58 protein-coding genes and 1 pseudogene (1 of these 59 running past the window's edge) are annotated in these 57671 nt (G+C 36.7%); 6 read left to right on the plus strand and 53 right to left on the minus strand.

Annotation, left to right across the window (positions count from 1 at the left end):
- The 8 genes and pseudogenes from FF105_RS08390 to pglZ all read right to left on the minus strand — a co-directional run.
- A pseudogene (locus FF105_RS08390) lies at positions 1-175 on the minus strand (MarR family transcriptional regulator); the annotation flags it as partial.
- A gap of 693 nt (positions 176-868) precedes the next feature.
- Positions 869-1189 (minus strand): MazG-like family protein, encoded by a 321-nt coding sequence (locus FF105_RS08395; RefSeq protein WP_290046633.1) that lies wholly within the window; start codon positions 1187-1189, stop codon positions 869-871.
- 16 nt (positions 1190-1205) lie between these two features.
- Complete coding sequence (locus FF105_RS08400) at positions 1206-1460, minus strand: hypothetical protein (RefSeq protein WP_290046634.1); 255 nt, start codon at positions 1458-1460, stop codon at positions 1206-1208.
- Positions 1457-1825, minus strand: coding sequence for a hypothetical protein (locus FF105_RS08405; RefSeq protein WP_148423945.1), 369 nt, complete (start codon positions 1823-1825; stop codon positions 1457-1459). The genes FF105_RS08400 and FF105_RS08405 overlap by 4 nt, the downstream gene beginning before the upstream one ends.
- The gene (locus FF105_RS08410; RefSeq protein WP_290046635.1) at positions 1818-3140 is read right to left on the minus strand and encodes a Y-family DNA polymerase; all 1323 of its coding nucleotides are present in this window, start codon (positions 3138-3140) and stop codon (positions 1818-1820) included. Before FF105_RS08410 ends, FF105_RS08405 begins: the two co-directional genes overlap by 8 nt.
- A 221-nt stretch (positions 3141-3361) precedes the next feature.
- Entirely contained in the window at positions 3362-3466 is a 105-nt protein-coding gene (locus FF105_RS08415) for a putative holin-like toxin (protein ID WP_013102191.1), read from the minus strand.
- A gap of 297 nt (positions 3467-3763) precedes the next feature.
- Positions 3764-5836 carry a protease Lon-related BREX system protein BrxL gene (gene brxL / locus FF105_RS08420; RefSeq protein ID WP_176608530.1) on the minus strand — a complete coding sequence of 691 codons (2073 nt, stop codon included), beginning with the start codon at positions 5834-5836 and terminating at the stop codon, positions 3764-3766.
- 52 nt (positions 5837-5888) lie between these two features.
- Positions 5889-8417 carry a BREX-1 system phosphatase PglZ type A gene (gene pglZ, locus FF105_RS08425; RefSeq protein WP_290046639.1) on the minus strand — a complete coding sequence of 843 codons (2529 nt, stop codon included), beginning with the start codon at positions 8415-8417 and terminating at the stop codon, positions 5889-5891.
- Positions 8418-8517: 100 nt separating this feature from the next.
- Here pglZ and pglX (FF105_RS08430) point away from each other — a divergent pair, with 100 nt between their 5' ends.
- Together pglX (FF105_RS08430) and FF105_RS08435 are read left to right on the plus strand one after the other, a co-directional pair.
- On the plus strand, positions 8518-10683 hold the full coding sequence (gene pglX, locus FF105_RS08430; protein WP_290046640.1) for a BREX-1 system adenine-specific DNA-methyltransferase PglX: 2166 nt from the start codon (positions 8518-8520) through the stop codon (positions 10681-10683).
- Positions 10676-11758, plus strand: a complete 1083-nt coding sequence (locus FF105_RS08435) for a tyrosine-type recombinase/integrase (RefSeq protein ID WP_290046641.1) — start codon at positions 10676-10678, stop codon at positions 11756-11758. The genes pglX (FF105_RS08430) and FF105_RS08435 overlap by 8 nt, the downstream gene beginning before the upstream one ends.
- 56 nt (positions 11759-11814) lie before the next feature.
- Here FF105_RS08435 and pglX (FF105_RS08440) read toward each other — a convergent pair whose 3' ends face one another.
- From pglX (FF105_RS08440) to FF105_RS08470, 7 genes are all read right to left on the minus strand, one after another.
- The gene (gene pglX, locus FF105_RS08440; RefSeq protein WP_290046642.1) at positions 11815-15354 is read right to left on the minus strand and encodes a BREX-1 system adenine-specific DNA-methyltransferase PglX; all 3540 of its coding nucleotides are present in this window, start codon (positions 15352-15354) and stop codon (positions 11815-11817) included.
- A 61-nt stretch (positions 15355-15415) separates the two neighbouring features.
- Positions 15416-19000, minus strand: a complete 3585-nt coding sequence (brxC, locus tag FF105_RS08445; RefSeq protein ID WP_290046644.1) for a BREX system P-loop protein BrxC — start codon at positions 18998-19000, stop codon at positions 15416-15418.
- Positions 19001-19016: 16 nt separating this feature from the next.
- Positions 19017-19595, minus strand: coding sequence for a DUF1788 domain-containing protein (locus tag FF105_RS08450; RefSeq protein ID WP_100665542.1), 579 nt, complete (start codon positions 19593-19595; stop codon positions 19017-19019).
- A gap of 2 nt (positions 19596-19597) precedes the next feature.
- Positions 19598-20197, minus strand: coding sequence for a DUF1819 family protein (locus FF105_RS08455; RefSeq protein ID WP_260355672.1), 600 nt, complete (start codon positions 20195-20197; stop codon positions 19598-19600).
- 472 nt (positions 20198-20669) lie between these two features.
- Positions 20670-21491: an IS3 family transposase gene (locus FF105_RS08460; protein ID WP_336621645.1), complete on the minus strand. Its 822-nt coding sequence runs from the start codon at positions 21489-21491 to the stop codon at positions 20670-20672.
- A 20-nt stretch (positions 21492-21511) separates the two neighbouring features.
- Positions 21512-21772 carry a transposase gene (locus FF105_RS08465; protein WP_290046646.1) on the minus strand — a complete coding sequence of 87 codons (261 nt, stop codon included), beginning with the start codon at positions 21770-21772 and terminating at the stop codon, positions 21512-21514.
- 242 nt (positions 21773-22014) lie between these two features.
- Positions 22015-22356, minus strand: a complete 342-nt coding sequence (locus FF105_RS08470) for a hypothetical protein (RefSeq protein WP_290046647.1) — start codon at positions 22354-22356, stop codon at positions 22015-22017.
- A gap of 370 nt (positions 22357-22726) precedes the next feature.
- Between FF105_RS08470 and FF105_RS08475 the strand changes: the two genes are divergently transcribed.
- From FF105_RS08475 to FF105_RS08485, 3 genes are all read left to right on the plus strand, one after another.
- A complete protein-coding gene (locus FF105_RS08475; RefSeq protein ID WP_290046648.1) occupies positions 22727-23353 on the plus strand; it encodes a plasmid pRiA4b ORF-3 family protein in 627 nt (208 codons plus the stop codon).
- A gap of 231 nt (positions 23354-23584) precedes the next feature.
- Positions 23585-24223 carry a DUF4230 domain-containing protein gene (locus FF105_RS08480; RefSeq protein WP_290046649.1) on the plus strand — a complete coding sequence of 213 codons (639 nt, stop codon included), beginning with the start codon at positions 23585-23587 and terminating at the stop codon, positions 24221-24223.
- Between the two features lie 154 nt (positions 24224-24377).
- Positions 24378-25295 carry an IS30 family transposase gene (locus tag FF105_RS08485; protein WP_224144566.1) on the plus strand — a complete coding sequence of 306 codons (918 nt, stop codon included), beginning with the start codon at positions 24378-24380 and terminating at the stop codon, positions 25293-25295.
- Between the two features lie 313 nt (positions 25296-25608).
- On the opposite strand, the gene FF105_RS08490 is transcribed toward FF105_RS08485, so the two are convergent.
- From FF105_RS08490 to FF105_RS08535, 10 genes are all read right to left on the minus strand, one after another.
- Positions 25609-26076, minus strand: a complete 468-nt coding sequence (locus FF105_RS08490; protein WP_290046650.1) for a hypothetical protein — start codon at positions 26074-26076, stop codon at positions 25609-25611.
- Between the two features lie 206 nt (positions 26077-26282).
- Entirely contained in the window at positions 26283-27188 is a 906-nt protein-coding gene (locus tag FF105_RS08495) for an AbaSI family restriction endonuclease (protein ID WP_224144568.1), read from the minus strand.
- A 224-nt stretch (positions 27189-27412) separates the two neighbouring features.
- Positions 27413-28171 carry an IS3 family transposase gene (locus FF105_RS08500; RefSeq protein WP_224144569.1) on the minus strand — a complete coding sequence of 253 codons (759 nt, stop codon included), beginning with the start codon at positions 28169-28171 and terminating at the stop codon, positions 27413-27415.
- A 45-nt stretch (positions 28172-28216) separates the two neighbouring features.
- Positions 28217-28459: a transposase gene (locus tag FF105_RS08505; RefSeq protein WP_224144570.1), complete on the minus strand. Its 243-nt coding sequence runs from the start codon at positions 28457-28459 to the stop codon at positions 28217-28219.
- A gap of 632 nt (positions 28460-29091) precedes the next feature.
- Positions 29092-30282: a galactokinase gene (locus FF105_RS08510; protein ID WP_290046651.1), complete on the minus strand. Its 1191-nt coding sequence runs from the start codon at positions 30280-30282 to the stop codon at positions 29092-29094.
- A 25-nt stretch (positions 30283-30307) separates the two neighbouring features.
- Positions 30308-31309 (minus strand): UDP-glucose 4-epimerase GalE, encoded by a 1002-nt coding sequence (galE, locus tag FF105_RS08515; protein WP_290046652.1) that lies wholly within the window; start codon positions 31307-31309, stop codon positions 30308-30310.
- 6 nt (positions 31310-31315) lie between these two features.
- The gene (gene galT / locus FF105_RS08520) at positions 31316-32824 is read right to left on the minus strand and encodes a UDP-glucose--hexose-1-phosphate uridylyltransferase (protein WP_224144574.1); all 1509 of its coding nucleotides are present in this window, start codon (positions 32822-32824) and stop codon (positions 31316-31318) included.
- A gap of 125 nt (positions 32825-32949) precedes the next feature.
- A complete protein-coding gene (locus tag FF105_RS08525) occupies positions 32950-34155 on the minus strand; it encodes an arabinogalactan endo-1,4-beta-galactosidase (protein ID WP_290046653.1) in 1206 nt (401 codons plus the stop codon).
- 55 nt (positions 34156-34210) lie between these two features.
- The gene (locus FF105_RS08530; protein WP_224144576.1) at positions 34211-36130 is read right to left on the minus strand and encodes a glycoside-pentoside-hexuronide (GPH):cation symporter; all 1920 of its coding nucleotides are present in this window, start codon (positions 36128-36130) and stop codon (positions 34211-34213) included.
- 15 nt (positions 36131-36145) lie between these two features.
- Positions 36146-38197, minus strand: coding sequence for a beta-galactosidase (locus FF105_RS08535; RefSeq protein ID WP_224144577.1), 2052 nt, complete (start codon positions 38195-38197; stop codon positions 36146-36148).
- Between the two features lie 212 nt (positions 38198-38409).
- Here FF105_RS08535 and FF105_RS08540 point away from each other — a divergent pair, with 212 nt between their 5' ends.
- The gene (locus FF105_RS08540; protein ID WP_224144578.1) at positions 38410-39423 is read left to right on the plus strand and encodes a LacI family DNA-binding transcriptional regulator; all 1014 of its coding nucleotides are present in this window, start codon (positions 38410-38412) and stop codon (positions 39421-39423) included.
- 167 nt (positions 39424-39590) lie between these two features.
- Here FF105_RS08540 and mobP2 read toward each other — a convergent pair whose 3' ends face one another.
- From mobP2 to FF105_RS08680, 28 genes are all read right to left on the minus strand, one after another.
- Positions 39591-41075, minus strand: a complete 1485-nt coding sequence (gene mobP2, locus FF105_RS08545; RefSeq protein ID WP_224144579.1) for a MobP2 family relaxase — start codon at positions 41073-41075, stop codon at positions 39591-39593.
- Entirely contained in the window at positions 41059-41373 is a 315-nt protein-coding gene (locus tag FF105_RS08550) for a hypothetical protein (RefSeq protein ID WP_224144580.1), read from the minus strand. The genes mobP2 and FF105_RS08550 overlap by 17 nt, the downstream gene beginning before the upstream one ends.
- Positions 41363-42076: a hypothetical protein gene (locus FF105_RS08555; protein ID WP_224144581.1), complete on the minus strand. Its 714-nt coding sequence runs from the start codon at positions 42074-42076 to the stop codon at positions 41363-41365. Before FF105_RS08555 ends, FF105_RS08550 begins: the two co-directional genes overlap by 11 nt.
- A complete protein-coding gene (locus FF105_RS08560) occupies positions 42077-42862 on the minus strand; it encodes a DNA/RNA non-specific endonuclease (RefSeq protein WP_224144582.1) in 786 nt (261 codons plus the stop codon).
- Positions 42863-42877: 15 nt separating this feature from the next.
- Positions 42878-43255, minus strand: coding sequence for a CopG family transcriptional regulator (locus FF105_RS08565; RefSeq protein ID WP_224144583.1), 378 nt, complete (start codon positions 43253-43255; stop codon positions 42878-42880).
- Between the two features lie 205 nt (positions 43256-43460).
- A complete protein-coding gene (locus FF105_RS08570; protein ID WP_224144584.1) occupies positions 43461-44429 on the minus strand; it encodes a hypothetical protein in 969 nt (322 codons plus the stop codon).
- Positions 44430-44433: 4 nt separating this feature from the next.
- A complete protein-coding gene (locus FF105_RS08575) occupies positions 44434-44868 on the minus strand; it encodes a single-stranded DNA-binding protein (RefSeq protein ID WP_290046656.1) in 435 nt (144 codons plus the stop codon).
- Positions 44858-45214 carry a hypothetical protein gene (locus FF105_RS08580; RefSeq protein ID WP_224144586.1) on the minus strand — a complete coding sequence of 119 codons (357 nt, stop codon included), beginning with the start codon at positions 45212-45214 and terminating at the stop codon, positions 44858-44860. Before FF105_RS08580 ends, FF105_RS08575 begins: the two co-directional genes overlap by 11 nt.
- Entirely contained in the window at positions 45183-45458 is a 276-nt protein-coding gene (locus tag FF105_RS08585) for a hypothetical protein (RefSeq protein ID WP_224144587.1), read from the minus strand. The genes FF105_RS08580 and FF105_RS08585 overlap by 32 nt, the downstream gene beginning before the upstream one ends.
- A gap of 26 nt (positions 45459-45484) precedes the next feature.
- Positions 45485-46456, minus strand: coding sequence for a replication initiator protein A (locus FF105_RS08590; protein ID WP_290046657.1), 972 nt, complete (start codon positions 46454-46456; stop codon positions 45485-45487).
- The gene (locus tag FF105_RS08595) at positions 46446-46679 is read right to left on the minus strand and encodes a helix-turn-helix transcriptional regulator (RefSeq protein ID WP_290046658.1); all 234 of its coding nucleotides are present in this window, start codon (positions 46677-46679) and stop codon (positions 46446-46448) included. Before FF105_RS08595 ends, FF105_RS08590 begins: the two co-directional genes overlap by 11 nt.
- 600 nt (positions 46680-47279) lie before the next feature.
- A complete protein-coding gene (locus FF105_RS08600; RefSeq protein ID WP_290046659.1) occupies positions 47280-48464 on the minus strand; it encodes an IS30 family transposase in 1185 nt (394 codons plus the stop codon).
- 125 nt (positions 48465-48589) lie between these two features.
- On the minus strand, positions 48590-48961 hold the full coding sequence (locus tag FF105_RS08605; protein ID WP_290046680.1) for a hypothetical protein: 372 nt from the start codon (positions 48959-48961) through the stop codon (positions 48590-48592).
- Positions 48961-49371, minus strand: coding sequence for a hypothetical protein (locus FF105_RS08610; protein WP_290046660.1), 411 nt, complete (start codon positions 49369-49371; stop codon positions 48961-48963). The genes FF105_RS08605 and FF105_RS08610 overlap by 1 nt, the downstream gene beginning before the upstream one ends.
- A 71-nt stretch (positions 49372-49442) precedes the next feature.
- Positions 49443-49703, minus strand: a complete 261-nt coding sequence (locus tag FF105_RS08615; RefSeq protein ID WP_072613700.1) for a hypothetical protein — start codon at positions 49701-49703, stop codon at positions 49443-49445.
- Between the two features lie 88 nt (positions 49704-49791).
- A complete protein-coding gene (locus tag FF105_RS08620; RefSeq protein ID WP_050884575.1) occupies positions 49792-49986 on the minus strand; it encodes a hypothetical protein in 195 nt (64 codons plus the stop codon).
- Positions 49979-50356, minus strand: coding sequence for a hypothetical protein (locus tag FF105_RS08625; RefSeq protein ID WP_290046662.1), 378 nt, complete (start codon positions 50354-50356; stop codon positions 49979-49981). Before FF105_RS08625 ends, FF105_RS08620 begins: the two co-directional genes overlap by 8 nt.
- Positions 50310-51962 (minus strand): replication initiation factor domain-containing protein, encoded by a 1653-nt coding sequence (locus FF105_RS08630; protein WP_290046663.1) that lies wholly within the window; start codon positions 51960-51962, stop codon positions 50310-50312. The genes FF105_RS08625 and FF105_RS08630 overlap by 47 nt, the downstream gene beginning before the upstream one ends.
- Before the next feature lie 397 nt (positions 51963-52359).
- The gene (locus tag FF105_RS08635) at positions 52360-52656 is read right to left on the minus strand and encodes a hypothetical protein (RefSeq protein ID WP_060461395.1); all 297 of its coding nucleotides are present in this window, start codon (positions 52654-52656) and stop codon (positions 52360-52362) included.
- A 287-nt stretch (positions 52657-52943) separates the two neighbouring features.
- Entirely contained in the window at positions 52944-53255 is a 312-nt protein-coding gene (locus FF105_RS08640; protein ID WP_290046666.1) for a hypothetical protein, read from the minus strand.
- Between the two features lie 4 nt (positions 53256-53259).
- A complete protein-coding gene (locus tag FF105_RS08645) occupies positions 53260-54057 on the minus strand; it encodes an FtsK/SpoIIIE domain-containing protein (RefSeq protein WP_290046668.1) in 798 nt (265 codons plus the stop codon).
- Complete coding sequence (locus tag FF105_RS08650) at positions 54057-55433, minus strand: cell division protein FtsK (RefSeq protein ID WP_290046670.1); 1377 nt, start codon at positions 55431-55433, stop codon at positions 54057-54059. The genes FF105_RS08645 and FF105_RS08650 overlap by 1 nt, the downstream gene beginning before the upstream one ends.
- Positions 55434-55445: 12 nt before the next feature.
- On the minus strand, positions 55446-55757 hold the full coding sequence (locus FF105_RS08655) for a hypothetical protein (RefSeq protein ID WP_290046671.1): 312 nt from the start codon (positions 55755-55757) through the stop codon (positions 55446-55448).
- The gene (locus tag FF105_RS08660) at positions 55757-56014 is read right to left on the minus strand and encodes a hypothetical protein (protein WP_336621644.1); all 258 of its coding nucleotides are present in this window, start codon (positions 56012-56014) and stop codon (positions 55757-55759) included. The genes FF105_RS08655 and FF105_RS08660 overlap by 1 nt, the downstream gene beginning before the upstream one ends.
- 4 nt (positions 56015-56018) lie before the next feature.
- Positions 56019-56351: a hypothetical protein gene (locus tag FF105_RS08665; RefSeq protein WP_290046673.1), complete on the minus strand. Its 333-nt coding sequence runs from the start codon at positions 56349-56351 to the stop codon at positions 56019-56021.
- A gap of 14 nt (positions 56352-56365) precedes the next feature.
- Positions 56366-56683 carry a hypothetical protein gene (locus tag FF105_RS08670; protein ID WP_260345811.1) on the minus strand — a complete coding sequence of 106 codons (318 nt, stop codon included), beginning with the start codon at positions 56681-56683 and terminating at the stop codon, positions 56366-56368.
- Entirely contained in the window at positions 56676-57005 is a 330-nt protein-coding gene (locus tag FF105_RS08675; protein ID WP_290046674.1) for a hypothetical protein, read from the minus strand. The genes FF105_RS08670 and FF105_RS08675 overlap by 8 nt, the downstream gene beginning before the upstream one ends.
- Positions 57006-57018: 13 nt before the next feature.
- Positions 57019-57671, minus strand: partial view of an ATP-binding protein gene (locus FF105_RS08680; RefSeq protein ID WP_290046675.1) — the 3' portion only. 1846 nt of this gene lie beyond the right edge of the window; the window shows 653 of its 2499 coding nt (coding positions 1847-2499); the start codon falls outside the window, past its right edge; its stop codon occupies positions 57019-57021.

The following is a 57671-nucleotide window of genomic DNA, read 5'->3' on the forward strand; positions in this document are numbered from 1 at the left end:
CGCCAATATCCATCAACTTCGCTTTTTCTTTCTTATAGATAATGAGCAATGACATATATTGTAAATAAGATAACTCATAACCCCCTAACAGTTCTGCATACAAGCGATGAAAATAACGATTTGTATTGTATATCGATAAACACAGTTCGTCATATAATTGTCCTTTTTTAATCATGACTAACTCCTCTGGAAATAATTATATCGTACACGACATAATTATTCAATATAAATTTTATTTACAGAAATTTTTTTACAAGAAGGAAAACAATTATGAATCGAATTAATAAAGCTATTACGGATCTTGCCACAGATGTTTTCAGATTATTGTTTTATTAATGGTTATCCAACCACATTTGGTTGTCATGTCTGCACTTTCCACAAGCAATCGCATTTTGGTACTAAGAATCTATTGAATTATCCCTCAGTGATGAAGAATCCTTTTTCACTTTTTCTCACACAACTGTCTGATTAGGAGGATACAATCATGTAAATCTTTTGTGCATGTTTATTGGCGATGTTCTTGTTCTGGTTGCTTGGAAACATCCTTGACACCTTCCTGTATTTAGGAATCTTATTTGTTGATCACTTGATTTCATATTGGTACTTTTATTTACCACTAATTATTTTGATAAGTCTAGCTATTGCTTTTGGCATCAAAAGTGTCTTAGCGATGCTGGTGCTAATTATTCTCATTCTTTCACTTGTATTAGCACTAATGATATATTGGCCGCGTCATAACAATTCATAACAAAATAAAAAGCCCTGAATAATCAGAGCTTTTACCGAACTATAATAGTCGGTATCCAATGGTTAAGCGCGTTGTAAATGCCACTGGTATCATTTACGTTTATCATTATAGCATGAATCTTTAGCCTTCATGAAAGCGCTTTTTTAGCTTTGTTTCACTTTGGACAATTAAGTCGTCCACATCTAGCTGATATTTATCACTCAAAATTAAAACTTGATCCAAAACATCAGCTAATTCTTCTTTAAGATGCTCATTAAGTTGCGTCGGTGTTTGTGATGTTTCACCAGGATGATCACGTCCTAATTCAATGGCCCGTACTGTTTGTGCCAGCTCACCAACCTCTTCCATCAAAAAGTTGAGGCGGATAAACGGTGAATACTGATACCACTCACGTTGTTTGTAAAAATTTATTAGCCATTGTCTATGTTCATCAATTATCATTTTGAACTTCCTTTGTTTAAATGTTGGTATTAACTGTTAAACCCGTTTCCTTGCGAATTTTAGTAATGATTTCAGGTATCTGTTCTCTGTATTCACTGTCTAAACGAGCTATTTGTTGTGAGTGGGTCGCTTTGCCAATTTTATAATATTCAAAGAAAATATTAACCTTCTTTGAGTATATCTGATCTACCACCCTCACCTCATAAATTGTGTTGGGTTGCTTAGTAAACATCATTTTAATATCTTCAATGATAGCATCAATTTGATTCATTCTTCTTTCACCACCGCTCTAATATTTTCAAAGGCAATATAGGTCTCTTGCACATACACACCCAGGTCAGAAAAACCATCTACTAAGCCTGTTAGGTTTGGCACTAGGTTACCATCTGCATCTGAGATATTTTGTTGTACAGTCACAAATTCATAATTCGCTGAGGCATGACGCAAGATATTTTGACAAGCCGTTAAGGACATCATTGGTAATTTAACAGGCACTGCATTTTTGGTCTGTGCTTCACGTTTTAAAGCTGAGGTATGGTCTGACAGAAAATAGCCATTCCACTTCACCTTACCACGTTCGCGATAGTCGTTTTGAAAGTAATTGTTAATCATCTTACTGAATTCTGCATCACTCATAGCTGTTACCTCCGTTATGACCACCAACAAGGCTGGCACGGTTAATCGCCGTACCGCCGTTTTCTTTGGACATCGCCCGCATCAGAGCTGTGGTGCCAAAGCGTTTTCGAATTTCATCAACAATTTGATCAATCTTGTTGGATTTAATTGATTTTTCTGGTTGCTCAAAGAGGTCAAGTTGCACGCCAGTGTCCTCAATTAAGCCGCCATAATCAATGCCAATATGACGAATCACTTCACCATGCCAATGCTTTTCAAACAAAGCCACCATAATTGCCATTAGTTTGCGGGTATCATTAGTGGGATCAATTCTTTGTTGTTTTCTAAAACCATGAGACCCTTGGCGTTCGCTTTCTGCAAAGGAATAACCAATAAAAAGACTGACTAAACAAGTTTGTTTCTTATGTGCTCTAATCCTGGTCGCCACTTGATCAGCCATTTCACGAACAACAATCTCAATCTCTTCTTTTAGTTTATAATCACGCGGTAATACCTGAGAATTACTGTATGATTTGCTTTTAGGCACGACCACCTCAGTCATATCAGTACGATCAATGCCCCAAGATAAGGCAAACAGTTGCTCACCAACCAATCCCATTTTGGCTCTAAATTGATAAGGGTCTTGATGCGCCAAATCGTACATTGAATGGATACCCATCACTTCAAGTTTGTGTGCTGTGCGGGAACCAATACTCCAGACATCATCCAGTTTCGTAATTGGCCACAATTTTGTCGGCACATCCTCATAATGCCAGATACCCGTCAGGTTTTTAGTGTGTTTCGCTTCAATGTCTAAGGCTATTTTTGCGAGTACAGGCGTGTCACCAATGCCAACTGTCAAATAGACACCCGTTTCCGCTCTAACTTGCTTTTGAATTTTAAAAGCGACTTCTTCAGGGGTTTTGCCAAACAACCGCCAGGAATGGGTTACGTCTAAAATAGACTCATCAATCGAATACGGCAGCAAATTAATATCATCGGTATATTGACGATAAATATTATTGATTTTTAGGTTTTCAGCAATATAATTATTCATCCTAGGATGTGCGATAAACAAGCCATGCACATCAGGTAAATCACGCTGGCGCATCACATTACTAATGCCTAAGTCCTTCTTAGCTGTTGGTGAGGCCGCTAGGACTAAACCACCATTCGTGTTTGCTTGTTCAGACATCACAACTAGATCGCCCTTTAGTGGATTAAAGCCTCGCTCAACATTTTCAACACTGGCATAGAAACTTTTTGAATCAATTAAAAAAAACACGCCACGCTTTTCTTTGCTATAATCATATTCAGTTGTGATTGCGTTTTCCATCAGCAACCTCCAAAAACAATTGTGTATAATTTATTATACGAACAAGCGTTCGTTTAAGCAAGCGAACAAAACATTAAATTTGTGACAAAAGAAAAATCTATGCTATAATAAAGACATAGAAAAGAGCCGTAGCGCTAACTACGACTCCTAGCAAACCCGTATAGACGGTGGCTAAGTTAATAATTCATCTAATGATCATCAGCCCAGCTAAAGCAAGATGATCATTTTTTGTTGCTGTTTTTTATCAGCTCAACAACTAATCCAACCAGTATCAAGACAAATGTCCCAAAACCAATCATTAACTGTAAAGTATCCGAAACGGACACTAGGCATCTCCTTTCCTAGAATCTGGGTTTACAGTTTTGACACCAGCGCCACCTGCCGGTCGGCAGGTGATATGCGTTCTAAACCTTTTAGTCCTTTTTCGGAATAGGGAATATTTTGAATTACAAGTTTATCTGATTTCACCGTCATTTTCATCGTCTGCCCTATTAATAGATACCTTTATTATATATCATAAAACCATTCAAATTTTAGTTTTTTAATAGAGCAAATGCAGACAAAAAAGGGTTGATTCAAACGAATCAACCCAATAGTTGTATTAAAATCACTATATGTTGTAACTATTCAACACCCAAAGCCTTAAAAGCAGCTTCTTCAATCGTATTATAGAAAATAATTGTAAATGATCCTAGCAAATCGCTAGGGACAGTACCAAAATCGGCAGCTGAGGTCATTGGTAGTAACACTTTCTTTGCACCGCTATCCCGTGCAACCTGTAGCGTATCAGCAAGATTCTCAGGCTTAACTACTGATCCGCCAATTGTTAAATCTCCTACAACAACAAGGCTATCAACAGTTGGCTTTGCGAGACTAATTGAAATCAAAGCAAGGTACGTCGCCAATGACAAATGGTCTGTCATCAAGCCATTATTTAAGTTGGTAGCATTCAATATAAAGTCATGTTGTGACAACGAGATAGTACCACTAACCTGGCCTGCATTTGCTTTCAGATACTTATATGCTGTATCCATACTTTCCTTCGCGCCACGGTGACCACCAATACCAGTAGTCGCAAACTTGCCGTTACCCGCAGTCATTTGAGTCTCAATCTTAAACAAACTCAGTCGGTTTCCAGCATCATAACCGACTGAGTAAACATGCCCCGGCTTCTCAGTTCCAACAGGAATTAATGTTGAAGATCCTTGTTCAGGTACTGCGACAAACTTCTCTTCAAACGTTTCATTATCAATGTAACTTAAGTTCACATCGAAAAACTCCATGCCACCAATTTTCTTAAGTTGTTCCTTAACACGGCGTCGCATTTCAATGGCGAATCGAAGTACTTCTTCAACGTCTTCCTTGCTAAACTCTCCATGAGGATAGATAAGCTTGATCATTCCAGACACTGTCTTACGAACCGCGATTGTATCACGTTGATTCAATTGATTCCCTAGTTTGAAGTACGCTTCGAAAGCATCACCATATGAAATTTTACGCAACTCACGCATCACTTCCGCAAAATAATCAGTGATGAAGCCATATCCCTTTGTAAAAAAAGAAGGCTTATACTTTGGAATTTCCCAGCCAGGCAAGTAATTATGAATTCGGTCCAAAAATGCCGAATCGTTGGCCATTACATCGGGGAATGGATCAAACAAATGTGATGTCCGCATAACAACATCTACACTTTGGTTGATATTTCCAACAAACACCATTGACGCACTTGCTTGAATTTCATCCTTGCCTCGTGCGAATGATCCCGATGCCATGTAGTCTTTCATAATTTGAACGCCGTCTTTATCTTTAAATGTAATACCCGCTACTTCGTCGAAAGCGACAGTATCCCACATTCCAACCAGCCCTACTTGGTGGCGGCTCATGTTATAAAACAAGTTTGCAACAGTCGTTTGACCACCTGAAACCAAAATAGAATTTGGTGATAATTCTTTATACACGTGTGACTTTCCGGTTCCACGAGGACCCAGTTCCACGAAGTTGTAGTTGTTTTCCACCATTGGAATTAGACGTGAAATGAATAACCACTTTTGTCGCTTTTCAAATTGAGTTGGTTCCATCCCAATCGTTCGAAGCAACAAATCGATCCACTCGTCCGTAGTGAATTTTTCTCTTCCCTGTCGAACTTCAGACATGTCCAGTCCGGCAACTTGAATTGGAGTAAGCTTTTCTACATTGAATGGCGCTGTGCTATCACTTTCCATATCATCGTGATAATAACTTAGTCGCACAATCGCCCAGATACCTCCGCCTAGCAAACGCTCATAATCCTGAGGATAACGTGAATCCACTGGCACTCCCGTAATGCCTAAATTACTGAACGCCGCCTCATACCGATCTAATCGCGTGTTCAAAGTAACAGTCAATTTATCAATTACGGTATAAGCACCGTTCTCTCGAATTTTTGACTTAATTTTCTCCGCCTCGTCTGGACGAACATAATTGTTTGCTAGTGTTTTCTTGACGTTTTCTACACCTTGCTCGATAGTTGCTGGATCCGATGAGTTTGCATACATACCAAGCAGATACTCCAACACATAAGACGGCACGTTTGCGCCTTCTTTGATTCGCTGCGTCAAATCCTTACGAACAAAACGACCAGGAAAGTTAATTTCCAACTTGTCCAGCAAGTCGAAATTACTATCACTCCCAGAGGCTAAAACTTCAGTGGCAGTAATATCTACGTCGTCATTTGAACTCTCTAAGTCATCGTGTAAGTTGTTGTCATCATTAACTAAAGTCAAAATCGAAACCTCCAGTGATTGCAAGATCCATCGTAAATTCTTCGCGAATTGTTTCTTGCTTATTTTCAACATTTTCGACAATCAAGAAGTAACTTTGCGTTTGATCATACACTTGGTCCGCGATTACAAAGCGTTTCTTAATAATTCGCTTACTTGGATTTTGGTCATCACTAAACGCATTAATAACTTCCGTAGAAGAAATGACGTCACCCGCTTGGTCCACAAACTTCGCTTCAAACGTAGCGCCATTCACGTCGGAACTAATTGGTTGCAATTGGTTAAAGCTGACAATAATAGTTCGAGAAGTAATGCGGTGTGGGACTGGACTCAGTTGAACTTCCACAGTTTCAGATGTATCTGCCCCACGCTTTGAGTGAACAGCAATCACCGGCACAATCATTTCTTGTGGCGAAACACCGCCGTGAACGTAATTTTTACCAGCCCCTTGCGACATAAAGACGTTTGCGGAAGTTGGATAGTACACTATTTCCTCTTGGTCATTGTCCAAAACATCACTAATCGCCACTGAATCAACGCCCGTCTGTTCAAATTTTTCTTTCGAAACGGCGTATCTTGGTGCTTTTTTCATAAAGTTAGCTGGCTTAAGATCAATCTTATCTGTGGTGTCCAGTTCGGAATCACGATAAATAAATCCATGATCCGCAGTCACAATAAAGTTTGTGCGATTTGCGCTTCTTAACCGCTTGATAATTGATTGAATTTCGCTGACAGTCTGAGCAGTCGCTTCGAACGTTTTACGTTCGGTTTTTGCATTGTCGCTAATTGCATCAATGCCGTTGTGATATACGTAAATAACATCTTTGCCCACGAATTCAGACTTTAAGTCTTCCGTTTTGGTACTCATCACCTTATCTGCAGCAATCGTCCTTGATTTAGCATTGCGTTTTTGCAAAACCAACTCTCTTGAAGCCAAATCTGTTGCTTTAACACCATCCACCAAAACCGTAGGCACCGACGCATCATACGTCAGCTCTTCATGAGGAAGTAATGACGGCATACCGAAGTATGTCACCGACGGCACGCCGGTAATCATATAATCAACTTCAGCAGATAGTTGATTTTCTCTATTAATAAACTTCGCTAAATCTTGTCCTGACTCAAACCTCAATGCATCAGAAACAATTACGACAACTGGATTTTTGCTTGAAGCAACCTTGTTTCGATAGAAATTTCTCTGCAATTTTTGTGATTCAATGGACTTAATATCATACACATCAGACCAGCGCTTAATCATCGGGTTCAAAAAGCCATTTAAATAGCTTTGTTCTACACGTTGTGCAAGCGTATCAAACGAGTCAAACAATTCAGAATCTAACGTCCAACGATAGTCAACAAACTTACGATATGATGTATCGATATTAGCGAGCCCGTTTTTTGTATCCACATACGCTTCTGCAAATTTTTCTACGTTTTCGTAATCACCAAACGCTTTACCAGCTAATACTGGTATCGCCTTTCGAATCATCTTGTACGCCGATTCGTACTCATTCGCATACATCGTATCCTGTCGTTCATGAGTCAAGAAACGTAAATCAACCCCATTAGGCTGAAGTTCTGAGTTCACTAAACTAGTAGCAGCCCAATCCATGATTTTTAAATCAAAATTTCTAAATACATCAGATTTAATCAAATCATTCATCTCAACGTTTTTAAAAACCGATTCTCCGTTAATAAATTGCCAGACTTCATCGGCAATTTGTTTCATACGAGACGTGAAATTAGCCATATTCATCAATTGCGAAACTGCAGCTATAACATTAGTCTTCGCAAACGATTGATAAACATTTACTTGGGAAGGAAGATCCAGTTCCATTTGATCGAATGCCGTAATAACAAGCATACCACTTAACAATTCTTTCAACTTCGGCTCTGAAGAAAAATAACCAAATTGGCTACTCATTCCTTGCCAAAACTGATCATAAACATTGAATTTTTTAAACTCATTCAACGCTTGATTATCTTCTAAGTCCGTTTGAATAACCGACTTAAGAATGTCCAGAGATGAAATGCCGTTAGCCTTTGCAAGAGCGGCTAAAATAACAATAACTGGATTGTTAATTTTTCGGTCTTTAGTTAACGCCTTAAATTTATTAATGCGCTCCTTATTTCCGAAGAACTTCATGTTGTCCACAACAAACTCTTGGTGTTTCTCTTCCAGTCCTAATTCTTCACGAAGCATTACAGTTGCGTCCGCTGTAAATTCAACCGAGTAGCGTTCTACATCGGCCATTAAATTTTGTGATAAGCCAGGCTTTTTTGCAGGCGAATATATTAATGCAGCTTCCCCATTCTTTTCAAGACTCAAAACCTCTAACTTAGTCTTAAATTGTTCACCCGGAAGCATTTCAATTGTCGTTTGAGTCAATTGTGCAGTGATTTCTCCGATATTATCTGCGAAATCCGCATTTGCGTCATACCAAAAAACAAACTGTTTTCCTTGCGCGAATAACGTACGAATTCGTTCAACAATCTCCCCTGTATTTAATTCAACCATGTACTGATACTCATTCCTTTTATACGTTGTCCCGTCATAAACGGTGTTTAATTCATTATATCAAAATTAGTCAGCATCCCCTATTATAACATATAAATTATTGTTCACCCCCAGCTATCACGATGGGGTTATCAAGGACTTGATTGATGGTATTCCTGAGAGTGATTTTGATGTGCAACTTGAAGGCCAAGTTGAAATTATTGGCTGGCTGTACCAGTACTATAATGAAGAGCCAAAAGACTTGGCATTTAAAAAGAAGTCATACAAGAAAGAAGATATTCCAGCAGTTACCCAGCTTTTTACCCCGGATTGGGTAGTACGCTACATGGTTGAAAATTCGATAGGTCGTTATTGGATACGCGGTCTATTAAAAAAAGGCGACTCTCGAAGCGAAAAAGAAATTGCGCAATCTTTCGGTTGGGAATACTACCTTCCAGAATCATCTGATAACCAAGAACTACAAGTTTCAAGTTCCACACCAGAACAATTTGCTACACCTGAAGATATAACCGTCATTGATCCTGCCATGGGCTCTGGCCATATTTTGGTTTATGCTTATGATGTTTTGCAACAAATTTACGAATCCGAAGGTTTTTCAAAGAAGGACTCGGCAGAATTAATATTGCAAAAAAACTTGTTTGGCTTGGATATCGATAACAGAGCTTTCCAGTTATCTTACTTTGCAATAATGATGAAAGCTAGACAAGACAATCGTAAGGTGTTGTCGCAAGGAACTCGGCCAAATGTGTTTGATGTGCCAAACATATCTGATTCAGTTGACTTCGCAGATCTGCTTATCAAGAAGGCGGATGTCGTTGATACGAATGGAATAAAAAATTCTCTGCGTCAATTACTTTCTGTTTTTTCACATGGAGATTCACTTGGGTCAATTATTGAAATTAATCAAGCAATAGATTTTAAGGAACTACAAAAACTAACAAAATCAAATTTGCTTATTAACGAAGACGGATTTGATGCGATTGAAGCTGGTAAAATGCAGCAGACGCTTCGAAACATGTTGCCAGTGGCCAAGATTTTGAGTAGTCGCTTTACTATAGCTATAACTAACCCACCATATATGCAAGCTAGCAAAATGCCAAAAGATTTAAAGGCCTATGTGACATCAAATTATGTTGATTCAAAGTCTGATTTATTTGCCGTGTTCATTGAACGACTTGCAAAGTTTGTTGGTTCAAATGGTTTGTATGCTATGATTACTCAGCATCAGTGGATGTTTTTATCTAGTTTTGAACGCTTAAGAAATAAAATTAATAAGCAATCTATTATTAATATGGCTCACCTCGGAACTAAAGCTTTCGAAGAAATAGGCGGAGAGGTTGTTCAAACAACGGCATTTGTAATGCAAAATACACAAATGTCCGATTACGTTGGGGCTTTTGTCCGTTTGGTAGACTACGACTCACAAAAAAAGAAGCAAGCTGCATATCTTAATGCTGTAAATTCGACGGAATCAAAGGATGTTTATCGAACTAACCAATCGATTTTTAAAAAAATACCTGAACATCGAATTTCATATTGGCTTTCAAATAATTTGATTAAATCCTTTGACGTCCTCCCACCACTGGGCACGTACTTTGGCGGTGGTAATGGTATAACAACTGGGAATAATGCTCATTACCTACGGCATTGGTTCGAGTTAAATAATCTCGATACTAAATGGGTTCCCTATAATAAAGGTGGAAAATACCGAAAATGGTATGGAAACATTTTGGACTACCTGTATTGGGGAGATGAAGGTCGTGAACTTATTTCAGACTCACACTCAGTGATGAGAAATTCTGACTATTATTTCAAAATCGGGCTCACTTGGTCTAAAATTTCATCCGGAAAGATTGCTATCAGACAACTAAATTCGGGTTCCTTATTTGATGTTGCTGGAATGTCTTTGTTTGATAAAACAGATTCTACGACACTGTCCAAGGCTATGGGATTCTTAAATTCAAATACTGCTTTAGCCATTATTGAGGGCATGTCACAAACTTTAAACTTTGAATCAGGGACTATCAAGTCACTGCCATTCGATCCTAAAAAGGTTCCTGACCAAGTGGATATATTAGTTGATAGTAATATATTTATAAGCAAACACGATTGGGACTCATTTGAAACTTCAGCTGATTTTTCAGTCCATCCTTTTGTAATGCATATCGATGAACATAATCGAAATTGGAATATCACCCCTATACTTAACCACTGTAATGTGCCAAACTTGAGCCAAAAAATATTTTTGGAGGTCAACTATGGTTAGTTATCGAAAGCGTGGCTCAGTCTGGCAGTATGAAATTTCATATAAAGATACATCTGGTAAATATAAAAAGTTGCGAAAATCTGGGTTTCCTAGAAAATCAGACGCCATTTCTGCAGCAGCTCAACTCCAAACAAATCATCCAAATTTAATTTCATTTCAATCTGGCAAACAGCTTTTCTCAGATTACTTCGAACACTGGATAAATCTGTATAAAAAGCCTACCGTTTCAAAGATAACCTTTATTAAATATCAAAATACATTGCAACATGCAAAACAATTATTTAAGGGAATTCGCCTTTCTGATCTTTCTCGTACTGTGTACCAACAGAAAATCAATAAATTATCAGAAACACATAGCATCCGTACGGTACACACATTTCACAAGCAACTAAAATCCGCACTTCTTGATGCATTCGATGAAAAAATCATCTCTATTGATCCCACGAGAAAAACTGTAATTAACGGGACTCCACCTCACAAGCAGCGCATGACATTAGACTACAAAGAGACCAAGCTACTTGTTAAACATCTTGATTTAAATATGCTAGAAGACCTTGTAATCTACGTTGCAATCGTGACCGGAATGCGCTTCGCCGAAATATTAGGACTAACTCCTGCTGACATAGACACCCAGAACAATATAATTTCAATAACTAAAACTTGGGACTATAAGTTTAATAGTGGATTTAAACCAACTAAGACGAAATCATCTCAAAGGGACATCGTCGTAGATTCCGAGACAATTAAAGCTATTCAAAAATTTGTCAGCCATCACAAGATTCCGGAAACGAATCCAATTTTCGTATATAACAGTCATAGCATCGTCAGCGCCGAAATAAATAAGATTCTCTCTTCCAAATTGAATGGATTAGGCATCGCAAGAATTCCGTTTCACGGACTTAGACACACTCATGCATCAATTTTGTTGTACAGCGGGGTAAATCTCCTTTCTGTGTCAAAGAGACTAGGCCACAGCAATGTTACCACAACACAGCAGACATACTTGCACATTATTAAAGAAATGGAAGAACAGGACGATAACAAAATAATAATCCTTCTTCAAGCTATAAAATAATTGGCACAATATTTGGCACAAAAAAGGAGATTCCAAAATTGGAATCTCCTTTTCCACTATTTTATTTTTGTTAACAACTTTTGTCCGTCTTGGATCTTTACATGATTTTCGACCACACCATCATCTAAATCAATTTCAATTCGTGCCGTCGCTAAGTGTTGCAATACTTGATCAAACATTTTCATTTCATCAATTTGATTTGTTAAACGAGTTACTTTCTTTTCGTAAACCTTACGAATCTTTGCTACTGTTTCTGATTCAACAAGTGATTCGAAATTGGCCAGTGCGTTTTCATAGGCTTCCTGAAGTGGCAACAAATAGTCCGTCCTTATCATTCCTGTTGTGTCGGCATCATAACGGTGAACATACATCAATGCTCGTAACCCTTCTTTCTTTCCAGAGTTATATTCCCAGTAGATGGGCCTCTTTGAGTACACAGAGACATGATCTGCATAAAAATCTTTGATGAAGTATTGCCGAATCTTTTCTTCCGCGGTGCCGCCACCTTTGCCGACAATTTGAGCGATATATTCTAGATTTGCCTGAACATTCTCATTTCCAAATGCAACTCTCAAGAACTCTTTCAAACGATTGATAATGTCCCGAGAATCATTAAAGTATGCATCATCAGACAAAATCAGAACATTATCCTTGTTAGGCTGGAAAGACTTGTATTGATCAGAATTCCAATCGCCACCAGCATAAATCAATCCCGGCACATCCAAAGAATAACGTCCAAATACAAGTCCCACGAAATATGATAAGAACGACTTTATATCACGAACCTCGTCTGCTAAGCACACGGAAACATCCTTATTCGCTACGTCTGGTGTCAATTCGTCTTGCAGACCATATAAATCAATAAAAATACGGTTTAATTCTTCTTCATTGTCCTTCAATTGATCAAATCTATCTTGTGCTTCACTTTTCCACACTTCAAAAGCTTCTTTAAGGTTCCAATTTCGATTATGTTCATCGATATGCTGGATTAATGGGTGCGTTGCAAAATCCCATGAGGTTTCAAACGAATCCCAATCCGCTTTTGATAACGAAATTTGTGTTTCGACAATTGGTTCCACGCGAATGTCGTTCGATTTAATTGGCAAACTAGCAATATTACCTTTTTGAAAATTCAAAGTTGGATTTATTAATCCCAGGTAATATTCCGCAACAACGCTATTTAAAAAGCCGAGTTGAAAGCTGCGTTCTACTTCAGGTACCACTCCAAAACTACCGCTAGCGTCAAAAAGAAAACCGTTCGGAGCCAAACGCGCCGAGAAAGTTTTGCTAGACAAAGAAGACCACGTGATTTGGGGATGAAAAATATAATCTAAATTAAACGCATGCGCTGGAATTTTACCAGTAGAGTCTTTAAAATTCCGCATATATTTTCCGTCGTTTTCCCAATTTACAACGTATTCATTGTTTCCAAACCAGCGTCTGAAATCCCCACCTTTACTATAAGGAAACCATTTATAACCGCTCATTTCTGCAGCTTGTCTTGAAGTATAATTAAATCCCGTTTTATCGTGTGATACTTCATGCCATAATCTAATGAATTTTGAGTTATCACCAGTAATCATACCGGCACGTGTATTAAAAGCATCTCCAAATTTTTTAGTTTCATTAATTAATTCGAAAGTATCAGCAGACGCCCAGTACGCGATTGGGCTTCCAGGTATAGACTCAAAATTCGATTGGTTAGTTCGATATAGATAATCAACATCGGGATTTTCAATCGCTTCTAATGTTTTCACTTTTTGAACGTCCATGCCACCTTTAAAGTCAGACAATTTGATATACACACCATTTTCCGATGTGCTTGAATTTTTTAAAACAAACGTATTGATAGGAACTGTAGCTTCTTCAAAGGCAGAATACTCCATTTGAATCAGGCTAGAAATTAGTTTAGTGTTCAAAATTGACTTTCGCAAATTCTCGTAACTCTTTATGAACATCCATACAAATGGAGTCATATATGCGGCATATCCGTTGGTCACTGTCATGTTGATGTTGTGCCAAATAAAAACGGAAAACAAATCACTTGAATAATCTTTATAATGCGTTTTCACATATTCTTTCAGGACCTTGTTCATTTTGTTTAGATATGGCGGGTTCGTGATGACTGCTTCGTACTTATTTTGCATTGTTTCAACTATGTCTAACAGACGCAATAGTTGATAAGTAATTTCACGAGTGTTGTTTAAGTCTAGCGAAGTGTCCTGTGGAATGTTAGTTAGAACTGTTCGCAAATTACCTGTTTTTACAGGTTTATCGATTTGAATGATTGATCCTAGCGTACGTGAATCATGGAAAAGAGACACAATGTATTTCAAATCTTGAATGTTAGATTCAGACACAGGTAGACTTTCGAAATAGTTGTCATTGATGTTTGAAGTGTCCTCAAAAACATAAACCTTTGGTGAAATATTCGAAGTTAAAGCTCGACGATTATACTCGCGAGCTTTCATCATAAGTGCAAAGTAAGCCAGTTGATAAGCGCGTTTATCTATTTCCAATCCAAATAAATTGTTTTCAAGAATTAGGCTTGATGCTTCGCGAGACGAATACCCTTGCTCAGCATACATCTTCATCAAAACATCAAATGCGTACACGAGAATGTGTCCTGAACCCATTGCGTTATCAATTACTTTAATTTGGGTAACGTCTAAATCATCAGAAACCATCTCCAAGCTATCAGGAAGTAAAAATTCTAGATGAGTTCCTAACTCTGAATGAGCATTACGTTCAAGATAATATTTTACCAATGAGTTATCAACCATATATCGAACAACCCAGTCAGTAGTAAATAGTTGTGTGGCTGCAGGTATGTCATTAGTTTTGACAGTACCTCCATTTATATTTACTACTGCATTATGAGGTTCTTCATTATAGTACTGGTAGAGCCAGCCAATAATTTCAACTTGACCTTCAAGCTGCACATCAAAGTCACTCTCTGGAATACCATCAATCAAGTCCTTAATGACCCCATCGTGATAGCTGGGGGTGAACAATAATTGCATGTAATCACTGGTACGCTCAAACAGATAAGGCAAATTGTCATTCAATGCATTAGCTTGCTTAATGAATAGCATTGTATACGCCTTATCCAAGTCTTCTGGAATTTCAGTATCAAGTGCTTTAGCTAACAAAGCACGCTGATTGCTGTTAAATCCGTGCAAATCGTCTTCAATATCAAACGCTTCTGTCAAAATATCAGGCTCTGTACGCCCATTTTCAGATGATAGAACTCGTGTTTTAGATGGTAAATAGTCATTAACTTCCATAAATCGAATCGCAATAATTCGATTGAACCAGGTGTATGCTACCTCTTCAATAAAGTCCTGAAGCACCGTATTCCAATCATCAGATACACGTGACTTTAAGTGGCTCACTAGTTCTCGGCGTAACCTGATATCATCACCACTAATCTCGTAAGCTAACTCACCATAATACTCGATTTCAGCTGTTGATTCAGTACGTTTTTCTTGAATACCAGCTTCATCAATACCAAGTAGCCCCAACTTATTCGTAATGTCACGAATTAAGTCACGACGTGCTTTAACGGCAAAATTATTTATTGCCCGTTTGTCCATTTTTATTTCTCGCCTTCATTAGGTTATGTACAGTCCAAGAATAGATTCTTGGACTAATTTTTTAGATGTTCAAATCAATAAATGACGTTTTCCCATCATTTAGTTGTGCCAAAACTCGTTGCTTCAATTCCGCTAGTTGCTCATCCAAGTCTGACTCAGAAGTAATGTGCCAGCTCGTTGTACCGGTGTAGTCACGTAAACTTTCGAAGCGTGGAATCTTGACTGGTTCAGCAGGTCGACTCATTCCTTCACCCTCATCCTGATTAGTAACGGGAGGCACTTGCTGCTTTGCCACTTCCGACTGCACTTTAGCCATCAATTGCTTAAGTTTTGAACTAGCCAATGGTAGCTTACCATTCAAAGTTTCTAAATCAAGAGCCTTCGTAGCCTGAGATCGGATGTTTTCCATTTCAGAAATATAATCTGACGTTAACAGTGACTTTGTAGAATCGCTCAAATCAGTCTCAGAAATCAGCGTTTCTCCACGTTCTTGGTAATCCTGTACCCTCAAGATTACTCTTTGTTGCTCATCATCCAGAACCGAGTTAAACAGGTTTGAAAACTCTTCATTCTTTGCTTTAACATCTTGCACTTTCTTAGCCGTGCCTGATTTGATTAACGATTCCAAGTTGTCTACAAGTTCATTTAGCTCAACATTCGTGATAAAGCCTTCGGAACGATGATAAATATCAACATTCTTTATTCCTTGCTCCCAGATTGCTTGAGAAGATTTATTACCATAAAAGTCCTTAACATCTTTGTCTTCCATAGCTTCATGCCAATCAAGCAATTCTTCCTCCATAGACGACATTTGCGCATAAAATTCGGCCGTATCTTTCACACCCAGCAATCGCTTGAGCAACTGAATTCCCTTTTGCAATTCAACGTGCCCAGGGAATTTTGAATCACGCCCCTCGTAATCTGACAATCGGTCATATTCATACTTGATTGTTGCATCTCGCAATTCAAGCACCATACCATCGTCTGTCTCATCCTGAAAGGCGCGCTTACCAAAGATCTCTTTAGCCAAATTTTTCAACGTCTTACGTTGCTTCATCGGAATATCTTGCTTAATCGTCAATGCGAGTCTCTTTTGATTCTTTAAGAACAAAACGGCTTTTTGCTTATTAGAATAATGTTCATCCTTAACAAGGATTTTTTCGCCATCACTCTCAATGTCTATTTTACCGTCAACGAACAGCTTAGCAACTAGCCATTGCGTATCAATTGGTGAGAATCCATATGGAATAGCTTGAAATTGCGAAATAATGGTTTCCAATGACACTTTAGGATTCTTTGTCAGTTCTTTAGTTATCTTGTTTTTTACGTCTTCCAATGCATTTTGATTTACATCGGCCGCATCCAATACCATGCCGTCATCAGATGCGAAAAGTGAAACGATATCACGGTCTGTATGTGTCTGAACCAAATCATTTAACTTTCGGAATGTGTTTCCAACAACATTTTTCATTCCTGATTCCAGACGCGTCTTTATGACGCTACCCTCAATTTGATTTCCATTAACAAATACACGTGCCTCTGAAAGTGCATCAAGTGCATGTTTCTTAGCGGCATCCATCAAGCTTTTCCGTTCTTCTGATTGCACGCTAATCAATTGGCTAGCTTTAGAATCAAGCGAGGATGATCGGCTGAGGTACTGCGCAATTCGAATAGCCTGACGTAATTCATCAATATACTCAGCATTATTTGGTAAATCAATCACTAGAGTGTTAGCTTCTGTGCTCTCCATCTCAAGCTTCACATCAACATTATTCATGTCATTCAGTGGCGTGATGACCTTCATATTTAGTGCGTTTCGATTTGAACCTTGAAGATACTCATCCACAAATGTGTTGAACTTAAAGTTATAGTCTTTTCCCATTCCGTCTGGTGTGAATGTAGTAGGCATTTCAGCAAACAAGAAATCACCCAAACTTTTATCAACATCACTGTCATTAACCATTTGCTTGTCAATTTGTCGTTTAATATCTTGTTCTGTGTTAGTAAGGAATTCATATCCCTTTGTCGTTTTTTCAACAAAACCTTGCTTAATCAGCACATTCAGTGCGTCTTCAACACGCTTACGCAATTCAATAACATCTTCATCATTGCTTGAAATCAACAAGGTTGTAATTCCATCGATATTTTTTTCGAAAGAATCAACGTGCTTCACCATGAACAACGTTTGTAGAACACGAAGGGCAAACGGATTTTTCTCTTCATTCGGATTCACCGCTTCATTTTTCTCAGCGTTCGAAATAACAATGCGGTGTTCGTGATCAATAAATCCCTCAAGCCCATCGTAGAATGAACTAAATGGAATGAGCGTACTGGTATCGTCTTCGCCAACCTTTTCTGCAGACTCTTTGAAAATAGCCAGCATAGAGCGTTCACCTTCTGACAAGTGTTTCCCGTCAGATCCGTGTTCTCGCACCGCTGTCAAAACTGATTGCAACAGCTCGAACTGATAAGGTACGAATGGATACACGTCTGCATAATCCTGAGCAGACGTGTACTTTCGCCACTTACGCTCACTACCAAAGTTAAACTTATTCAAAATGGCTTGCTTATTGTTTTCAAAGTCACCTTCCAAGAATCCAGCAGCATCATTTGTTTTTGCGAGCAATCGCTTCTTAATTACTTCGGCAACGTCTGCAGAACTCATAGAAATCTTTGTATCAAATCGGCCTTGAATCTTTGAAAAATCAGTACCACTTAAATTAGTGGTAACCTCATCAATTGCTTGCTGAGAAGTAACAATTACCCAAGCTTTTCCGCCAGTGGCAACACCGAGCTCTTCGACAATTGTTTGAAGATTCAACATGCGCTTAATATCATCACCAATAAATTGACCAACCTCGTCCACTAGGAACACAACGTGGTGATTGTCGCCCTTAGCATTGATATAGGTAGCAACACGCTCTGCAAAATCTTTAATATTCAGTTCGTAATCTGCAGAGAAATTAGGCATATCATATTGATATCCAACTTGCTTCAAAGCTGGTTCGATTGCAATTTTCGCCTCAAATGCATAACGATCACGGCCCTTCTCCCAATCATCATGCTTAGGATTCAATTCCTTATAAGCAGCCTTAAAGTCATCATATAGTCCGTCTGCAACGAGCATTTGTTCCATGTCAGCTAGCCAAAAGTTTTTGTCCGTAAAACCTTGCATCTTATTAAAGACTTGCAAAAACACGTTACGAATGGCATTTTCAGAGGACTTATTGCCTGATTTTGATTCAGAGTCAATGTTAAACAAAATAACATCCGAAGGAACACTAGCTGCCAAATCCATATTAGCAATTGTCATCGGGTCAGCAACCTTATTTTGCTGCTTGAAAAATTCGACCGCACTCATGCCATCAACCTGAACTTTAGAATTCAAAAGGTATGACAAGATTTTAAGGAAGTGAGACTTACCAGAGCCGAAGAAACCAGAAATCCAAACACCCATCTTGTCTGTCGTACCGTTAATTCCTTTTTGATATGCATCAAAAAAATCAGCGAAATACCGTTGCAACTCAGACGTCACAACATACTCATCTAAATCCTGTTTAATGGTTTGGACATCATCCTGTCCCACCTTGATAACTCCTTGAATATCACGGGTAATATCCTTTTCAAAAATATCTTGAATTTTCATTTTTTACTCTCTAAAATTAATTAATTTGTGTTGCTCGATAGTAATTATCGTCGTTTAACTCGCCAAACATACTTAGTTTAATGTTATCGAACTTTCCAGGATAAAACAACACAACTGGCATGTAGTCAATCACTTGTGTCATTGTATTTAAAATTTTGTGTGTACGGACAAGCGGGAAAATTTGTCCAATCCCCTCAATAAAGATAATATCCTCATCCGGATTAACTCGACTCTTAATGTATTCGACAAATCGATTATTTTCTTCGTTTGTAGCCATTAAATTGTTAATTTGCTCAATAACAAAGTCCATCCCTTGTTCTTTTTCGAATTGATAAATTATTTCCGTATACCCAAATTCATTCAGAGTATCCATCATAATATCGAACAAGTTGAACAGCTTAATATTCATTTGACGCTCACCATATGGTCCGCCATTGACAATTTGATTAGTCTCATCACGTACATACAACTCATCTTGAGGACGGTAATCAAGGATAAAGTATGGCACCTCACCTGAAAGACCGTGATGGGCTGTTAAGCCGTCCACTTTTAGTCTGTGCCTCAAATTTTCAAATTTCTCAGTCAGTTCACTCATTCCTATACCCCTGTAAATGCGGTTATGTAAATCCCTAGATTTTCTTTTTCCAATTCATTTAAAACTCGTGGATCTAGCAAATGTCGCTGAATAATATCCACGCCTTGTTCGTCAACCACACTTAGGCCAGACGAACGTACGAAAGTTTTTAATAGAACTAGCATTCGTCGCTTCGTTTCATCCGTCCAGTTATCGACAATTTCGCTTTCGCCTTCTTTGCGTCGCATAAAAGCTTTCCACTCATAATCTTCTATTTTAGAATCGCCCAACATAATTTCATTTCGAAAATCTTCAATGATAAAGTCCTCAAGCAATTGATTAAGCTTCATTATCGCTGTTAAGTTTATAAGCTTTTGATTTTGTGAATCAACATCATTATATAAATCAAGCAGACTATCAGGAATGACCGACAATCGTTGATTCATAGCTTGCGCAACTCGAATACGGCTTCCCTTAGATGCCTGAAGATAAATATTTTCATTCAAGCTCATCTCACGCATTTCAGTAGGAGACTTTCCCGCCAAAAATAGACTAACACCTATACCAAATTCTTTCTGCCAGAAAGATTGTGACACTTGTCCTGCTGAGTATTTTTTCTTCATACTACCTCCAATTACACCGTCCCAGATGCTATTTATTTATTCATCGACTTCGTCGGTTCTGTTATGAAAATTTATTTGTTAATTGGTGTAGAAATCATTCTACATGCATACCTATTCATTATACATTTAACCACACTGAAATAATAAGAAAATTAAAAAGGGCGCTGATGTCAAGATTATGGACAGGTTTTTTCGGCACCGAGAGTTGCCGGACTCCGAAAATTTTTCAAAAACCGGATTTCAGCTTAAAACGGCGTGATTTCTGGGTGTTTTTGTAGGTGGAACAGGGCCGAGCCCTGCCGGTGAGAGAAAGCGGGTGGTATAGATTGTGAATCAGCCGGATTTCACAAGTTGTGTCGTGCAACAAATAAGCCTTCACAAGACGAATTTTTGAAATTCACAAGTGACGGCTTATAAACGGCGTCGTATCGGCTAGTGCCGATAACCGAGATTAAGTCAACCAAACATTGGTCTAGGCGGCTTGAAGCCATTCAATGCGTGAATTAATACGTTCGTTGTTGTACCAGTTCACATACCATTCGACAGATGCCCTGACATCATCAATGGTTCTGTATTCTTCGTGATAAATCAGCTCACGCTTGATGAGCGAATGAAAGCTCTCGATACGTGCGTTGTCGTAAGGATGCCCCTTACGCGAGTAAGAATGATCTATCCCAGCGTTTTGCAACGTTCCTTCGAACAGACTTGAAGTGTACTGGCTTCCCATGTCGCTGTGAATCATCTTTGGTTTACCGTTGGCTCTTAGAGCCTTCACGACAACAGATGTTGCGAATTCTTTGGTCATCTCTGAACTCAGTCCATATGAGACAACACGGCGTTTTTCTGGGTCATAGACCGTCGCCAGGTAAACCCAGTCTCTATTCATCAGCTGGATGTACGTGATGTCAGTCGTTAGAACGCCACTCAAATCTTCCAAATTCTTCATGAGATTGGGCTTTTGTGGTGTGTCAGTGGTCGTCGTCGGCTTCTTATATGACTTCCTGACCATGCGAGATTTAAGGCTCATCTCATTCATGAGCTCCCAAACCAAACGATCACCAACTTCAGTGTTCAAAATGAACCGTAAAAATGCGGCGATGCGTCGGTAGCCATAGATCCCACGATTGGTGTTGTAGACGGCTTTGATTGCCGTTTTTAGAGCGTTGCGACGCGTCTCTTGTTGGCTGGGATGCCAATTTTTACATTGATAATAAGTGCTTCGAGCAATATTCAAAGCTGATAAAACGCTTGTTATGCGGTGTCCCATTGCGAGCGAACGGTCAATGATTTCCAGTCCTAATTCGCGATTTTGCGTTAGTTGTACTTCGAAAGTAACACCGCGGCTCGTTTTAAAATCTCAAGTTCTTCGCGAAGTTTGTCGTTTTCCTTTCGTAATGCGTTTACATCAGCTTGCGTCCATTTTTCGCCGTGCACTTCTTGGACCGCGTACAACTTGACCCAGTTACGGATTGAGTCGACCGAAGGTCCGTATTCAGCGGATAGATCAGTATATGAACGTCCTTGATTGTGCATCTTAACAAGAGACTGCTTAAATTCTTTTTTGTATCGAATCATATTAAAAAATGCTCCTATGCTATTAGTTTACAGGGCAGAAGAAAATCTGTCCGTAAATCTAGCATAAGAGCACACTAATTATATCTATAATTCATATTTATATTATGCCACTAATCAACGCAAGTTGACCATACTAAGTGAACAAGATTGCGTTCTATCAAATCAATAATCTAATTCAGCTTTTAAACAGCACTTGATATCACGACAGCTGCAAAAAATCCTGGTTTGAGTGTGCTATCACATTAATTAGCATTATATAAAATATCCAGAATTTTAACTTTTTCATCAGGATTAGCTTTCTTATATCTGTTTTTTAGTTCGATAACACTTTGTTTTCTCGCCCTGTAAGCTGCCATACCTTTCAAATCATAGAATTTGTGATACAAATTCAAATTATTTTGGATGGCCTGACTATTAAGATGTTGCAGCTGTTCAGTTGCTAATTGTTCCATATTTTGATTTTCTGTATTTTTCAGTATTAATGCTAAATCTTCTTCCGAAATGTCGGGTGTTTTAATTGATTCAATTAACCCGTATTGCTTTAAAGCCATGAATCGTAGTTGATCATCTAGTATACTTGACATCTATTTCTCCTGTTTAACGTCACTGGGACTTTGTCACAAAAAAACCGCGCTCGATATACGAACACGGTTAAGTGACGTATATCCGTTTACAGTGGAGCACCTTACCGGTTGGCAGGTTGCTGCTAGGTCAAAGTGTGTAACCACTCACTAGCTCTTGATATAACACGTGATTTATTTGTTGAATTAAATTTATAATATTTCTTTGCTAATGTCAAGGCATTTCTCAAGCAAAATTATTAAGCAAACATTAACAGCAATAAACCCCAGTATAGTGTAGCAATAATCTCAGTCTTATAAATTTATACTAGCCTTAAGGATGATGTGCTAAACTTATTTTTAACAAACAAAAATAACTTGAAAGAAATAAACAATGGCCAATCATACAATCTATCAAATTGAAGCTAAACTCGATGATTTTCAACCAGTCATTGGTCGAACGATTTTGATTAATGCGGAACGCTCACTTGCATATTTTGGTTATACCTTAATATCTGCTTTTGGATTAGAAGGCTCCCACCTATTTGGTTTTCAAAAGAGTTTTGAACTTTTTAATCATCAGCAATCTTACTATTATTTATTGCCAGAAATGGATTTACCAGAATTCGTAGCACCCGGTAACCATTATAGTGTCATGGAAACAAATTTGAGTCAATTTTTTTCGTCTTCAAATCTCAGCAATCAATTTACATTTCAGTACGACTTCGGAGATAATTGGAAGATTTCTTTAAACGTTGAATCAATAGAAACAAAAGAAATATTGTTGCATGACATTCCTAGGGTCACTGGAGGATCGGGCTATGGACTAATCGAAGATATCGGCGGCAACTCTGGATTACATGATTATATAGAGGCATTTGGAAGTGATGAGCTTGATCATTATTATGAGATTTTTGGTAATCAACTACCCCACCTTCGTCCCTTCTCGTTGCCAATTGCCAATGAGAAACTGAAGCCAGAAATAAGCATTTTGAGGCGTCAATACGAAGATAATGAGTAGATAGGAAAACTCTAGTTATTGTTTTTAGTGAAATCCTATAATATGATATAGTAATAATTGAGAGAATTTACTGGAGTGTGAGATGAAAAAAGTGATAACTATTATTTTAGTTTTGGTATTGTTTGGATTACTATTTTTAAATCCTACCCTGGCTTTCGTTGGATTGGTAATTTTTGGATTAGTCATGAAATTCGTTAGCAAAAAGTAATATATACAGCGGGTACAACTATAATGAAGTTTAGGCGAAGAAGTAGTAGAACTAAGACATGGCTTATCCTGGTCTTGTTAATCGTGATTTTAATTGTCGGTTTGATTGCTGGTTTTAAATTAAATAGTCTTTTCAATAATCAAGATGCCGGAATTCAAACCAGTCAGTCAACTACAGCTACAATGGTTAAAAACCTTGAAAAAGTTGATGAACATGTTTTTTTGAATGTCGGTATACAAGATATCGAAACAAGACGGAATAATCTTAAAATACCATGGACTCACATAGGGGTACCACTAACAGAGAAAAAAGCGATAATTATTTTAAACTATGATGCTAAGTTGGGGATAAAAAAGCCTGTCAAGATTAAATATAATGATAAGAACCAAGTTGATATTACAGTACCTAAATTCGACGTTATTGGTGTCGAATTAGATAAGAAAAATCCTTATCAACTTTATGATGATAGTGGCAATATTTTGAGTGCATCAACAAAAAACGTAGATACGGGACAACTTGTTTCTCAAGCACTTTCAAGTAGTAAACAGAAGCATTACTTAAAAACATACAAAGACATGATTCAGGATTCTGCTAAGGATTATTACACCACACTTTTCAAGTCGACTGAAAAAGAAACAAATGTGAAAGTTAATTTTGAGTAATCGTATATTGGTTAATTATGGTTAATTTAAACCGTCTAACAAAAATGTTAGACGGTTTTTGGTAGATTGTAAAATTAAACCGAACACTTGAATAAAAAAGCCGCAGCGCCTTTAATGGTAATTGTCCAAAACAACCATAAAGGATCTGCGACTCATGACTAGTCTATCATCTCAAGAACGTACTGTCATTCAAACTTTGCTGGAATTGAATTATTCGGTTCGTGCCATTGCGCGCTTTATTAGCCGATCACCTGCGACGGTCTCCGTTGAAATTCATCAAGTCACGCCCTATAAAGCTGATATTGCTCATGCATTGGCATTGAAAAAACGTCATCTACGTGGTCGTCATCATACACTAACACCAGCTATCGCTGTCTTTTTGAATGAGCAGATTGGTATTTTGAAGTGGTCACCAGAAACGGCTGCTCATGTTTTAGGGTTACCTTTCAAAACGATTTATAATTGGCTCAATGCTGGCCGACTCAAACTATCAGTGGCTGATTTGCCTGACAAAGGTATCCGCCAAAAGCGTCAATCTGATGGTAGACGACAAGTATTTGTGCATGGTAGTTCGATTGAAACGAGACCTGAAAGTGTGAAAGCACGACAAACCTTTGGACATTTTGAAGTTGATACGATGCAATCGGGTAAGAAACGTGGTGAAGTACTCGTAACAATTACTGAAAGACTAAGCCGGCAACATATTGTGAGACATGTTGCGGGGCGCAACAGTCAGGCAGTGACGCCAGCCTTAATTCGTTTCTTTAAAGGGATCAAGAATGACAAGTCAATCACTGTTGACCGTGGACGAGAGTTTGCAAAATATGATGAAATCGAGCAGAAACTAGGAATTCCAGTATATTTTGCGCACCCATATTCACCAGAGGAACGTGGGAGTAATGAGATATTAAACCGATACGTTCGGCGATTTATACCAAAGGAGCGCAAAATTGAAACAGTTAGCGCCAAAGAATTAGATCAAATTAATCATTGGATTAATGCAAGACCAATGAAAACACTCACTTGGCAATCACCACGAAAGGTTTTTCAGCAGTTCGTAGTGTTCGGTTAATTCTTGCAATCTACCGAGTATAAAAGTTATTTGACAAAAAAAGATAACACTGTTGTCTTTTAAATACATCACCCAAGCAAATTAATGGTAAGGTAAAAAATATGAAGAATACCAAATCTCTAATTCTAAACACCACTACAAAGTGGGTTCGTGCGAAAGATTATCATGAAATATCTCTTAGAACTTGGCATCACTACGGGTGCTTTCTATAAATATTTCAACAATATTGACAAAAGAAGACTTATATTATCAAGTCTAATCACTTTGCTTATGATTGGTTACGAATTAATGTGCATTTTAATTAATTTTAGTGCTATAATGTTGAGCGTTTTGCATACCTTGATGAGCTGTTTATTTTATTTCCTTGTTTGTAATGACTAATAATTTGTTCAACAACTGAATCCAAAGCATCTCTGCTTTCATCAAAAATTATTTCTCTAATATATATAATTAAAGCAGAGTTGCGAATATATCTGTAACAAAAAACATAAAAATTATCAGATAAATGCAAACCATTTTGTAATTTAAATTCCAGATAATTTTTTAAATGAAACTTTTGATTGGGTGATTCTGTCAGATTCTCACTTTTTCTGCCATAAATTTCCCATAATATAATCCAATCACGTCGTCCTGAGTTTGAAGTGCTTATTGATTGGAAACACTTGTCTTGTTCTCCTTCTTCAACATCAAATATTCTTTTTGAATGCTCTGTATCTGGAACGCTTTGTTCTAATTTTTTTAAAACATTCCCAATTGTCATGTTAAGATAATCTTCACTCATTTTGATTTCCTGTGTTTTTCTATAGAATAGATTGCAAGAATTGACACAATACTGCAAATTGTTAAAACATTTTTTGTGGTAATTACTAGATCAATAATTGATTTAGTACAATATATAAATCTACCGTGTCTATGAATATTCCTATTTTGTTAGCTAATCAAAGAACAAATATTACGGTAACTAATTATCATGTTAAAAATATTTGTTCATGTTAACTGATTCAATTGAAAAGTATCTGAGATACGTTTGTAGTATATTTTTGATTGGTTACTTTTGACATTATCAAACGAAAAAATACCAATAAATTTATACGCAATTTTAGCAAAAATTGGATCTTTAATTTTGGCAAAAACAACACGTTTGTTCCAACCAATTTCTGGACCAATATCTTGTTGATTTTTTAAGGATTCTGTGATGTATAACTCATTTTCGATTTCTTCTATACTGTTTGTCCACTGATAACTATTACTTGCGGAGTTTTCTCCTTGATCAATGGTGGGAAACCATACATGGTAATCATTTGAATATCCTAATTTTTCAAGTGGATATCCAGCTCTCATCATTTGACGTCCCGTAAAACCAAAAGTTTGTAATGCCTGTACATGGGTACTAAACGATAAATTTTGTTTTGACGATAAAAATCCTTGATTAATAGCAACTTTTTGTGGATTCTTTAAATCATCAAACCAATCACCCTCAAATTTATAACTCAAAAATTTCCGTTTGATTAAAGACACAGCCATATCAACTTGGGCATGTATAAATTCGATATCTTGATTCTTATTTGAATCAACTTTTATCCTTAACTCATAATAGTTTTCATTTACCTCTCGTATATCACGAAATCTATCGAAATCTTTATTTGAGTTACTCAGATGATGATCTTCATCAACTTCAATGCCAAGATTTATTTGAGGAAAATATAAATCAACGAGTGCACGTTTAAATTTTTGATTGGTACGCATAATTTGTTGCTGAGTAATGGGAAATATACGATCATCATTTAATAGCGACCAAATTCGATTAATAATGTAATTTTCTCTATCTTTGTTCTTTGTGCGTTTTGAAAACATTTTGTATAAGTATTCAGATTTAGATAACGCTGCACTCATATAAATTTATTCCTTAGCGATAATATTCGGTATCAATTATCTTTATTTAATAACCAATATTATTATAGCGCATATGCGATTACTTCAAGATTATTTATTCTTGTGTATTCTTTTTCTTTTCGCATAAGCACGTCGATATGCTCAGAAGTCAATAAATTGGACTACATTTATTCAGTTACTTAGGCAACATTTGAGATGCGATTGCGATTATAAAAATTGATATATCAACCAATGGCTGCTTGGACTTCAGTTAATGTTTGGTATACCTTTAAATACACCTCTTCACGCTTCAATATTGAATGAAACGCTTCCATACGGCCATTATCGTACGGATGTCCTTTGAGTGAATATGAATGTTTCAAGCCATAATTTTGGCATTTAATATTAAACTCAGCACTCGTGTATTGTGACCCCATATCTGAATGAATAATGAATGGCTTTCGATACTTATCTAACGCTATCTGTAAGGCGCTTGTGGCTAGCTCGGCTGTCATTGTATGGCCAATTTTATAGCCCAATACTTTTCTCTTCTCAGGATCCAAAACGGTCGCTAAATAGACCCATCTGTGGTTAGTCAACTGAATATAAGTGATATCTGTTTGCCAAACACCGCTCAAATCATGCAAGTGTCTAATCAAATTGGGCTTTTGATTAACAGTCACAACCGTTTTTGGCTTGCGATAACGTTTTTGCATGCGGGATTTAATCCCTAATTCACGCATCAATTTGAGTGTCATATACTCAGATACTTTCGGACCGTCGGTTTGTTGACTATAAGCAGCAATACGACGATAACCATAAAATTTAAAGGTTTTCCAAACGTCTAAAATATAAGGTTTCAGGGATTCTCTACGCTTTTCTTGTCGACTGGGCTGCCAATGGCGCCAATTGTAATAGGTACTAGATCTGATTTTAAGTGCATTTAAAATACGCACAAGCGCGTAGCCTTGTGCTAAAAATTGATTAACTAGCGGCAATCCCACATTACGGACTATTTTTTGGTTAGTAAGATGGCCGCTCAATGCCTGTCAGGCTACGCGTGATAAAATTTCGTTTTCTTCCTCCAAAATAGCGAGGCGCTTCTCTAGTTGCTTGACGTCTTTTAAAGTCTTTGACCGACCCTGAATCATGACTGGGGTAGCTTGCTTGACCCAAATAGCAATAGAATCTTTTGAAGGTCCAAATTCTTCTGCTAATGATTTAAGTGAACGGCCTTCTTGGTGAAGTTTAACCAATGAATCTTTGAAATCTTGTGAATAACGAATTGACATAAAAATACTCCTATACTTTCATTTTACGGACTGAATAAAAATAGTCCATTTTTTTAGTATAAGAGCATGTTTTTTTGCTGCTAAAGGATTGAGATAAGTATAGGGATAATTATGCCAATCCAAAAATGATTTCAATCGTCGCGAATAAATACCGGTCGCCTCAAAAACAATATCAGGAAATTCATTAAATTGCATGATAATTTTATTGAGTTGATTGAATCACAGGACATCATGGGTTATCTTGAAATGTTGAGTTACCTTACCATCAACCGCCACCGCAACTTGACTAGTAGCTTTAGAGACATCAATACCAATAACATAGTGCATAATAGCACCTCCTTAAAAAATATTTGAAACAACCACTGAAACCTCACGACCATTTAATTTTCTATACTCGACGTCTAGCGCCTAACTTACTAAGATCAAATTGTGCGGTAAAGCCAGTCAAGTGGCCATTTTTTTCTACGACATCTGGTGCCAAAAGGACCAACGACCTAAGTTTCACTACCAATTTTAGAATGAATCTAAAAAAGGTGAAGATCATCTCCGTCGAGAATAATCTTCACCTTTAATGTTAGTAAGTTTTTTAGTATAAGAGCATTTACAACTGCTGATTAATAACTATAAGTATACTATTTTCCAGCATTTAAACTTATTGAATGAACTCCTTGTCCAATTTCGGCGACGTAGAATGAAGCTTCATATCCAACTTTATCTTTGTATGCTTTTCCAACTATTTGTTTTAATTCAGCAACATTTTGTTTATTAACTAAAGCAATAGCACAGCCCCCAAACCCTGCTCCTGTCATTCTTGCGCCTAGAACGCCTGGGACTTTTTGAGCAGTCTCTACTAAGGTGTCAAGTTCAATTCCTGTCACTTCATAGTCAGTCTTTAATGATTCATGAGACTCATTTAACAACCTGCCAAATTCCATCATATGATTATCTTTTAAAAGTTTCACAGCTATTTTAGTTCTTTCATTTTCACTAACTGCATGTTTCGCGCGACGCGCCACAACTTCTCTATTAATTAGATGTTTGCTTTTTTCAAATGTTTTACTGTCAATTTCCCCCAAAGAATTGATTCTCAATTCTCTTTGTAAGTCATAAACAGCTTCTTGGGTTTCTCTAACACGCTCATTATATTTAGAATCGGATAGCTCTCTTTTCTTGTTTGTGTTCATAATTACTACAACGTTGTCACCCATTTTCACGGGAACGAGTTCGTAAATCATCGTATTGGTATCAAGATAAATTGCTTGATTTTTTTCACCATATCCGATTGCAAATTGATCCATAATACCAGTATTAACACCAATATAATCATTCTCCGCTTTCTGACCGCTAGCGACTAATTGTAAACGAGGAATTTTTAGATCATACAACTTTTTAACCACAATTCCAACAAGTAATTCTAAAGACGAGGATGAAGATAAGCCTGATCCATTGGGAATATTACCGACAATAGTTAGTTCAAATCCATGGTCGAATTTATTACCATACAATCTCAATGCTTGAAGCACACCTTTTACAAAATTCCCCCATGATCCTTTCTGCAAATGATTTTCATCATTAATATCAAAAGTAATAACGCCCTCATCTGAAAAATTTTTGGAGTATAGCTTAACAAACCTATCCTGACGAGACTTTGCAGCACCATAGGTTCCAATCGTTATAGCCGCAGGTAGAACATGTCCTCCGTTATAATCTGTATGTTCACCAATTAAATTGATTCGACCAGGTGAAAAGAAAAAATCACTAGGTTGAGAGTCAAATTTTGATTGAAATTCTCGCTCTAATTCTCTATATATTTTGGATTCCATATTGTTATCTCCACTATTATTGTTATTAATCCTCATGTCGTTCATCATAGCCCTTAGGATGACTCTGATGCCACTGCCAAGCTGTCTTGATAATGTCTTGCACATTATCGTACTTTGGTGCCCAGTCCAGCACCTCTCGTGCCTTATCTGAATTGGCAATCAAAATATCAGGATCACCCGCTCGACGTGGTCCAATCTTAGCTGGAATATCAACCCCTGTTGCTTCCCGTGCCGCCTCGACCATCTCTTTCACTGAAAATCCAGTCGCTGATCCTAAGTTAAACTGATTTGACTCATGACCATCAGCTAAATACTGCAATGCCAAGATATGCGCGTCTGCCAAGTCTAAGACATGCACATAATCACGCACATTAAATCCGTCTGATGTATTATAGTCATCGCCAAACATTTCAATATAATCACGTTGTCCCAAACCAGCTTGCAAAATAATTGGTACCAAGTGTGTTTCCGGATTGTGGTCTTCGCCAATCGTGCCGTCTTCTGCTGCACCAGCCACATTGAAATAGCGCAACGCGACCCATTTAACCCCGTCAGCTTGATCGGACCAGTTCATGATTTTTTCCATCATCAACTTTGATTCGCCATAAGGGTTAATCGGATTTTGCGGATCAGTTTCCTTAATCGGAATATGAACCGGATTACCATAAGTTGCCGCTGTTGATGAAAAGACAATTTGCTTGACGTCATGTGCTTTCATCACTTCCAACAATGTAATCATGCCACTAGTATTATTGTCAAAATATTTCAGTGGGTTTGCCACTGACTCTGGCACAATTGAAAAGGCTGCAAAATGAACCACTTGTTCAATGTTTTCTTTATCAAACACTGCCGACAAAGCTGCCTTATCACGAATGTCAACTTGATAAAATGTCGCTGCTGGATTAACTGCTGCGCGGTGTCCAGTGAACAAGGCGTCCACAACCACTACGTCGCGTCCTGCTTCAACCAACCGTTTCACCATGTGTGAGCCAATATATCCTGCGCCACCAAGTACTAATACTGCCATTTTGATTTATTCCCCTACTTCGATTTGCTTAATGAACTTTTCCAGACCATCTTGTCCAGATTGATCATTTTTGAAGACACCTGCATCCTCAAGTACGCGACTGAAAATCTGTCCCACGCTTTGTTGCACGATATGTGTCACATTATTCGTGTTAATCACTTCAGATTGCTTCAAAGCATCTGCCCATGCTTGGTGTTTTAATGCAATGTTATTGTCATTACCTAATAAATATTGCGCAACTTCAGCTAATTCTGTTTTCAAACGTGGCGGTAAAATCGCTAACCCCATCACCTCAATCAAACCAATATTTTCTTGTTTAATATGCTGAACATCTGGATGTGGGTGAAAAATGCCATCTGGGAAAGCGTCAGATGTGTTGTTATCACGTAATACAAGATCCACTTCGTAATGACCACTTCGAAATCTAACAATCGGCGTTACCGTGTGGTGCCGTTCACCATCATCACCATACGCACGAATCGAAAGAGCGGCATCATCATAATTTTGCCAAGCCATCATAATTTTATCAGCGGCATTTAGTAACTTTTCACGATCATCGTCGATTAAGCGGATGGTTGTCATTGGCCAATTTAAAATACCCGCTTCATGTAAATCACAACCTGCAATGGTCATTTTTTCTTTCATGGCTGCTTTTGCCATAGGTAGTTCATAACGACCAGCTTGAAAATGGTCATGTGATAAAATCGATCCGCCAACAATTGGCAAATCTGCATTCGATCCAATGAAATACTCTGGAAATTTAGACACAAACTCTAACAATCGTGATAAGTTTTCACGATCAACATGCATCGGGCGAAGATTTTCAGAGAGCACAATAGCATGTTCATTGAAATAAGCATAAGGTGAATATTGAAAATACCATTTTTCATGTCCCAATGTTATCGGAATAACCCGATGATTGGTGCGTGCTGCATAATCCAGTCGTCCCCAATATCCTTCATTCTCTTTTGCCAATTGTGAAACAGGATATTGCGATTGCTGTTGGTTTTTATTTTTTAAAGCAGCCGCAATCGCTTTAGGATCCTTTTCCGGTTTGGATAAATTAATGGTAATTTGCAGTGTACCATATTGTGTGTCTACCGGATAAGAAATATTTTGACTGATTTCACGTGTTTTAATGTAATTACTGCGTTGGGATAAATCAAAGAAATAATCAGTTGCTTGTCGCGGAGATTGCTGATAATGCTCCCAAAACACTTTTCGAACCTGTGATGGCCTTGGTACAATAAAATTCATGAGTTGCGCACCTAGCATATCAGTGTTCATTTGACGCAACGATAATGTCCCATTTTTTTCGGCAACAGCTGTCAGCTGATCTAGTAAAGCTAGGGTCTTTAAACTGTCATAATCTACCAAGCGAGGTGCCGTATTATGATTTGTTTCACCAACTAATCCCATAATTTGATTGACCAAATAAATTTCGTCATCAATTGTATAATCAGATTCTTCAATGATTTTTTTTGCGAATGCTGTGAATAAATCAATTTCCGCCATTATCCTTCTCCTTTCAATCTTTATAAGTAAAAATCATTGCACCAGAAATTAAAATTTGGGATTACAATAATGTCAATCACCGTATAAAATTCACAATGAATCAAACATTATTTCAACCAGTTTATTTAATGACCAGTGTCTATATATTTAAACGTCTTTAGCGAAGGTAGGGCTTTACCTTTAAAATCAAACAAAGCCTGATTATCCCAAGATGATCCCCCCGCACTCCCCTCAGCATCTTTGTCAAATTCGCTAGCACTTTTGGTTGCCCATCCGGACCCAAATTTCTCCCATAATAGCCTATTGCTTTCTAAATTCGACTTTGGTCCAACAGGGACCCATGCGGGCTCCCAATAGAAAACACCTAGGCCTGTGCTTCCGACGTTTGCGACAGCCTGAAAAACATCACGCAAAGCCGTCGCTTGACCCTGGACGGATACGGGATAATCCAATACCACATTAGAATCTTTGGAAATTGTATTCCTAAATCCATCTCCATCTTGATAGGTGTATGGATATGAAGTTTCTGCGACCATAACTTTTTTGTCATAGGTACGAGAAACATCACTTAGCGATTGTGTCAGATTACTTAAACTACCATGCCAATAAGGATAGTATGAAGTAGCGAAAACATCATAGTCTACGTTATAATCATGCAACTGATTTGAAATCCATTTATCGTTTCCTTGTTTTTGTATATCTGTGAAATGAACGGCGACTAAAATATTTTTATCTACTTTACGAACCGCTGCTGACCCAGAATTAAATATGCCAGCCATTTCTGGCCATTTACTAGTACCCGCAATTCCATTATTAGTTTCATTCCCAATTTGCACCATTCCTACATCTATTCCAGCCTGTTTTATTTTTTGTAAACTATCCAGAGTGTAAGCGTATACTGCCTTTTGTTTCTGATCATAAGATAAATTCTGCCACGATTTGGGTGCCTTCTGTTTAGATGGATCAGCCCAAAAGTCGGAATAATGAAAGTCCACCAACAACTTCATTCCGTATTTACTTGCCTGTTTGCCAATTAAAATTGCTTTCGCTAAATCTGAATTGCCACCACCATACCCATTACCAGACTCTGTATATGGGTTATTCCAGACTCTAACTCTGATATAATTAACACCATTTGATTTTAATATTTGAAAAATATTTTCTTGTTTTCCTTCTTCATTGAAATAATGTACACCACTTTTCTCTTCACTAATTACAGACGAAATATCGACGCCTTTTATAGTATTACCGTTCAAATTATTAATTTTTTGAACAGTAACATCAGAAGCCGATACCGAAAATGAAAAAAGACTAGTTATTGCAAGTGTCATGATTACTATCAACCAATTTCTTTTTGAGTTCATACTGTTTCGGTCCACCTTTAGGTTATCTTTCACCCCTGAATGTTAATGACGCTATCTGCTCCCCTTGTTTGACGACACGATTATCAATTTGTTGAACATCTATAATATTGTCTGGTTGAGTAAAGTACATAATAACATCATCTTGATATCCGTTTTTCGTAATTAATTTCTTGTCAAAGCTCATCAAAAGATCGCCTTTTTTGAAGGATTGGCCGTCCACATAATGTGATACAAAACCAGCCCCACGCATATTGATAGTGCCTATTCCTACATGAATAATTGCTTTTAACCCATTGTTGGAGACAACACCCAAAACATGTTTTGTAGAAAAGGTAAAGTCGACTTTGCCATCAAATGGTGCAAATAAATTGCCTTTTTCCGGATCAATAGCAAAACCAATACCAGAAATAGTGTTGCCATCAACCTCATTAAGTAGCTTTTTTTGTCCTGTGGCGGGTGCAAATATTTCTTCATATTCGACATTCACTTCAGAAATGTTAGCTTTTTTATCGCCATTTGATAAAGTTTTTTCCAGTTCAATAACGATTTCGGCATGCTTTTTCTCGGTGATTTTAACTTTCCACAAGAATATAACTAAGGCTAGAATAGAAAAAAGAAGCGGTGTGTAAAAAGCATAGATTTCAAAGGTATTAATTTTTGCTGCACTAATATCCGCTGCGGTAGCTGATCCAGTCATGCCCGCAGCAATTGCAATTGTTCCAACGATTCCGTTTGAAAAAGCACCGGTTATCTTGTCTAACATAGGTCGAACCGCCAAGACAACAGCTTCGTTGCGGTTACCATTTTTTAATTGCCCGTATTCAATCGAGTCAGTTAGTGATAAGACAACAACCAGTTGCGCAAAAGTAAAATTAAACAAAATAAGACCTATTGTAACCATCATCATATTTGTTTTTCCGAATATAAAAAGCAGATATGATAAGATCATTGCCATTTGTCCAATACTAAATAATACTTTTCTGGTGATAAACTTATTTAGAATCGGATACAACGGAGCAGTAGAAAACCCTATTACTGTTGCAATAGCGCCAGCAATCCAAAATTCGTTTGGTTTTCCTAGCACAAATTTAAAGAAGTAAAATAAAACACCATTGGTCACAACATATGCTAGTGAATACATTAGATATGCTAAGCTAATCCATAAAATTTGGTCATTATGAATAATCCCTGAAAATACATCTTTAATGCTTGTTTTTTTTGTTGCAGCATTTCGAATCAAGTTATTTTTTTCTTTAGTTCCAAATGCTACTGCTAAAGCTGATAAAACGGCTACAACAGAAACAACTATTGAAAATCCAAACCAGCCTGAAGGCCCTTGTTCATGTTTACCAGTTGTGATAAAAGTGAAGTATGTGGTGACAGGAACAACAATCATCGTAAGACCATTCCAACCAATAGAACCAGTAAAACTCCCTAAGGAAGTAAAAATTCCTCTCTCTTTGCTGTCTTCAGATATAGCCGGCACCATTCCCCAATAGGCAACATCCGCAAAGGAATAAAAAATATCTAGTAAAATAAATAAAACTGTGAAAACGATCGCAAAAGCAATCCAATTAATATGAGCCAACCCAAAAATTCCAGTAAATATTACAACTAATAACACTGAACTAACAACCGCGCCAATTACTTGCCAAGGTTTAAATTTTCCCCATCGCGTTTTTGTGTTATCTACAATGTTTCCAAGAATAGGATCGATAACTACTTCGGCCAAACGAATAATTACCACAAGAGCCGTAATCAAACCAATTAACTTGTTTGCTACCGATTGCGGTAACCCATCAAACATGCCACTTGTGACATAAACGATGAAATAAGTGCTTAATGCACCATAGAATGCAGAGTGCCCTAGATTACCAAGTGCAAAAGAAATCATCTCTACTAGCTTATTTCGAGAAAAATTCTGTTTAGTTATGTCTTTCATATTCTTTCTCCTAAATCAGTCCTTTGTTGCTACTATAACCTGATATGGTTCCAATGTAGTGCTTCCATTTAAACTATTCCCTGACAACATATCCGTATAGTTATCCTTAAACAAGGCAATTTGTTTATTATCGGTATAATTTGTAATGAAATAATATTTTTGGCTCTCATCCTGTCGAACTTGTATACTTAAATGTGCATCAGCATTTTCAACAGGAATTTGTGAATCACGAAGTGAGTATTTATCAATTAATTTACTGTAAAATTTATTTAAAAAAGCTTTTTCCGTTCTGCAAGCAACCATCATAGCAGTGCCAGAACCAAAATTATTTTTTGTTAAGGCTGGGGTTTGAGCATAAAAATCATCTTCATAATAAGCGAGTGAGGTAGCGCCTTTCTGTTCAAAAACATCGGCATAGTCGAGTACTTTATATTCGTTGTCTTCCCATATAATGGTATTAGTTTGTTTTGGGTAAAGGGTGTCGGTTTCAACATAAGACAAACCATAAATTCTTTGCAGTCTTTCTGGCCACCCACCTAAATATGCTAAATAATTTTTATCAACCATGCCTGTCATATAAGTACCAACAAGATTGCCTCCCAAACTCACATATTTTTCAATTTTTTCCATATACTCGATGTCCATCATGAAATGCATCGGATCTATCACAAGTGTATAAGGGGATAAATCATCTTGAGCAGAAATAATATCAACGGGTATATTATTCTGCCAAAAAACACTATAGTGACTCTGAATAGTATGCCAATATTTCTTTGTTTGATCCGAATAATTTCTTGCATCATCTAATGCCCATACATTGTCATAATCGAATACAATTGCAATTTGGGGGTGTGTGTATTTAGATTTGAGTAATGGTTGCAATTTTTCTAGATCTTTTCCTACTAAACTTACATCTTTGAAAACTCGTGTACGATTGCTCAAACTATGTGTCACAACAGCGCCGTGGAACATTTCTGAAGATCCCCGTGATTGGTGTAACTGAAAATAAAGTACTGAGTTTGCTCCATGTGCTATCTGTTGCAGACTGCCCATCTCATGCATCCCTGGCCGCTTTGATTTATTGAAAGGGTGCCAATTGACCTGAGAAGGAGTACTCTCCATTATGAGGTAAGAATCGTGCTTCAACCCCCTCATAACATCATTCATTAGAGCCGTTTTCATAGCTAAGGTTTCCGTAGTTTCATAATCATTGGACCAATTAGGATATGAATCCCAACTAATCACATCCACATGTTTAGAGAATTTTTGGTAATCTAAATCCATAAAAATGCTTGATTCTGGGGGATTTCCCCCCATAAAATTTGTTGTAACAGGAATATTTGGAGTCACTTCCCGTAATGGTTTGACTTCATTTTCAAAGACATCAATTGTTTGGTCCGTCACAAAACGTTTCCAGTCCAAATTCAGAATTAGAGAAGTAGTATCACCCAGTGTCGAAGGTGAATGAATGTCATCCCAATTATTATATTGATGACTCCAAAATGATGACCAATATAGCCTATTTAAGTTATCAATCGTCTTATATTTATTTTTCATCCACTCACGAAATTTTTCTTGGCACAATTCACAGTGGCAATCACCTCCCAACTCATTAGAAATATGCCAAAGAATTAAACTTTTACGATGACCATATCTCTTTGCAAGCTGGTAATTGATTGACTTCGTCTTTGCGCGGTAAACAGGCGATGATAAACAATGATTGTGACGTTCTCCAAATAAAAGTTTTTGTCCTTGTTCATTCGTTCGTAGAACTTCCGGATATTTTTCAGACATCCATCTAGGTCTGGCGCCACTTGGAGTAGCTAAAATAATATTCCCGTTTTGTTGTTCAACCCTATCAAAAATATTATCTAACCATTCAAAATCGTAAACTCCTTCTTTGGGTTCAATTTTTGCCCAAGAAAAAATTCCTATTGTGAACGTGTTGATTTTGGCTTGCTTAAACAATGTAAAATCGCGATTAATGATTTCTAAATTATCAATCCATTGTTCGGGATTATAGTCGCCCCCATGTAGAAACTTTGAAATTTGTAATGTGTCAGTCATAAAGCCTATCCTTTCTGAATTCAATATCAATTGACTTCTAAATAATAACTCGTTATCATAGTAAATGGAAGCGCTTACAGAGGTAATAGTGGTAAAAGTTAGTAAATGATGTTTACTTTCATTACTAAATTTACATTAGTCAAATGTTGCCGTTTGTTTTATGATGAATTATATAAACAGTACTTTCTACATAATTAATGAAGAGGTGAAAAATGACTACTATTAAGGAAATAGCCCTAAAAACCGGATATTCTTCAGCAACTGTCTCCAGAATACTAAATAATGACCAAACTTTTTCAGTTACTGATAGTACTCGAGAGACCGTGCAAACGGTTGCACGACAACTTGACTATATATCTGTTGGATCTAATCAATTCTTAGATATTAATCTCGCGGTAATATTTTCAATTAATCCTGATGAAGAACTTGAAGACGTTTATTATGTGAAAATGAGACAAATTATTGAAGCAACAGCCAAAAAAAGTGGACTAAAAATAATTTTTTATAAAAATGTGATGGAGTTATCTGAAAATGCTAGAGGTGTTTTGTTAATTGGAAAGTTTAATCAAGATGCTTTAAATGAGATCATAAAGAAGGAAATTATCTGTGTGTTTGTTGACTCAAATCCTAATCCTGGTGTTTTTACTTCTGTACAGCCTAACTTGGAATTTGCCATCACAAGGGCGTTGAATGAATTTCGATCTCGCAATTTTACAAAAGTTGGTTTTATTGGAGGTAAATTGTGGAACAAAGGCGACAACGCTTTTCAGTTTGATGATTTAAGAAGAAGATATTTTGAAAGCTATGCAAAAGAAATATCGATATATAACAAAGAATTCATATTTATAGGAACTGATTTTTCAACTTCCTCTGGTTATAGAATTGGTAAAACAATTCTTAATACGTATTCTGAGAATGAACTCCCACAGGCTTTCTTGATTGGATCAGACTCGCTGGCAATAGGAGTACTCAGAGCGTTTAATGAAGAAAAAATTTCTGTACCTTATACTACAGCTTTCATAAGTATTAATGATATCGAAGTAGCCAAATTTTCTTCACCATCGCTTACCTCCTTTAAAATTGATATAGATGATATGATAGACGAAGCGTTAAATCTACTACATCAGAGAATAATCAATCCAAAGAGAACACGCCCTGAAATAGTTCTTAAATCACCTGAATTAATCTATAGAGAAACGTTTCCAAAAGAAGTTGACAATCGATAATATTTGTATTTGATTTTTAACACTCGACACTGATAAAAAATTCCTTTTACGAATTATCCCTTATAGAAGCAAGATTTTTTCGATAACAATAGCTATTTGACCTGATCAAAAAAGTAGATTCAGTTCTTTTTGATGGTATATAAATTTATCGGTATGTAATCTCCTTTTTACAATCTATTTTTTTCTTGTGTCGTGAACTCTTCTTCTGCCTTATACTGTTCAACTATCTTTTGGTGTGTTAAGAATCGACGTTCTGCGTTTGTGTCAGCACGGATGTCCTGACACCACAAGCGACTAATTTTATTGAATGAACCACCCCGCAATAGCATCTGATCACCTATATGTTTTGTTGTATTTGGGTTTACATTGTTGACCAATGACGTGGGTACCGATTTTTTTTCCTGAGGGCTAGATGCAATTTTAGTTCTATCTACGTTACCGCCTTTATCACGTTTTTTAACATGAATCAGCAATTCAGACATTTGTTGATCAATATCATTTATTGAGGTGTCTTTAATTTGTGCTAAATGTTTATAGAGTTGATTCGCTAAGCGTTTCCTTAATTCATCTTCCTTATTCTCAGACCACTTGGATTGCCCCTTATGCATCACACCCTGGTCTTCAATATTAATGGCATCATATTCTTGTGCCAACGACTTAAATCCTTCAAATTCAGGTTTTAGCTCATTTGCAAACAAATCATCTAGCAATTGATTTGTTAATTGATTTGCTTTTGACATCTTGCCTTTTCCAGCGGTTAAATGAGCATTACCAACTTGCCACCGCCCCCTCATGTCTTGAGGTAAAGCATTATAAATTTGTTTGATGGCTTTAGCATGACGATCATTTAATAGGTTGTCTGGCGCTGCCTCAACAATTTCTTTTTTAAAGCCACCAACACCTTTTAATATTTCCTGATGCCGCCTTAGTTCCCGTGATGACATTAACTGGTTTCTAAATTGTCGCTTGGCTTGTTCAATCAGTTCTAAAGGTATAACACCTATTGGCTGCCCTTTGTACTTACCTTCTTGCTTGATCATCTCAGGCCGCGTTTCTTGGCTTTTTTTAGCAAACCACAGATGCATGTTTAGGTGGTCGGTATCTTGATGAATCACACCAAACCAAACAACATCATTTTCGTCTTCTCCCAAAGGTAAATTAAATCCTTTGTTAATTAATGTCTTAGCAACATCCTGTTCTGCATGTTTTAATTTGTTTTGGTCAATCACACGTGTTTCTGGGTCATAGAGATTATTTTTAACTAACCAATCCCCTCGAATTGAAAAAGCAAGTTCATGGATATTATTACCATTTTCTTGTGCCTCATCCAAGTCTTTTCTGAGTAATGAAATATCGTGATCATCATAATTTAATTTGTCCTTACCAAAAATTGGATGCATTTCTGTTACCGCAGAATTTCGGTTAGCGTAACCTCGCTTGTCAAATTGTTCCTTTAAGCCGATTAAATCGGTTATAGACTCATTATTAAGGTCACTTGTCTTCTCCGAATTATTAGCATAGTCAACTAAATCTGCGTATTTTTGTCCCTTCATATCTGCTGTACTAGACGTGACAAATTGTGCTGGTAAATTGACCATTGCCGTCTTTTTTTCACCTAGGGCAAATGCAGCAATTTCACCAGTCTTCGCCATTTTGCAATGCCTCCATAATTTCTTCTAAACTATCAAAATCTTGTTCATAATCAACTGTCAAACGGCGGGCTGTTCTGGAAGACATGTTCAGAATTTGAGCAATTTGCATGTAAGATTGTTGATAGTTATTAAACAGAATTAAACTTATCTGGGCCAAATAGTACGTGCGATTATCGCGTTCATGTTGACTATCAGCCATCTCACTAACTTGAGTAGGATGGTGCCAATTGAATTCATCAAGTTGTTCTAAATACTTTGTCAATTGTGCTTTTCTTTTACTATGCTTTTTAATCGTCATCGAGTTGTCCTCCTGTTTGGTGATATTTTTTGATCAGCTGCTTATCGCGACTCCGAATTTTTTTATATTCTTCATAGGATTGTGCCAATTCATTGTTTGGATTAAGTTCCGTTGGTGTACCAAATTGCTGGAATTCTGTTGGATTAATTGGGTTGATGGCATATTTAATAAAACCATTTTCTAAATTAATGCCTTCTGGAATGTATTCAAGTTGGCGTTGCTGCATGGTTAAAAGAAAACCTAATAAATTCTCTACATTTGCCAATTGTGTAGTCAATTTTGAATCACTTTTTGTGGAGCTGGCATCATTTACCTTCTGGGCTAGTTCCAAGTAATTGAGACGAGCATTGTTGGCATTAAGCGCAATATTTTCTACGAAGAAATGCAAAGCAAACTTATACAGTGTGCTTTTACCAAACTGTCCATTTGTAGCCTTTGGATGTCTTTCGGACCAGTGCTTCATTTGTTGAAAGTACCATTCTTCGTCACGCGAATTTTTGATATTAATTGTCTTACCTTGTTTTGCAAAAATTTGCTCATCAATGTCGAATTCTTGTAAAATTTTGTCGATAAACTTTAGTTCTGATTTAACATCCAAAGGAATATCTTCGGGTAGCGTTGTATCATATTTTTTATTCAAAACATTTCTTCTTTTGATGAGCGCCTTCATTTGACTTCTTTTGAATTCTATTGTATCTTTCATTTATTCACTCCTTTCAGCATTACCGCTTAAGTAGTTTATTGTCCAGCCATCTTGAACGTTAAAAATATAGATATTAAATTTTAAAACACCATCATTTGACTGTGCCATCATGTGAACACCACGGGGGACTAATTCAACATTTTTGTAAATTGGTTTGACTTGATAACGTACATAATTATTTTTTGATTGATGCAAATAATCCGCAATTTCTGTTTCGTAAGTCACCATACTTTTAGCATTGACACGACTGTCTGCGTTCAACTGTCGTGTCCCCGTGATCAAATTTTTGGCTTCATTGTTTAGACCAGTAAATTGATACCCAATCAGATGACTACGGTTGTATAACCATTCGGTATTATTCGTTCCAGTTTTAATGGCATGATAACCTGGCGTTTTGATTGTTAATCGTTCACGGGCTTTATACTTTTGAGAGGGCGGCATCAATTTTTGATTGAGTAACGCATTAGCAACTTGTGGTCTGCCTAACGAATCTAATGATGAAAGTTTTTGCCAGCCACCCTGTTTAATTTGTAAATCATCTTGTGTAAATGTTGGTTGGTTATGATTGACTTCAACAACTGTGTGACCAGTGTATTTCCAGTTCACTAGCTCATCATTTTGTGTTGGAGAGCTACTTTGTTTATCAATATTAATCAGTGATGATCGCGAACCTAATGCAACAATTTTTTGCAAAATCGACACACGGTTTAAATAGACAATACCTATCAATATGACAATGCCAAATAGAATTCTTCTTGCAAATCGACCACGTTTATAATTTTTCATTTGAACCTCTTCTGCTTATTCAAACTCATCAAAGTCAATCGACCTTGGCAAATTTTTTTCCTGAGGGCGAGCGTTTTTTTGAATTCGCTCTACCTCATCATTTAAGTCTGGAAAATACATCTCAAGTCTTGCTAGAATTATTTTAAACATTTCACCAATGGCAATTGTATTGTCATTTAATCCGTGCACAACATTATTGTTAGCCATGATTAAATCATCGAGATAAGTATGCAATATTTTTGCTGCGCTATCTTCTTCAAGTCGCTTAGCATAGTCTTCAATTTGTTCTCGAATTAATTGACTTGACGAGACATTTTCTTTTGATGCTTGTGTTTCAATAATTTTCAAAGCATGTTCATCAATGTTTTTAATTGTTTTTGTTATACCCTTCATACAATCTCCATAAAATATTTAATGAATTAGGAACAGGTTAAGGGAAAGGAAAACCTTGTGGTTTTAATCCCGCCGTGCGGGCCTTTCAAGGGATTACCAATCACAAAACTGTCTGTACCCTTTCTGTACTTTGTCTGTACCCTTTCTTTACCCAGGTTTTGTTATAAAAAATAGCCCGCTAGGGAAATTCTTGGACTATATAGAATTACAAATCGGTTGGTTTTGGCAACAATGATTTGCCTTCCTGAACCTGTTTTTTAGTCTTTTGATATTGACTAATATTTGTCTTGGCACGTTGAATATTTTTCTGTGCATCACTGACTTGTGTTCGTATTTGTGTAATGGCATCACGCGCATTATCAATGCTAGTTTGAGTATCTGAGTCATCAGATTGGGTGAGTAATTTTTGATACTTTTTGATGGAAGATTGTCGTTGATCAATGGCTTTTTGATATTCAACAATCGCGTTCGTATTCTTGGAAATCAGTTTTTGTTGTGCCGCTATTTTAGCTTCACTTTCGCTAACTTCAAGTTCCTTTTGGCTGGTAAATGTTAGCGTATTTGATTTAGATACTTTGTCACGATTGATGATGAATTTGCCACTTGCTGTATTTGTATCTGTTGCCGTTTTCTTCGTACTTGAGCTTTCAGCACTAACACTACTTGGCGCTTCGACTGTGGCAGTATTGATGCTTTTATCATGAGCTGTTAGTGTTACAGCATTGAAGTTATGACTCAAGTTTTTAAATTGGACCACGAGTGTATTATTTGAAGTTGGCACGACACGCCCAGTAACTTGATTGCCACCATGATCTGTCATAGCAGTGAATTTAATTTTGCTAATATCAACAAAATCTTGATCAGAAACAGCTCCGTCCGAGATTGTATAATGCAGTTCCAAAACACCATTATTTTTATTAAAAACACTTTTTGTTAGACTAGCGGTTTTGTTCAAAGTGCCAAATGAAACTGGTGTATTTAATTCCGTACTAGGCAAATTCGATGGTCGTGGTGTGATGTTGACCATGACAGTTGTCCCGAAAGCTATCAGGATAAATAGACTAAATATGCCAATTAAATTACGCCGTTGATGTTCCAAAAACCAAGTCCCAAAGCGACTAAATCTTTGAAAGATATTTCTAAATTTATCAGCTATTGTTATTATTGCAGTCATTGTCCTACCCCTCTACGTATTCAAATGCGTTACTGCTAAAGTCAGGGTATGGTGGCAAATCTTTATCGGTCACTTCACTCTTCCGAATGTCGGAAACTTGAGTTTGATCCACAGACTTTTTTGATGACAAATTGGATTTATAGATGCGGAATTGTGTCACTTGATTTTGCATAGCATAAATTTTTTGACCTGTATTTTTATCGGTGTAATTGTGATTGCGCATCACAAATTCAAGCTCAAATACTTGGCCAACATCAGTCACATAATCACGAATCAATTCTGCCGTTTTGTTAAAAGCAACGTAATCAATGTAAGTAGCTTTGCCATCTTTTAAATCATTAATGGCTAATTTGAAGTAGGCAATTTTAGTTTCTTTTTCACCCCTTACGGTGAAGTTTATATTGCGAACTAAACGTCCTACGTGGTGATTAATTTGCATAATAATTTCTCCTTTTTTGATCCAGTAAATTAATAATCGGTGTCAGTTGTTTGGCTAAATAGTCTTGGATATTATTTGGTAGTTTAAACACGGGAATTTGGTTACCAGCTTCAGAATAATGAATGCCCTTTAGGACTGTACAACCGACATAATGATTCCCTAAGCAATCGTCAAACAACTCACCTTTGATTTTCATCTCACTTGATTTTAAGCAGACAAAGGCTTGTTTTTTTGTGGGTTGAACGAGATTATTTTTCAATTCCCTAACGAGAATGACGACGTATTTGGTTTGTTGCAGTTCTTGTAAACTTTGCTCATCCAACAGCGTTAATTGTCTGACTTTCATAAGTTCTCCCTTTTGGTCTTGCAGCTTCATGGAACGGTAAATGATAGCGTGTCATCAGTGTTTGAATTGCTTTAAATGATTGATAAGAGGTACGGTATAACCTCACTGCGCCATCACTTTCTAATTTATGATTTTCAATTGCTTTGATAACTTTTCGGCTGAGTTCACCTGATGAATTAGCCACAAAAAGTATATCTGCATTGAAGAAATCTACTGCAATAAATATGTTGTATTGGTTTGCCATTTTGTCTCTCCTCTCTCAATTTAAAGTTAAAAGCCTGATGCCGATTGACTTGTTGTGACAGCAATTCTCAAACGATTTTCCAGGCCACTAGCGAAATAATTGCCATACTGGTTAATATCAATCAAATGGTCGCTCATATATTCCAATTGCTTAGAACCAATTTTTGATAGAAATAATACATTGCTGTTTTCACCTTGCAATTGCCTTTGTAAAGTCAGAACAGAATTACCTTTTTCAAGTTCAGCCGCCAAATACTTATACCCACAATCAAGTGCATTGACAACAATTTCTGCCTGTTTTGGCTCATTCAGCAGTAAGTCTGGAATCAAAGCTTGAACAACATTTCGTAACCCAGGATTTTTTTCAATTATTTTCCCGATTGCGATGAACGATTGTTGAGAATTATTTGAACCATTATTATTATTTGTTTCGTCCTCATCCAAATAAGGGGTTTCAGTTTCACTCAAGTTAGTCTCACTACTCTCAGTCTCACTTGACTGTCTTTTCGACAGTTCTTGACCTGTCGTTTTAGCGGTTCTTGACCTGTCATTTTGACAGTTCCGGAACTGCCGTTTTGACAGTTCCTTGTCCCCCAAAGGATTGGCCCTGTGGATAACTTCAATATCAGCATTTATGTTGCCAACGTACAACCTGTTTGGTTTATTTAAGCCTTGACGTTCTTCCTCAAGTAGCCCAAAATCTGCTAGTTCTTTTTTTAAACTAATGACTTTTTTCTCACCAACACTAAGCATTGCTTGCAGGTCACAGTTCTTGTAAATCAAGTAGACATCACCATTTTTATCAATCCAATTATTCTTAATTGATAACAAGAAACGATCACGCAGAATGGCATAAGCCATTTTCGTTTCAAGCTTCATATCGGCATAAAATTCATTTTCAAATAATGCTTTTGGAATCTTATAGAATCGTTCGTTAGTTTCAACCTGATCTCTGCTAACCCGTTCCATCTTCCTGGGTGTATCTTGGTCATTTGTCATCAGCAGTCCCCTCTAATGTCGCAACAATTTCTTCAAATGGCACATCCATGATTTTGTAAAATTTAATGAACGTTGTCAGTTTCGGATTATAACTTGGATCAGTTTCAGCTTTTGAAATCGTCGCCGTTGATAACTCCCCTTTTGATTTCACAGCTAATTCCAATTGTGTTAGTCTTTTTCGGTCCCGAAAGGCTTTTACAATTGATCCAAAAGAATGTTTCATTTTGTCTCTTTCTCCCTTGTTTTAGTTGTCAATTTCCATTGATTTTATTACCAATAATTAACCGTCATGAAGACGGTTTCTTAACAACTTCTTAATATTTAGGCTGTTTTTAAGCAAAAAAAATAAGCCCACACAGGACTTATGAGCTTTTAAAATAACGAATACTACTAAAACGTTACTTTATTTCAAATTATTGACTTTGGATTTTTAGTAAACTGTGTAATCCCTTGTGCGCCAACGTATCAACAAGCCTCTGTTACGTTAGATTATGCACGGTACACTAAAAAACATCTGGGCAGATGTCAAGTTGAAAACCACATGTTTAATATATTGGTAAACTACTGGTAACATGTATGTAAAACTAACGAAGATTATTTTTAAATCAGAGCACAACTTTTTCTAGAATATCATGATTTGGTTTAAAAGTAAACTGAACGTCCACGCTTTTGGAACGTCTATACAAAGGCTTTTAGCAATCTAATTACTCACTATTATATCAAATGTTTCAACCGATTATACCGTTTTCAAATATTTATATTTTAAGCACAACAAAAAAAGACACATCTAGTGTCTAAAGTTCATTATTTATTTTATTGCTTTTTAATGCTTATTTTCGTTGTTTTGGCGTTCTTCAAGCATACGCTTTTTACGCTTTTCATAAGCTCTACGGTAACGTTGCATGGCTTTATATTCCTGTTCAAACACTACCATAGGTCGTTTGCCGTCTAATGCCTGTCTAAGTGGCATCGCATTCATTTTTGAAGCCACTTCATCTAATTGTCGCTGTTTAACATCTTTAAATGACGTGCCTTTAGGATACCAATCACGTAGCTTACGGTTTCTGTTTTCGTTTGAACCACGTTGCTGTGGTGATGACGGTGTAGCATAATACAACTTTATTTTAAGCTCTTTTTGAACATATTCTAAAAAGTCCCATGAGATAAATTCAGAACCATTGTCGGCTGTGATTGTTCGGACAGCTTTGCCATAACGTTCATAGAACACTTTAAACGCATCAATCATATCATTAGATTTCTTACTACGAACCAGTACCAGCGCTGTAAATCGTGTTTTGCGTTCAGTAAATGTCATAATTGCCGTAGTATCTTGATACCGTTGATTATTCATTTTAGCAGGCAGAACTAAATCAATTTCCCAATGACCGAACTGTTTACGACTTTCAACAACTTGTGAGCGATCAAATATCGAATGGCGGACTAATTCTCCGTCATTTTTTAGTTGCTCACGAAGCCTAGCAATTTCACGTTCCTTAGCACGTCTTGTTTGCGCAACAGCTCTTTCTTTTGGTGTCCCATTTTGTCGATGATACTTGTGTTTACGAATATCAATCAAACCTTTTCTAGCCCATAATCTAATCACAGATGCCGACACATCAACGTCTTGTACATTACCAGCGATTTGTTCAGGTGTCCAATGTTCAACATTAACCCATGTCTCAATAATTTCTTTTAATTCAGGTGTCAATCTTGAACCAGTACCCATTTTACTACGCTTTTTTAAAGCTAGATATTGACCACGTTGTGCCGAATACTTGATGCGTGCGTGTATATCCATATTCAACAATGTTCGTCTATCTAAATGTGAAAAATCGAGCGTGTTCCCACGGTGCAATTCACGCAGTATTGATGACGGTGTATAGCCCAAACGCCTAGCTATATCTGCCTGTGTCATTTTCTCAATATTCCACAAATACTCAATCATATGACGTTGATTTTCATTTATATGTGGTTGACGCTTTCGTTTTTTTGGTGTTTCATCACTCATAAAAAACACTCCTTATTATCATAGTCAGGCATCAAATGCCTATAATAAAGTTTATCACTTTCTCATTTATGCCTATTATTCTGTTTTTACACGTACTGAATAACAAAATAATAATCATAGCTTTTTTATGCTACACTGAAATCATTTAGGACTTTTTCAATATCTGATAGTTCTTCTTGATACTCAACAAACCAACGTGTGTCTAATCGCATACGTTCTAGTTCTGGTAATAAATTATTTTCCAAGTTTCTAGCATGGTCTGCCAATTCTCTCAAAATATAGGCTTCATAAGTATTCACATCATCAAAAGCACTAAATGCTTCATCAGTTAAATCAACAATATTATGAATGCTGTAAGCTATCTGCCCTATAATTTTGTTATTATCAGACCATGTTAATCTCTCACGTAGCCGACTATCTACTTCTATATCACGAAGACAACCAACATAACGATTGATAATGCAATACCTTAAATTGTCAATTGTTTTGTTAATCATCACATTGCCCTTTCTCTTAGTTGCTTTTTAGCTTGATATAATTGTTCCTCAATCTTATTCAAACCACTTTCAGTGTTACGATCTGTTCCCTTAATCAGCAAATCTAAATCACGATAAGCAAAGGTTAGCTCAATTGACTTAGAAACCAAATCTTGTACCCTAGATGCTAATTCTTTGTTAAAAAAAAGCACATCTCCGTATGTTTGAGATTGTGCTTGTCTAATTTTATCTTGTAATTGCATTGATACACTCAACGTTGTTTGAAAATTCGGCGCACCAGCTTTAAATTGAAAACCTTGTCTATCACTTTCTAATGTTTGGTCTAGTTGACTGTATAAGTCTCTAAACCGCTCTAACTGCTTAATATACAGCTCTAATTGTTCTGGCTTTAACCATATCTTTGTAGGCATTTTATTTATTCCTTTCATTTTTAAATGCAAAAAAAGAGCTAGTAACTGTTAAGCACTAACTCATTTTGTGACTAATCATATATATTTGTACGAACCGTCAAACCTGTTTCTTTACGAATTTTTTTGATGATTTCTGGTATTCTTTCTGTGTAGGTACTATCAAATTGCGCTATTTGTTGCGACCTTGTAGCCTTGCCAATCTTATACCATTCAAAAAATATATTGACCTTTTTTGAGTAAATCTGGTCTACAACTCTCACTTCATATATTGTGTTAGGTTGCTTAGCAAACATTTCTTTAATATCCCCAATGACAGCATCAATTTGGTTCATAGCTCACAGCTCCAGTCGTTTTTATTTACTATAACCATTATACGAACGGCTGTTCCCTTAGTCAATAGTTAAACACTCTAATTTTTTTTTAGGGTAAATACTGTTTATCTTTGCCAGTTTCATCAATAATTCGTAATGGTTCACTATAAATTTGTTGGGTACTCATACCCCTAGAAGTCCGTCTAGGTGCTGGGTACTCTTTTTGTAATTTACGCATCACATCAGCAAGACTATTGCCAGCCATATACTCATTTTGTGAATGCCAACCAACTGCTTTATACATTGTCATGCCCCTTTCTTAGATATTTGAATAGATACCAAACATTACTAATGAATACTGGTATTAACGGTAGTATCAATAATGACAACATCAATATATTCATCATATTGAGCCATGATGCCATATAATTTGCTGGAAGATGCGCAAACGTATTTGGTGCTTCACGAACTAATGAACGATTGAATGATTTATCCATAGATTCTGATAACATCAAAACTAGAAATATAAAGCATTCCAAACCTAACCAAATTAAATAAGGCTTACATACCCAAGTTACTAGACCGTCAAACCAATTAAGTCCCCGACCAACTGTATCCCAAAAACGCTTAGAATGGTAGGTTGGCTTTTTTCTCAAATTCTGCTGTTTCTTCATCATACTTTTCCTTTTCTTTGTCAAAATTGATATTTCCTTGATACAAAACACTATTTGCTTGTGTGATAGCGTTAACCAAATTAGCTTCTACAAGCTTTTGATGTTCAGCCGATAACTCAACACTATTGATCGCTTCAATAATTTCATGCCAGTGCCCTGTTTTCTTTAACACTGCTAGACTAGGAACAACCGACTGTAAGACCCATTTTTCAATGCGTTCCACACTTTGCTTTTTTGGTTGCCTAACAAATTTCATTCGATTACCTAAAGCTGTCAGCAATGACCAAGCAGGCATTGGCTCAACTGTTTGCTCAATCACTTCACGCACTTTATCTGACTTTAGCTTTTGCGCATCAATCGGCTCATTAGTAAACCATAGATAGGTGTACAAAATATCAAAGGTTATATCCACCAATTTTTTATCGTGATTAAGCCACTCATCAAGGACATACTCTGCTTTATCTTGATGCAATTCTAATTCCACACGAGTTTTTACATCAGTGTCATAACCTTTATTAGCTTGTTCTTTGTGCTTATCATAGGCACGGATAACAAAGGGAGACTTACCAAAATCAACCGTCCAACCGTCATCAACGTTACCATGAACCGCATAAGACTTTGATTTGCTCCAAAAACGTTTTTCTTGTACAGCTTTAACAAAGTCATTCATGTTTAACAAACCCCATTTATCATTTATCGCAATATCTAAGCGTGTTAAATGCCCCCGATACTGTCGTGCTTTCTCAAAGAAGTTACGCCAGTTCATGCTTTGTTCAAGTAGTGCTTTTTCAAACAACCGTGTGCCTTTACCAGTTAAATAAAGCGTTGTCCCAAACTTTTGCTCAATCGCTTGTGTTTCTGGGTTTTTAATTGGTGCAAAGTCTTGTATGTAGATATTCTTTTCGCCAGCAAATGCCATTTCGCGAGTATAAAAGTTTTGAGACGTAGGACGTTCTAAAAACAGATTTTCCTGCAATCTCAACACATCAGCGATTACTTGTTTTGAAGTTAAATCTGGGAATGTCAGTGAAACCCAATCAAATTGCACTTCGATAGCTTCAGATAATTCTGGGTATACCGAGATGAGTTTGTTAACAAATTTATCTGATATTTTTTGCTCACCAATCTCAAAACGATTAACTGTTTTTCTACTCATATCCATAGCAATTGCTAATTCTTGTTGTGTAACGCCAAGTAGCTGTCGCATCAATATTAAATTATTGTTTGATAGTTCTGGTACGTTTAATTCTTGTGTCATATTATTTTGTCCTTTCAACAGTTGGTATTGACCAACATTCTTTAATTCAATTAAATTTTTTAGTTCAGTCGAGACAGTATTTTGTATCTTTGCATCAGACTGCTTAATGTTTGCTTTAAAACCTGATAACTTACTACCAATGATTTCATCAATCGCAATCTCACTACCGATGTTAGGTAATTGTCCCAATTCGATAGCTGATACGGTCACGTTATAAGTCTCAATAATTTCATCATTTAATTTCATACCGACCATGATAAGCATTTCCAACGATAACCGTAAACTATGTTGTGTTGTGCCTAGAAATATAGGTGTATAAGATGTTGGCTCATTGTTAATCGTTATCATGTCGGCTTTCCTTTCTCAAAATGTCCCATTTGGTACTTTCAAAGGGACATTTTTGTTTTTCAATCTAAATGGCTTCATACCGGCATTTGTTCCCCATATTGGGTTGACGCTTTCAGCGTTTTTACCGGTTTAACCCCCCTGTTAGTAACTGGGGGTTAAAGCCTTTTTGGTGACTTTATTTTTGGCGCATGTGCCAGTCGCTGACACACACTGGTCGTGTGTGCTTAACCGCGACCACGCACCTTGCCCCCTTAACGCTTCGCGTTGGGGCAAGGCGTGGCACTGTCTCTTCGCTGGTCGCTACGAGCCACGCCAAAACCAAAGTCACTATGTACATAAAGCCCCGGTCTCTCACAGGACATTTGCCTGAAAAGACTAGAGCTTTAACAATAGGTTCTTACTTGATATGTGACAATTGATCCAAAAGACCCTCAATGTCCTTTGTACGATTGACACCGTGTGTCTGCAATGACTTAGCCGTACCAAGCAAGAAACCTAAGTTTTTGCGTAGTTCAGCAAAGTAAGGTGGGAGCATTGGACTAACAGCACGTAACTGTTCTTCATCTGCCATTGCCTTTTTAAGTTCATCACTTAGTTGAGCAAGGTGTTCAAGTCCACCTATCTTTTCAATTGCCTTCAAATCTTCAATTGCTTGAGCGGACAAAGATTGAATTTTTTTAACTTCTAAAGCCATAATTTTTACCTACTTTTCTTTTTTAAACTACAAATATTTAATTAACAACAAAGCCAAACACAGATGTTAAGTGTTGGACTTCTTGCGTGGTATTTCATCATTTTCACTCCTATTTCTACTAGACCAATCAAAGTTGACATAATGATGCCTATACAAAGTAACGCTATATCAACGTTTTAAAGTACTAAAAAATGCTTGTGAAATCTTAAAATTCACAAACATCAACAAACGCTATTCTTACATTTCACAAACTAACCATTTCATAAAAATTCACAAACAGTGTTACATTAGACCAATTTTCTAAATACCTTGATATAAACATCTAATTGTTCCTGCGAACTTTCAATATTCTTCATCAAATCGACAATATCCTGTGTAAAGTTAAACACATCAACATCTCTTATTTCCTCAATAAGCCGTAACGCTTTTTCAGTTTTAATTGCGCCACTCTCAACATCAATATTTTTAACAATATTTCTAATGTTAGCCATTTCATTGGCATCAATCGCACGCAACTTATCCAACATCAACGCCATATTCCTTGAACCATTAACTAGACTTAACCTAGTCCGCTCAATTGCCATAATATCATCTGCCATAAGTTTACTTTCCCTCACTTAAACGTATGCTATTTTCAACATACTCTACCAAATCAAATTCTGATGTAATTTCTGGCGCAATAAATGGACTAACACCACTATAACCATAAACATTTTTAACAAAACCCAAGCCATTATTAGTAATTGACAAAGGGCGAACCAAATTAAGACTGGAGTTATCAAACATTATTCCAGTAAGAATTGATGAAGGCTGACCCATAACAATACGCAATGTTAATTGATTTCTCAACACCAATGGTAAAAATTCTGCATTAGGCAAAACACTACTAATAATCAGATAAAAACCTAACTCACGTCCCATGACACTAATTTCTTTCAATTGTGACATGGCTTGTTCATACAATAAACGTTGTTCATCTGCAAAACCAAGTTTATCGCCAAGTTGTACAAAATAACCTAACTCGTCAATAACCAAAAAATGTGGCTCTGGGATAGAATTTAAGTGCTTGTCCCTAGTTCTAATCATCAGGTCATAAAAACCACTAATTGCATCAACTGTCCCTGTAAATTCACTAAATACTTTAGCTGATAGTTGAGATACTTGTTTTAATCGAGACAAATAAACATCTTTGGCATCAACAATTGTCACATCATATTTTTGTGAAACTAATTGACCAATCATAGCAATCAACAAAACTGACTTACCAGTACCAACATTACCTGCTATTAGCGCATTAGGTACTTCTCTAAAGTGCCACTTATGTGTTAAATCTAAACAGATTACATTCTCACTAGGGATCACTTTTTCAATTTTTAACTGCTTTATTTTTTCACTTTGCATTATGCAACAGTCCTTTCTCTAATTGCGATATTTTCACGCATATATTCATGTAAATTAAAATCTTTTGGTACTTCTGGTGCAAAAAAAGACCTAACTTGACTATCCCCAATCTTAATAAAGCCCCACCCTTTCAAATGTGATGACAAAGGGCGCAACTGTTTTTCATTATCAGGGAACACCATTTTTTCAATTTCTGGTGTTGGCACACCCATGTTAATACGCATATTCAGTTGGTTACGCACTGCCATTGGCAAAGAACCGGCATCAGGTCTCTGCATACCAATCAAAATATAAAAACCAAGTTCACGTCCTAACATCGCTATCTCATTCAAATTAGACATTGCTGTGTCATAGCTTGATTTGATTGGGTCATCATAAGCTAATCTATCATTCATTTCAACAAACGCCCCAAACTCATCAAAAATTAAAAAGCAAGGCTCAAAACCGAAGTCTTTATAAGTACCAATCTGACCTGATGCCTTTAATTCTTCCATACGTTCTGCACGCTTCATCATTAACTGATAATACTTAATCACAGCATTATTAATTTCAGATGCCGTACTATGAACACGCCCTTTTAATTCATCAACATATTTCAAACTAGCCAAATCAGACCGTTTTGGGTCAATAATATCAACAAACTTTGTGACCTGTAACAACTGCCCGATAATTGCAAACATAGTATACGACTTACCAGTACCCACGTTACCTGATATTAAAGCATTGTAGAAAGTGTCATACTTCCAATCAATGCCCTTTGAAATCTGCAATAACCCTTTTTTAGGTTTTAATTCTTTTAACTGTCGTCTAAATTTAATTGGGTCAAAAGCAAAGGTACTAACCATTTTATTCTTACTAAATTCAGTTGTCTGCCTATCAGCCAATAATGCCGTTTCAACCACATTGTCAAACTCATTTTTAGAAAAACTTTCCATATATTTCTGGCCGTCTACTGGCTCTTGTAAAATCAGTTGACCTGTTTTGTGTAGTACCTTTAATTTCAATTTTGGAAAATAAGCTATGAACGTGCCATTCTCATCACTAGCAGTATCAAAGAACCCTTTGGAAACAATCAACAAGCTTATCATCTGGCGCAATTCAACTGTTTTCAGGTACTTCGAAAAAAAGTCGGAATGTTCTGGTGCATAATTCTTGTAAAACCAAAACACGCCCCAGCCAACCAAACCAGTCAACAAAATACTTAAAACAATTGGTGACAAATACCACCAACTATATTGTCCTTGCATCAACGATTGAAAAATATTCAAATACCAAAAACCAAAACAAATCGTTATTAATAACAAAATAAAAAGCAAAGTCTTCTTAAACAAAGTCTTTGCTAAATACTGATCACTGTATTTAATTGTCTTAAACATCACACCACCTTATCAATTCCCCGATAGAAAGTTACGACACGTTAAACAAGCACCAACCATTAAACTAAACTCAATTTCAATGTTTGAAAAATGTGTCTTACCCGACTTCAAACATCTTTCAGCTTGTTTGTAAAAGGTAAATAAATAATTATCATAAACTCTAAAACAAGATACACTAGAGTAAAAAACACTATTCACTAAAAAATCATGAAATTCATCAGAACAACGCTTAGCATCTTTTACATCAGCATGAGTAATAACACCAGTTTCTCGATACTTGGGGAAATATAATTTGCCAAACTCATTAACTGTTAAACCAAACATTACCGTTCACTCTCCAATCTTTGCATCTCATCATTGATAACATTACTATACATTTGATGTGCAAATTCATTTCTAAAGCGTTCTAACTTTTCAGGACTGCCCTTAATTTCATTCAAGGTAAGACTGTGCTGGTCTGGATAAGGGCTATCACTCGCATAATCTTGCCAAGAAATTTTGCCATGAACATTGATAATTGCTTGTGCCAATAACAACACATTTTTTCGTGTCATACGATATTTTTTAAAAGCACTAGACATATATTTACCCCCGACTATTCAAGTAATCTCTTAATTCAGCATAGGTATCGTTATATTCTAAATAAACACCAAACACACCCATAGTGTCATAATAATAGCCTGACTTAACTACCTGTCTTACTCTTCCAACAAAGTCTTCCAAAGAGGCATCATGACCAATCAGAAGATCTCGCAATTCTGGCTCAACCCCTGATGCCACTAATTCTAAATACTTATTATGAAAATACTGATAGGCTTTCTCTGCTCTTTGTAAAACTTCCCTTGTCACATATTCTCCCTCTTCATAACCTAGCGACATAGGCTGTAAATCTGCCATTTTAATATTAACTTTAGTCATCACATCTCCAAAAATCATATTTTTTTATCAACTCTTATTAACTCAAAATCATCAGACAGTATAATTACATATCTACCACTTTGAACATCAATCACTAAAGGACCATGCTTATCAAAATAAACTGCAAATGGTCCACTAACATCAAGCCATTTTCTAATATCCTTATCTAACTTCTCAATCACTTCTAACCTGACTTCTCTGGGTAGTTCCCTCACAAGTCGTCTACACAACAAAGAATATTGTTGTCTATATTGCTTTTTAAAGTAATCAGAAACAAAAACATAAATAACTAAAATAGCAGAAACTACTAAACCAGCAAGCACCTTAATCATCAACCTTACCCCGATTAGTGACATCAAAGCGCACCACATTTCGCTTTTTATCCAAAATAACTGTGATTGTATAATCACTAGCTTCAATTTTTAGAGTAAGTTGCTTTTTATCAAAAGATGTCACTATGTTACCAGTAATCACACCAGTTTTGTCTTGAATATCTTTTGACAAATCACTAGCTTGTGACATCGTAAACCCTAAGTCTTTGGTCTTATAAATCGCCTTACCCAAATCATCTAACGCTTCAAAATCTCGATTGTGGCGTACATACAAAAAGGCAATGCCAAAACCAAAGATTAAAAATAAAATTACATTTCCCATACTGTCCTACTTTCTAAGCATACTTTTCTTCTAACTTGGCACTCTCATTTGAGTTAACCGTCTTTAAGGCAGCCGTCCATTCATCAAACAATGAGTGAATAACCACTTTACCCACTCGCCCATAAATGTCTCTAAACAAACATTGACCTTTTTTCAGGTTAGCTAACATTTCGATATTAGCTTTCGTCACAGGTAAATTGAACTGTTTCAAAATATTTTCACGGTCATCAGAACTATCAAACGCAAACAATTGACCATATTGTCCGATACTTTCTTCATCATCACTATCTTTGACACGTTGTGTGGCATAAAACACAGCATTGTTTTCAGAACGCCCTAACCGCTTGATACTATCAAACACATTTTTACCTGCCTGTGAAGTCGTAAATATCCAAGCTTCATCAATCATTTCCAAACTAAACTCATCTGGATTGGCACGACCAAACTTTTCTAAATATTTACCCAAGGCTAACATCAAAGCCATTGAATACTTTTGTGTTTCGGTATAAGTACGGCTATCTTGCTTAGCATTGGGTAATTGCAGTCCAGTAACTTCTAAAATTGTACGTTGGTCATTAAACTGCAAGCTGTCCGTTGAACCGTCACTAAAGGCTAAACGTAACATCGTTTTTGGGACAATACTTTGGTAGAAATCAGATAAATCTT

The organism is Leuconostoc sp. UCMA20149, from assembly GCF_030400235.1.
GTDB classification, from domain to species: Bacteria; Bacillota; Bacilli; order Lactobacillales; family Lactobacillaceae; genus Leuconostoc; species Leuconostoc pseudomesenteroides.

Excerpts from the sequence above, each read along its gene's own strand:
- FF105_RS08540 (WP_224144578.1), top strand. The coding sequence starts at position 38,410 with ATGACTACTATTAAGGAAATAGCCCTAAAAACCGGATATTCTTCAGCA.
- FF105_RS08595 (WP_290046658.1), bottom strand. The coding sequence starts at position 46,679 with ATGAAACATTCTTTTGGATCAATTGTAAAAGCCTTTCGGGACCGAAAA.
- FF105_RS08530 (WP_224144576.1), bottom strand. The coding sequence starts at position 36,130 with ATGAAAGACATAACTAAACAGAATTTTTCTCGAAATAAGCTAGTAGAG.
- FF105_RS08605 (WP_290046680.1), bottom strand. The coding sequence starts at position 48,961 with ATGATTAACAAAACAATTGACAATTTAAGGTATTGCATTATCAATCGT.
- FF105_RS08435 (WP_290046641.1), top strand. The coding sequence starts at position 10,676 with ATGGTTAGTTATCGAAAGCGTGGCTCAGTCTGGCAGTATGAAATTTCA.
- mobP2 (WP_224144579.1), bottom strand. The coding sequence starts at position 41,075 with ATGGCGAAGACTGGTGAAATTGCTGCATTTGCCCTAGGTGAAAAAAAG.
- FF105_RS08410 (WP_290046635.1), bottom strand. The coding sequence starts at position 3,140 with ATGGAAAACGCAATCACAACTGAATATGATTATAGCAAAGAAAAGCGT.
- FF105_RS08565 (WP_224144583.1), bottom strand. The coding sequence starts at position 43,255 with ATGAAGGGTATAACAAAAACAATTAAAAACATTGATGAACATGCTTTG.
- FF105_RS08675 (WP_290046674.1), bottom strand. The coding sequence starts at position 57,005 with ATGGGAAATGTAATTTTATTTTTAATCTTTGGTTTTGGCATTGCCTTT.
- FF105_RS08550 (WP_224144580.1), bottom strand. The coding sequence starts at position 41,373 with ATGACGATTAAAAAGCATAGTAAAAGAAAAGCACAATTGACAAAGTAT.
- FF105_RS08635 (WP_060461395.1), bottom strand. The coding sequence starts at position 52,656 with ATGGCTTTAGAAGTTAAAAAAATTCAATCTTTGTCCGCTCAAGCAATT.
- FF105_RS08560 (WP_224144582.1), bottom strand. The coding sequence starts at position 42,862 with ATGAAAAATTATAAACGTGGTCGATTTGCAAGAAGAATTCTATTTGGC.
- FF105_RS08650 (WP_290046670.1), bottom strand. The coding sequence starts at position 55,433 with ATGTTTAAGACAATTAAATACAGTGATCAGTATTTAGCAAAGACTTTG.
- FF105_RS08610 (WP_290046660.1), bottom strand. The coding sequence starts at position 49,371 with ATGCCTACAAAGATATGGTTAAAGCCAGAACAATTAGAGCTGTATATT.
- FF105_RS08405 (WP_148423945.1), bottom strand. The coding sequence starts at position 1,825 with ATGAGTGATGCAGAATTCAGTAAGATGATTAACAATTACTTTCAAAAC.
- galT (WP_224144574.1), bottom strand. The coding sequence starts at position 32,824 with ATGGCGGAAATTGATTTATTCACAGCATTCGCAAAAAAAATCATTGAA.
- FF105_RS08490 (WP_290046650.1), bottom strand. The coding sequence starts at position 26,076 with ATGAGTGAAGATTATCTTAACATGACAATTGGGAATGTTTTAAAAAAA.
- FF105_RS08505 (WP_224144570.1), bottom strand. The coding sequence starts at position 28,459 with ATGTCAATTCGTTATTCACAAGATTTCAAAGATTCATTGGTTAAACTT.
- FF105_RS08475 (WP_290046648.1), top strand. The coding sequence starts at position 22,727 with ATGGCCAATCATACAATCTATCAAATTGAAGCTAAACTCGATGATTTT.
- FF105_RS08630 (WP_290046663.1), bottom strand. The coding sequence starts at position 51,962 with ATGATAACGATTAACAATGAGCCAACATCTTATACACCTATATTTCTA.
- FF105_RS08480 (WP_290046649.1), top strand. The coding sequence starts at position 23,585 with ATGAAGTTTAGGCGAAGAAGTAGTAGAACTAAGACATGGCTTATCCTG.
- FF105_RS08590 (WP_290046657.1), bottom strand. The coding sequence starts at position 46,456 with ATGACAAATGACCAAGATACACCCAGGAAGATGGAACGGGTTAGCAGA.
- FF105_RS08465 (WP_290046646.1), bottom strand. The coding sequence starts at position 21,772 with ATGATTCGATACAAAAAAGAATTTAAGCAGTCTCTTGTTAAGATGCAC.
- FF105_RS08455 (WP_260355672.1), bottom strand. The coding sequence starts at position 20,197 with ATGAAGAAAAAATACTCAGCAGGACAAGTGTCACAATCTTTCTGGCAG.
- FF105_RS08555 (WP_224144581.1), bottom strand. The coding sequence starts at position 42,076 with ATGAAAGATACAATAGAATTCAAAAGAAGTCAAATGAAGGCGCTCATC.
- FF105_RS08525 (WP_290046653.1), bottom strand. The coding sequence starts at position 34,155 with ATGACACTTGCAATAACTAGTCTTTTTTCATTTTCGGTATCGGCTTCT.
- FF105_RS08495 (WP_224144568.1), bottom strand. The coding sequence starts at position 27,188 with ATGAGTGCAGCGTTATCTAAATCTGAATACTTATACAAAATGTTTTCA.
- FF105_RS08660 (WP_336621644.1), bottom strand. The coding sequence starts at position 56,014 with ATGTCTAGTGCTTTTAAAAAATATCGTATGACACGAAAAAATGTGTTG.
- FF105_RS08570 (WP_224144584.1), bottom strand. The coding sequence starts at position 44,429 with ATGACTGCAATAATAACAATAGCTGATAAATTTAGAAATATCTTTCAA.
- FF105_RS08395 (WP_290046633.1), bottom strand. The coding sequence starts at position 1,189 with ATGATAATTGATGAACATAGACAATGGCTAATAAATTTTTACAAACAA.
- pglX (WP_290046642.1), bottom strand. The coding sequence starts at position 15,354 with ATGGACAAACGGGCAATAAATAATTTTGCCGTTAAAGCACGTCGTGAC.
- FF105_RS08655 (WP_290046671.1), bottom strand. The coding sequence starts at position 55,757 with ATGTTTGGTTTAACAGTTAATGAGTTTGGCAAATTATATTTCCCCAAG.
- galE (WP_290046652.1), bottom strand. The coding sequence starts at position 31,309 with ATGGCAGTATTAGTACTTGGTGGCGCAGGATATATTGGCTCACACATG.
- FF105_RS08470 (WP_290046647.1), bottom strand. The coding sequence starts at position 22,356 with ATGTCAAGTATACTAGATGATCAACTACGATTCATGGCTTTAAAGCAA.
- FF105_RS08535 (WP_224144577.1), bottom strand. The coding sequence starts at position 38,197 with ATGACTGACACATTACAAATTTCAAAGTTTCTACATGGGGGCGACTAT.
- FF105_RS08665 (WP_290046673.1), bottom strand. The coding sequence starts at position 56,351 with ATGACTAAAGTTAATATTAAAATGGCAGATTTACAGCCTATGTCGCTA.
- FF105_RS08510 (WP_290046651.1), bottom strand. The coding sequence starts at position 30,282 with ATGGAATCCAAAATATATAGAGAATTAGAGCGAGAATTTCAATCAAAA.
- FF105_RS08640 (WP_290046666.1), bottom strand. The coding sequence starts at position 53,255 with ATGGCAGATGATATTATGGCAATTGAGCGGACTAGGTTAAGTCTAGTT.
- FF105_RS08485 (WP_224144566.1), top strand. The coding sequence starts at position 24,378 with ATGACTAGTCTATCATCTCAAGAACGTACTGTCATTCAAACTTTGCTG.
- FF105_RS08580 (WP_224144586.1), bottom strand. The coding sequence starts at position 45,214 with ATGAAAGTCAGACAATTAACGCTGTTGGATGAGCAAAGTTTACAAGAA.
- FF105_RS08575 (WP_290046656.1), bottom strand. The coding sequence starts at position 44,868 with ATGCAAATTAATCACCACGTAGGACGTTTAGTTCGCAATATAAACTTC.
- FF105_RS08620 (WP_050884575.1), bottom strand. The coding sequence starts at position 49,986 with ATGTATAAAGCAGTTGGTTGGCATTCACAAAATGAGTATATGGCTGGC.
- FF105_RS08450 (WP_100665542.1), bottom strand. The coding sequence starts at position 19,595 with ATGAGTGAACTGACTGAGAAATTTGAAAATTTGAGGCACAGACTAAAA.
- FF105_RS08625 (WP_290046662.1), bottom strand. The coding sequence starts at position 50,356 with ATGAAGAAACAGCAGAATTTGAGAAAAAAGCCAACCTACCATTCTAAG.
- FF105_RS08600 (WP_290046659.1), bottom strand. The coding sequence starts at position 48,464 with ATGAGTGATGAAACACCAAAAAAACGAAAGCGTCAACCACATATAAAT.
- pglZ (WP_290046639.1), bottom strand. The coding sequence starts at position 8,417 with ATGGTTGAATTAAATACAGGGGAGATTGTTGAACGAATTCGTACGTTA.
- FF105_RS08400 (WP_290046634.1), bottom strand. The coding sequence starts at position 1,460 with ATGAATCAAATTGATGCTATCATTGAAGATATTAAAATGATGTTTACT.
- FF105_RS08585 (WP_224144587.1), bottom strand. The coding sequence starts at position 45,458 with ATGGCAAACCAATACAACATATTTATTGCAGTAGATTTCTTCAATGCA.
- FF105_RS08645 (WP_290046668.1), bottom strand. The coding sequence starts at position 54,057 with ATGCAAAGTGAAAAAATAAAGCAGTTAAAAATTGAAAAAGTGATCCCT.
- brxC (WP_290046644.1), bottom strand. The coding sequence starts at position 19,000 with ATGAAAATTCAAGATATTTTTGAAAAGGATATTACCCGTGATATTCAA.
- FF105_RS08670 (WP_260345811.1), bottom strand. The coding sequence starts at position 56,683 with ATGATTAAGGTGCTTGCTGGTTTAGTAGTTTCTGCTATTTTAGTTATT.
- FF105_RS08615 (WP_072613700.1), bottom strand. The coding sequence starts at position 49,703 with ATGAACCAAATTGATGCTGTCATTGGGGATATTAAAGAAATGTTTGCT.